Source organism: Caulobacter sp. GW821-FHT12D05 (assembly GCF_058807295.1).
In genome coordinates, this window is the sequence record NZ_JBXAQO010000003.1 from 838,110 (window position 1) to 894,669 (window position 56,560).

The window sequence follows — 56,560 nt, forward strand, 5'->3', positions numbered from 1 at the left end:
CCCCCCCCCCCCCCCCCCCCCCCCCCCCCCTCGCCGGCCTAAGCCGAGCTGCCCCCTCCGGCCCTCCGGGCCACCTCCCCCAGAGGGGGAGGTGAGATCAGTGAACTACCAAACCCCGATCTTGTTCGCTTCCGCATGGCTAATCGGATGATGCGCCGCCTTGTGGTCCTCTTCCGCGAGGAACCGCACCGCCTCCAGCGCCGCCATGCAGCCCATGCCGGCCGCGGTCACCGCCTGGCGATAGACGTCATCCGTCACATCCCCAGCCGCGTACACACCCTCGATCGCCGTCGAGGCCGTGCCCGGCTTGACCTTCAGATAGCCGCCCGGGCCAACCTCCAGCTGGCCGGCGAACAGCTCCGACGACGGCGCGTGGCCGATGGCGATGAACACGCCGTCGGCGGCCACGTCCTGGGTCTCGCCGGTCTTGATGTTCTTCAGGCGAGCGCCGGTGACGCCCATCGGGTCGGTCTGGCCGGTGACCTCGTCGATGACGCTGTCCCAGATCACCTCGATCTTGGGGTGGGCCAGCAGGCGCTCCTGCAGGATCTTCTCGGCCCGCAGCTCGTCCTTGCGGTGGACCAGGGTCACCTTGCTGGCGAAGCTGGTCAGGAACAGCGCTTCCTCGACGGCGGTGTTGCCGCCGCCGACCACGATGACGTCCTTGTTGCGATAGAAGAAGCCGTCGCAGGTGGCGCAGGCGCTGACGCCGAAGCCCTGGAACTTGCTCTCGCTCTCGATGCCCAGCCATTTGGCCTGGGCGCCGGTGGCGATGATGATGGTCTCGGCGATCCAGTCCTGGCCGCTGTCGGTCTTCACCGCGAACGGACGCTTGGAGAGATCCACCGAGGTGACGATGTCGCTGACGAACTCGGTGCCGACGTGCTCGGCCTGGGCGCGCATCTGGTCCATCAGCCAGGGACCCTGGATGACGTCGGCGAAGCCGGGATAGTTCTCGACATCGGTCGTGATGGTCAGCTGGCCACCGGGCTGGATGCCGGCGATCAGCACGGGCTTGAGCAGCGCGCGGGCAGCATAGATGGCGGCGGTGTAGCCGGCGGGGCCCGAACCAATGATCAGGCAGCGGGTTTGGCGGGGAGCGATCGTGGACATGGCCGCAGATATAGTGTCGATTCCGCCGCGAGGCGATGGGCTGAAAGTGGTGAAAAACTCACGCCGCATCGAGGTCTTTTCAGCTTGGTGGCGGCCCTTCGCCATTGGCGTTATGTTGTGACCATGAACCCGTTGCTGGAACGCATCACGATTGAACCTGGCAAGGTCGGAGGCCGGCCGTGCATTCGCGGCCTGCGGATCCGTGTTCAGGACGTGCTGGAAATGCTGGCCAATGGCATGACCACGGCGGAGATCATCGAAGACTATCCTTATCTCGAGGCCGATGACGTTCGCGCCGCGCTTGCCTATGCGGCCGCGGCGGTGAGCGACACCGCCGTCGTCGCCGCTTGAGATTCCTCGTCGACGCTCAACTCCCGCCGGCTCTGGCGTCCTGGTTGCGTTCGAAGGGTCATGAAGCCCGCCACGTTATCGATGCGGACCTGGGGGACGCGCCTGACGCCGACATCTGGGCGTTGGCGATCGCGGAAGACGCCATGATCGTGACCAAGGACCGCGATTTCGTGGACTGGGCGCTAGCCCGAACGCCCAGGGCGCGTATCCTTTGGGTCCGATTTGGCAACATACGACGCGACGCCTTGATCGCCAGATTCGAGACGGTTTGGTCTGAACTGTCCGGTGTCCTGGCCAGCGACGTAACGATCATTGAGGTGGGACGATGAAGGCCGGACTTCCGATCGGGCTGGGCCTGGGCGTCGCCATCGGCGTGGCCTTCGGGCTGGCGCTGAACAACCTGGCGCTGGGCATCAGCTTGGGCGTCGCCATCGGCGGCGGGCTGGGCGTGGTCTCGATGGGGATCCCGAGCGCCAACAAGGCCAAGGACACCGGCGGCGACGGCGGGACCTTCACCAGCGACGCCAGCAACTCGACGGGCTCCGACTGCGGCTCGGACGGCGGTGGCGGCGACGGCGGAGGCTGTGGCGGCGGCGATTGACGCCTCGTCCACCTTTTCGGGGTTAAGATGACGGCAACCACGTTTTCGGGTGATCCGTCATGTCCGCCCCCTTCATCGAGATCGCCGGCCGCAAGATCGGCCCCGCGCACTCGCCCTATGTGATCTGCGAGCTGTCGGGCAATCACAACGGCAGCCTCGAGCGCTGTCTGCAGATGGTCGACGCCGCCGCCGACACCGGCTGCGACGCCATCAAGATCCAGACCTACACCGCCGACACCATCACGCTGGACGTCGACCGGCCCGAGTTCAAGATCCACGGCGGCCTGTGGGACGGGCGCACGCTGTATGAGCTGTACGAAGAGGCCCACACCCCGTTCGAATGGCACGCGGCCATCTTCGAGCGCGCCAAGCAGCGCGGCGTGACCATCTTCTCCAGCCCGTTCGACGAGACCGCCGTCGACCTGCTGGACAGCCTGGGCGCGCCGGCCTTCAAGATCGCCTCGTTCGAGGCCGTCGACCTGCCGCTGATCAAGTACGCCGCCTCCAAGGGCAAGCCGCTGATCATCTCGACCGGCATGGCTAATCTCGAAGAGATGCAGACCGCCCTGGACACCGCGCTGCTAGCCGGCGCGCCGGGCGTGCTGCTGCTGCACTGCGTGTCGAGCTATCCCGCGACGTTCGCTGACGCGAACGTCCGTACTGTCCCAGATATGGCCGCCCGCTTCGGCTGCCCGATCGGGCTGTCGGACCACACGCCCGGTACGGCCGCCTCGGTGGCGGCGGTGTCGCTGGGCGCCTGCTGCGTCGAGAAGCACTTCACCCTGGCCCGCGCCGATGGCGGCCCGGACGCCGCCTTCAGCCTTGAGCCCACCGAGTTCAAGGCGCTGGTCGACGACACCAAGAACGCCTGGGCCTCTCTGGGCGCGGCGCATTACGACGTGCTGGGTTCGGAGCAGGGGTCCTTGCTCTTCCGCCGCTCGCTGTACGTCACCGCCGACATTAAGGCTGGCGAGCCGCTGTCCCGCGCCAACATCCGCTCGGTCCGCCCCGGCAACGGCTTGCCTCCGGGCGAGCTGGACAACGTCCTGGGCAAGACCGCGACCCGCGACATCACGCGCGGCGAGCCGCTGGACTGGTCGATGGTGGGCTAGGCGCGCCTAAGGGGCGTTCGCCCCCGGTACGCCCAGCGCCACAGCCACTCCAGCGGGCCCATCGCGAACCGGCTCATCCACCAGCGCGACCACAGGATCTGCGCCGCCCAGGTCGCCACGACGATCGCCGTCAGGGCCGGGCGGTCCAGCTTGCCGTAGAGCGCCGGGCCTCGGCCGCCGTAGAACAGCACCGTCATCACTGCCGATTGGGCGATGTAGTTGGTGAAGGCCATCTGGCCGACGGGGGCCAGGGCGCCGGGGATCATCTTCCAGACCTTAGAGCGGGCCGCCAGGACCAGCAGGCCGGCATAGCCTAGGCCAACGATCGGGGCCGTCGCGCGCTGGATCCAGCGCGCCAGGTCCCACAGGGTGTCGGGATGGTCCGGCGCGGCGACATACAGCGCGAAGGGCAGGGCGGCGATCAGGAGGGCGAACAGGCCCGCGGCGGCCAGGGCGCGCCAGACGCCGGCCGAGATGCGGCCGCTCAGCACCCCCAGCTTGAACAGGCCCATGCCCATCAGCATCAGCGCGGCCACGGTCAGCGGCCAGTTCGACGGCCACTGCAGCCAGACGTGTTCGAGCACCTGGCGATAGTCGGCCAGGTTCTGGGCCAGGGACTGGGCGAAGGTCCCGCCGTAGCGCGCGCCGGCGATGGCCTGGGCGGCCAGGTCGGGGGGCTGGGGCACGGGCGGGTCGATGGTCTCACCGATGATCTTGAAGCCGGTGGCCAGCGACATGGAGAGGTCCAGCGCGATGCCGACCGCCAGCAGCCTCCAGGCCGGCCAGTTCCGCGCCAGGGCCACGACCAGCCCGATCAGGGCGTAGTAGGTCAGCACGTCGCCGTTCCACAGCAACGCCCCGTGCAGGGCCCCGATGACCAGCAGGCTGAGCAGGCGCTTCAGGAGGAGACCCTCCTTACCCTCGCCGCCGACCAACAGGATCGAGACGCCGAACAGCATCGAGAACAGGGTGTAGAACTTCTGCTGGAAGAACACCTGGGTGACCCACCAGACGCCGACTGAAGCTGGCTCCATGCCGTGCGGCCAGTCGACCAGGCTGGTGGCCACGGCGTGCGGCTCGGCCGCCAGCGGGATGTTGCACAGGAAGATGCCCAGCACCGCCAGGCCGCGTAGGCTGTCCAGCAGGGCGATGCGGTTCTTGTCCTCCATCAGGCCGCCCGTCGCAGGGGCGCGGGGCCCCGATAGGCCAGGCGCCACAGCCATTCCAGCGGCCCCATGGTGAACCGGTCCAGCCACCAGCGCGACCACAGGATCTGGGCGATCCAGATGATGGCGACGATCCCCGCCAGGGCCGGGCGATCCAGCTTGCCGTACAGCACAGGCCCTCGGCCGCCATACGAGATCACGGTCATGATCACCGACTGCATCAGATAGTTGGTGAAGGCCATCTGGCCCACCGGGGCCAGCACGGCGGGGATGGCGCGCCACACCTGATGGCGCAAGGCCAGGGCCAGCAGCGCCAGGTAACCCAAGCTGACGGCCGGGGCGGTCAGGCCTTGCAGCCAGCGACCTAGCACGCCCAACATCATCGGCTTGGACGGCACGGCCAGATAGAGGCTCAGGGGCGCGGCGACCACGATCATGGCGCCAAGGCCGATGGCGACCAGGGCCTTGTGTGCGCTCGGCGACAGCTCGCCCTTCAGCACTCCTAGCTTCAACAGGCCCATGCCCATCAGCATCAGGGCCAGAACGGTCAGCGGCCACAACGGCGGCCAGGACCAGGACTCGACCAGGAAGCCCCAGTAGCCGTGGGCGTTCTGGCTGAGCGAGGTGGAGAAATCGCCGGTGAAGCGGGCGGTCTCGGCGGCCGCTTCCTTGGCGATGCGGGCGGTCAGGTCGGCCGGAAACGGCTGGTCGAAGCGGGCCGCGTGACCCAGGGTGCGCCACAGCTTCCAGCCATATTCGCCAAGGTGCAGCACGATGCCCACGGTGAGCAGCCGCCACGCCGGCCAGCCCCTCGCCAGTAGCGCGACCAGGCCGATCAGGGCGTAGAAGCTCAGCACGTCGCCCTGCCAGAGGACCAGGCCGTGGAAAAGACCGATGGCCAGTAGGGCCAGCAGTCGCTTGACGATCATCACCGTGCGGTCGCGATCGCCGCCTTCACCGCCGATCAGCAGGATCGAGGCCCCGAACAGCATGCCAAACAGCGTGTAGAACTTCTGCTGGAAGAACACCTGGGTGACCCACCAGACCGCCAGGCTGGCCGGCGCCTGACCGTGCGGCCAGAACGGCACGCTCTCGGCCACGCTTTCGGGTTCGAAGGCCACGGGGATGTTGCAGATCAGGATGCCCAGGATCGCCAGGCCCCGCAGGCTGTCCAGCAGGACGATACGATCCTTCTGCATGCGTGATTCCCCTCAGCCTCACGCAGCGATGCTGGGCGCGCCAGGGTTGAACTACAAGTCTAAATCTAGCCTTCTGGCAGCAGTCCAAGCCGCTTGCCGACCACGCGGTCTAGGGTGCGCTTGGGCAGAATCTCGGTCATCAGCACCTGCATCGGCGAGGGCGAGACGACGTAGCGGACCTTGGGCCTGGCCGCCGTCAGGGCGGTGGCGATGGCCTCGCCGATCGCCTCGGGCGGCAGGCCGGCCTTGCCGATCTGCAGCATGTAGGCGCGCAGGCGATCCAGGGCCGTGGCGTAGGGGGTGTTGGCGTAACGCGTGACATCGACCTGGTCGGCCTTGTCCCAGATCGGCGTGGCCACCGCGCCCGGCGCGACCACCACGACATCGACCCCGAATGGCAAGAGCTCGCGGCGCAGCGACTCCGACAGGCCTTCCAGTCCGAACTTCGTGGTGCAGTAGGGGGCCATGAACGGATTGGCGTTGCGGCCGCCGACCGACGAGATGTTGACGATGCGGCCGGGGTTGGCGACGCGCGCCTCGCCCGCGCCCAGAAGCGGCGCGAAGGCCTGGGTGGCGATCACCACGCCGGTCAGATTGACCTCCAGCTGCTGGCGCCAGTCGTCCAGCGACAGGTAGAGCAACGGCCCCGCCACCGCGATGCCGGCATTGTTCACCAGGCCCGCCAGGGTGGCCCCGCCCAGCACCGCCTCGACCTGTTTGGCGCCTTCGCGGACGGCGGCCTCGTCGGTGACGTCGAACAGCAGCGGCGTGAAGGCGTCGCCGAACTCGGCCTTCAGTCGCTCGGCGTCGGCGGCCTTGCGCACGCTGCCGAAGACGTGGAAGCCCCTGGCGACCAGCACCTTGACCGCGCCCCAGCCGATGCCGGTGGAGACGCCGGTGACGACGACGGATTTCTTCTGAAGCATGGGTGAGCCCTCCCGCTAGACGGCGGAGGATGGGGCAAGTGAACGCTGTTCGCTAGGGGGCGGCGGCGCGTCCAAGGCCTCGCGCAAGGCGGGCTGGCGCGAGCGGCTGACCGGCAGGGGCGCGCCCTCGTTCAAGTGCAGCCGCCAGCGATCGCCGTCGCGCTCCAGGCGCTGCACGTGGGCCAGGTTGGCGATCACCGAGCGGTGGACGCGCAGGAAGTTCGCCGGCAACTGGGCGGCCAAGCCGTCCAGGCGGGCGGCGTGCAGCAGGCTGCGACCGCCGGCCAGCCGCAGCTCGGCATAGTCGTCGGCCCCGACCACGGCCAGGATCTCGGCGGTTGGGACCAGCTCGACGCCCCGCGCCGAGGCCACGGTCAGGCGGTCGGGTTGGCTGGCGGCGCGGGTCAGGGCGGCTTCGCGGCCGCGGTCGTCGCGGGAGAGGCGCACCACCTCGACCATCAGCAACGGCAGCACCAGCATGGCGGCCAGCAGGAAGTAGGAGAAGTCGGCCAGCCACTCGGGAAAGCCGAAGGCCAGCACCAGGAACAGCGCCAGCCAGGCCAGGGTCGGCCGCGCGCCGGGGACGCGCTGGCGTACGCCCGCCGCGGCGGGGACGGCGGCCAGGATCACGCCCAGGATCAGCGCCCAGACCGTCTTCATGTCGAAGCCTGGCAGCAGGGCCGTGGCCCCGACCGCGCCCAGCGCCAGGCCGATGACCAGACCCCGCGCTCGGGGCAGGAACCGCGCCGTGACATAGGCCGCCAGCAGGATCGCGAAGGCCGCCGCCAGCCCCCAGATGGCGCTCATCCGCCAGGCGTGCAGCGGATAGGGATAGTCGAACAGCGGCCGCAGGCTCTCGACGATGGCCTGCAAGGCCGAGACCCCGGCCATGGCCGCCAGGATCAGGCTGGACCCGGTGCGACGCATGGCGTGGATGACGCCAAAGCCGAACGCCGCCGCCAGCAGGGTCCCGGCCGCCACGAAGGTGATGGCCAGCAGTGCGGTGCGTTGCGGATAGGGATAGGGCATGACGAACAGCGCGCTCATCGGGCGGGCGAACGGCAGGCCGCCGTGGAACGACGACAGGCGCAGCACCAGCGTGTTCCCGTCCGTCCGCCAGGCGCTCTCGCGGATCGGAAACACCGCTTGGTAGCGTCCGGGAATCTCGTCTCGCGCCGTGGCGCCAGGACGGCCGTTGGCCCCCAGGCGCTGGCCGTTGAACCAGATCTCGGACGAGGCGACTCCCGCCACATAGAGCGCGTGTGGCCGTGTGTCTTTCGGCGCGGCGATCGTGGCGCGGATCCACAATTCGCGGCCCTGGGGATCGACGAAATCCTGGACCGGACGGCAGTCGCTCAGCATCGGACCAGCCGGTACGGCCGCGCCATGGCAGGCTTGCCATGACAGGTCCTGCGCTCGGGCCAGGGTCGTAAGGAAGGCCAGGAGCAGGCCGATAAGCAGGGTTCGCCACATGGCGTCACTGTAAGGCGCCGCTCGCCGAGATGCGCCGCCATTAACCGACGCAGGGGCGCCATTGACCGAAGCGGCGTGGCGGACGTCGGTCCGGACGGCTCAGCTGTCGGCATGACCCAGACCTCGCTTCATCGCCGCGCCCTGCTCACCGCCGCCGGCCTCGCCCTTCCGACCCTGGCCTTGGCCCAGGCGCTTCCGTCGGTTCTGTCGCCGACGCAGGCCGGTCCCTTCCGCTTCAAGGGCTGGCGCGGCCAGGAGGTCGACGCCGAGCGCGGCTTCTTCGAGGTCCCGGAGGATCGCCGCCTGCCGGGCTCGCGGAAGATCCGGCTGGGTTATGTGCGGTTCGCCTCGACGGCGGCCAAGCCCGGTCCGCCGATCGTCTATCTGGCGGGTGGTCCGGGCGGCGAGGGCACGGGCGCGGCGAGCGGTCCGCGCTTTCCGATCTTCATGGCCCTGCGCGCCGTGGCCGACGTCATCGCCTTCGACCAGCGCGGCACGGGCCTGTCGACCAGCATCCCCGAGCGACCGGCCTCGACCCGTCCGCCGCCGGTGTTCACTGAGGCCGGGCTGACGTCCTATTTCCGCAGTGAGTTCCAGAGCGCCTGGGTCGACTGGACCCGGGCCGGCGTGGCCATGACCGGCTACAACACCGAACAGAACGCCGACGACATCGACGACCTGCGCCGCCATCTGGGCGCGGAGACGATCGATCTGTGGGGCACCAGCTACGGCTCGCACCTGGCGCTGAGCGTGCTCAAGCGGCACGGCGACCGGGTCAGCCGCGTGGCCCTGTCCAGCCTGGAGGGCCAGGACCAGACCGTGAAGCGGCCGGCGCGGGTCGACACGCTGCTGCGCCAAGTCGACGCCCTGCTGGGCGCGGACCCCGCCGCTCGCGCGGCGATCCCCGACCTGCCGGCTCTGATGCGCCGCGTGCACAAGCGGCTGGAAGCTCAGCCGGCTCTGGCCAAGGTCAAGATCAATGGCGCGCCGGGCGAGATCCGGATGGGCGGCTTCGGCGTCCAGATGCTGGCGGGCGGGCTGATCGCCAACCCCCACACCCTGGCCATGCTGCCGGCCCTGTACCTGGCGCTGGACGCGGGCAAGACCGACGTCCTGGCGCCGTTCATGGGCGATGTCGCCGACTGGCTGAGCTTCCGGGGCATGCCCGAGGCCACGGACCTGGCGTCCGGGATTTCGCCGGCCAAGCTGGCGTTGGTGCGGCGCGAGGCCAAGACCGCCGTCGTGGGTTCGGCGCTGAACTTCCCGATGCCGCAGCTCTTGGGCGCCGTGCCGGGCGTCGACCTGGGCGAGACCTTCCGGACGCCGCTGCGCATCGAGCAGCCCGCCCTGCTGGTCGCCGGCTCACTGGACGGCCGCACGCCGCTGGCCGAGCAGGACGAGGTGGCGGCCCAGTTCCAGCACAAGTCGCGGGTGCTGGTCGAGAACGCCGGCCACAATGTCTTCGAGGCCCATCCCGACGTGCAGGGGATGCTGGTGAAGTTCTTCGCGGGCGAGGCCGTGGCCGATGCGCGACTGAGTCTGCCGCCGCCGAAGTTCAAGCTGGCTTAGGCCCGGACCAGCGCCTTCATCCCGTCCCAGCCGACGTTCATCAGGGCGTCGACGAAGCCCATGTACGGGGTGAAGGGCTGGCCGCCTTGCGGGTATTCCGCCAGCCGGAAGGCCTGGAACCGCGCGGGGAAGCCGGCGTCCACGAAGACGCCGTCCTCTTCCATGTAGTCGGCCGAGCCCATCGGGGAGACGTATTCCTCGGCCTCGACGGCGCGGCACAGGTTCAGCAGGTGCTCGGAGCGCGCGCCGCCGGCATTCAGCGTAGAGGCGCGGACGAAGCGGGTCTGGATATCGAGCTTTTGCGCCGCCGCCTGGGCCATGCCGCAGGTCAGGTCGGCCAGCTTGCCGTCGCGCTCTTTGGCCAGCTGCTCGGACACGAAGGCCCAGCCCTCCTCGAAGAACGGTCTTTTGCCATAGGCGTGACGAATGGCGGCCAGGTGCTTGTCGCGCCAGGGCTGGCTGTCGTCGATCTCGATGGCGTGGATCGGCGTGTCGCGGTCGTGCTTCTTGACCGGCACGGTCAGCATCAGCTCGCCCTGGGCGGTCAGGATGCGGTTGCGCGACTGCCAGGAGCGGCGAGCGAACTGCACGTCGTCCAGGAAGACGAAGACGTAGCTGGCGGCCATCAGCTGGAAATAGCCGAGATAGGGTAGATAGGTCGGCTGCATGATCGCCGCCGCCCGGAGCAGGTGGTGCGGGCTCATACCGCCCGGGCCAGAAGCGGGGCGGCCTCACGCGCCGCCGCGAGCGCGGCGTTGACCTCGGCCAGCTTGGCGCTCTTGGCGTAGGGCTCCCAGGCGCCGGGGATGAAGCGGCCGCCGAAACGTTCGGTCAGCTTGCCGCGCAGGGCGGTCAGGCCGTCGATGGCGGCGCGCGAGTGGTAGATCCAGCGCGGCTGGGCGTCGCTGTGGACCATGGGGCCCAGCTTCAGCGACCCGAAGCCCGACAGCAGGGTGCGCAGCTCGGTCGGCAGGGTCTTGAGATCGGCTTCGCGGACACACTCGGCGACCACCAGCGTCTGGCCGCCGCTCTCATAGAGATAGGCGCGGAAGGTCGCGCCCTGGGCGGTGAAGTTCTGGACATAGACCGGGCAGGGGCCGTCGAAGGCCTCGACCGCGTAGACATAGGTGAAGAAGCTCTTCTTCACGAGTGACGGCGTGGAGAGGCCCATCGGCTTGAACAGCGGCGTGGGGTTGGCGGCCCAGACGATGGTCTCATCGGGGTCGTCCTGGGTCATCAACTGGCGCGGCGGGACCAGGCAGTTCAGCTCGACCTTGATACCCAGCTTGGTCAGGGCGCCGTGCAGGCCGTCGAACAGCTTGGCGAAGCCGCCGGCCGGCAGGGTCGCGGTGACATTGGCGGTGCGGCCCGACAGGCCGCGCGGAATGGCGTACAGCTCGTCCGCCCACGGATCGCTCGCCTTGGCGCTGGCCAGGGCGGTCAGGTCGGCGGCGGCCGGGAAGACGCGGTTGATGGCCAGCGGAATGGCGGCCTCGCCATGGATGACGGCCGGGTCGGTTTCCAGGTGCCAGCGGACATAGGCCTCCAGCGTGGCGGCGATCTGGGGCGGATAGGCCGCCAGGCGCGCGGCCAGGCTGTCGTCGGCGGGCTTGGCCACCTTGCCGGCGGGCGCGTCGATGGCCGGGCCGCCGAAGTCCCAGGTGAAGACGCGCTTGCCGTCGGCCCCGGTGCTGAGCGAACCGAAGCGGTTATCGAAGGTCTCGAACTTGGCGCCGTGGGCGGTCAGGGTGTCGACGATCGGGTCCCCAGCTCCGCCGAAATAGACGCAGCCGTCGCGCATCTCGGCGCCGTGGACGATCTTGGGCCGGGCGACGCCGCCCAGGGCCTCGAAGCGCTCCTGGATCGTGATGTCGCGCCAGCCCAGGCGGTGGGCCTCGAACGCGGCCAGGATGCCGGTCAGGCCGCCGCCGACGATGCGGATGCGATCACTCACGAGACCGCGCCCCAGACGACCAGGTCGCTGTTGGGGGCGACACGGACGCCGTCCTGGATGTTGTCGAACGCCACCTTCAGGGCGGTGATGTCGGTGAGGCCCAGCTCCTCGACCAGGCGGTCGACCAGGCCCTGCTCGGTGTAGAACAGGTTGAACAGGCCGGCCTCGCCGGTCTCTGGCGTGGCCAGGCGCCAGCCGTTCGGCTCCTCTTCCACGCCCTTGCCGCAACGATAGTCGTCGGTCAGGCGGGTGCGGACGAAGACCTCGGCGTTGAGGGCCAGCCGCTCGCGGGCGGCGGTCAGGACGGCCTTGGCCTGGGCGTTGGTCAGGTAGCAGAGCAGGTTGGGGATCAGCAGCACGTCGATCGGCGCGTCGCCCAGGTCCGGCAGGCCCTTGGAGAGGTCCGCCTCGATCAGGGTGACGTCGTCGCCCAGGTTCCAGCGGCAGTCTTCGAGGGCGGCGGCCGAATAGTCGACGCAGGTCAGGTCCCAGCCATAGGTCGCATAGAGCGACAGATTGTTGCCCGTGCCGCCGCCCAGCTCGACGACGCGGCCGGTTTTGCGGTGCAGGCCACGCTTGAAGAAGTGCCGGATGACGAACTCGTCCGGATACTTGAGACCGCGGATGTCAGGCAGGGCGCGCATGGTGGCCGGGAGAGTCGGGCCGAAGCAGCGAATACTTTGTTAACGATGATGGACGGGCGCGGGACGCATTGTCGCAGCGTGGCCTTGGCTTCTCCTCCCCCTCCTGGGGGAGGTGGCGCGGCCGCGCAGCGCGCCGTGACGGAGGGGGCTGGTCATGAGTCGGCCGGCGCCAGCCCCTCCACCGCCTACGGCGGTCCCCCTCCCCCAAAGGGGGAGGAGAGCTTTTGGAGAAAGGCCTCCGCCACTCGATCCGCGCCGTACCCATCGCACACCGTCGCACTGGCCGCAGACAGTTCCGCCCGACGCTCCTCGCTCGCCAGCAACCCCTCGACCTCCCGCACGAACGCCGCCTCGAACCCCGTCGCGCCGACCTCCAGGCAGGGCGTCACCCCCGCCGCCTCCAGCGCCCGCGCGGCGGCAACCTGGTTATCGGCCAGAATCAGGGTCAGGGCGGGCAGGGCCAGCACGCAGCGCTCCCAGGTGGTCGAGCCGCCGGCGCCGATGGCCAGGTCGGCGTCGAACACCAGCTGCGGCATGTGCTGGGTGTCGACGTGCAGCTCGATGCGCGGATCCTCGCCCGCCAGCGCCCACAGGTCCGGCAGGCTGGGCGCGCCGCCGCCGACCACCAGGTCCAGCCGGGCCTCGCCGAGGATCGGCTGCAGCAGCCGGGTCACCCGGCCGGTGATGCCGCCGACGTCGGTCAGGCCCAGCGAGACCAGGACTCTCTGCACCGGCCCGCGCTCGGCCCGGCGGGCCAGGGCCTCGTCACGCAGCTCGGCGAAGGCCGGGCGCACGGGGGCGTAGTTCGGGCCGAGCAGCAGCTTGGCGCCATCCGGAACCAGGCCGGCATAGTCTTGCGCCTGCCGCGCCGGGCCGGCGTCCAGCACCAGGTCCGCCGCCAGCGGCCGGTCGGCCAGGTCGTCGATGACCAGGGTCGGGCGGCCTTGCGCGACCGCGCGGTGGTCGTTGGCGGTGAGGGCGTAGCTGTCGAACACCAGGGCGTCGAAACCCTCATCGGTCTCGGCCCGCGCCATGTCGGGGGCGAAGGCGTCGAGCACGACCGCGACCTCTGGTGTCGCCGCGAACGCGCAGTCCGCGCCCCGCGCCGCTAGCGCCCGCGCCAGGGTCAGGGACCGCATCACATGGCCGCCGCCCACGCTGGGACCCGCCGCGCAGACAAACAGGATGCGGGTCATACCCGCGGATCGCCGCCGTAGTCGGCGAGATCCGGCCGGCTCCTCACGAAGGCCCGCACGTCGTCCGAGGTGAAGGCGCGGTTCTTTTCGTAGAGGGCGTCATAGACCGCCGCCACGAAAGCGTAGTCGTCAGGTCGGTCGACGGTCCAGCGCACCGCGCCCTGGTCGGGGTAGCAGGGCAGCCAGGCGCACTCGAAGCGGCCGGACCGGTAGAGGTCCCAGGTGACGTGCTCGCGGGCCTCTTGCGTGGTCGCCTCGGCAGCGGCCTGGCGCAGGGCGGCGGCGGTCATCACCTCGACATCGGTGCCCTTGGGGTGGGCGTGGCCGTCGGGGGTGTTGCTGACATAGTCAGCGCCCTTGGACAGGCAGAGCTGGATGGTGGCGTCGATCAGGTCGGGATCGGCCAGCGGGCAGTCGGCGGTCAGGCGCACGACGTGGTCGGCGGGATGGGCGTCCAGCGCGCCGATGAACCGCTGCTGGACGTTCTCCAGCGAGCCCCGGAATACGGCGATCCCCTCGCGCCGCACGGCGGCCTCGATGGCGTCGTCCTCGGGACGGTCGGAGGTGGCCACGACCAGCTTGTCGACAAGGCGCGCGCGGGCGACACGCTCGATCTGCCGCACGATCATCGGCTGGCGCACGATCGGCATCAGCACCTTGCCCGGCAAGCGGGTCGAACTCATGCGGGCTTGGAGGATGGCGAGGATCAGCGGCGGTCGTTCCGCATCGAGAGCCAGAACACGCCATAGGCGGCGGCCACGAACACCAGACCAATCAGGACGACTTGGATAACCGGATCCATTCAATCCTCCACTCGCGCCAGAATGTAGTGGAGAAACAACTGCAGGGCAACGAAGCCGACCAGCGCGCCGATCACGCTGACCCATCGCAGCTGGCCTCCGGTGACTGGCTGCAACAGGGCCGAGACGAAGAACGCCACCGCCACCGTGTTGCAGGTCGACGCGAACGCTTTTCGCCGCTCGTTGCGCGCCGCCTTGCCGGTCGACGATGGGAGCTCGGGCTCAATCATGGCGCGAACATAAGGCGAACGTTCGCGCGCTCGCAATCAGAAAAATCAGGCTTTCGGCTTGGCCGCGCGGGGCTTTCTCGGCTTCGGCGCGGGCGTCTCCGCAATCGCCTCGACCTTCTTCGCTCGAGGCTTCCGCGTGGGCTTCGGCGCCGCCTCGACGGGCGTCTCGACCGCCGGCTCCGGGATCTCCACCCCCAGCCGCGCCAGCACCTCCCGCGCCGCGCGGTCGGTCTCGTCGACCGGCTCGTAGGTCCAGCCGTGGAACGCGCCGCCGTAGGGCCGGGCCGCGCCCATGCGCTCCAGCTCTTCGTGGAATAGGCGGAACTTCAGGCTGTGGCCGTCCAGCTTCAGCACAAACACCGGCTTTCCGGTCGAGGCCGCCTCGGTGGCCATGTTGGTCGAGTCCTCGGTGACGAGGATGTAGTCGGCCGCCGCCAGGAAGGCAAAGTACGGATTGGGGCCTTCGCCGTTCCACACCATGCCCGGCAGGTGCCGCAGCCGCGCGGCCATCAGGGCGCGAGCCGGCTCGGGCGTGCGGCGCGAGAAGGTCATCAGCAAGCTGCCGCCGTCCTGCTCCAGCGGGATCTGGATCGAGTGGGCGATCTGGGCCGCCCGCTCGCTGGACAGGTCGAAGGCCTTGGACTTGCCGCCGATCAGCACCGCCACGCGCGGGCGGGGCAGGGCGTCGATGACGTCCTTGAAGGCCGCGTATTCGGCCGCCAGCCGCTGGGGCGTGACCCGGTGCGGCGAGCCGCTGATCGGCAGCACGTTGTCGCCAGTCAGGCGGTCGTGCTTGGGCGGGATCACCAGGTCGAACATGTGGGCCGGGACGCGCGGGTCCTGGATCTGGACCACATAGGTCTTGCCACCCGACCAGCGCTTGGCGCGGATCGACAGGGGCAGGGTGGCGCGGCCGGCGGCGACCCAGACGTCGGGCCACTCTTCACCTTTTCCGGTGGGAATGCCGCTGTCGGGCGTCAGCCAGCGCTTGGGCAGGAGGTTCAGCCACCAGGGCAGGCGGCCGATGCGGCCCGTCCAGCCCACGCGCTTGACCGTGACCTCGCAGGGGACCAGCCGCGCGATCGCGTCCGACAGGCCCACGACTTGGGCCTCGATGCCGGCGCGACCGTCGGACACCGCCCAGATCTTTAAGGGAAGTTTCGGAGCTTCGGCCAAGTCATCGACCCCGCATACGCAAACGAAACAAGGCCGCCGACTGGCAGCCTTGTTCGATTTGAACCGTACTTATGGCGCAGCTAAGGCGGCAAGCTGCCTTACAGCCACTCCACCTTGGTGATTTCGTAGGCCTTGGTGCCGCCGGGGGTGTTGACCTCGACCACCTCGCCGACTTCCTTGCCGATCATCGCGCGCGACAGCGGCGACGAGACGGAGATGCGGCCCGACTTCACGTCGGCCTCATGCTCGCCCACGATCTGGTAGCGCGCCTCGTCCTCGGTGTCCTCGTCGATCACCGACACGGTCGCCCCGAACTTGATCTGCTTGCCCGACAGTTTCGACACGTCGATCACCTGGGCGCGGGCGATCTTGTCCTCGATCTCGGCGATTTGGCCTTCGATCCAGCCCTGACGCTCCTTGGCGGCATGGTACTCGGCGTTTTCCGACAGGTCGCCGTGCGAACGCGCCTCGGCGATCGCCGCGATCACCGACGGACGCTCGATGGTCTTCAAACGCTTCAGTTCTTCGTCGAGGGTCTGATACCCCACGACGGTCATCGGCACTTTTTCCATTGCGGATTTTAGCTCGGACGCCTTGGGAGGAAAGACTTCCGGTCGCGGGCGCTCACAACCGGGGGCTGGGAGGATAGGCGCCCAGTCTCGGATGCGCAAGGGGGCGAGCTAGGCCTTACGGGATCAGGCCCGGCGGCGGACGGGCTGGGAAGCCGCGCCCGGCAGGTCGAACTGACCCACCAGATCGGCCAGCAGGGCGGCGTCGGCGTTCAGGGTCTGGGTGGCCACCGAGGTCTGCTCGACCATGCCGGCGTTCTCCTGCAGCACCTGGTCCATCTGGTTCACCGCGCCATTCACCTGGGTCAGGCCGTGAGCCTGGCTCTGGGCGGACGCGGCGATCTCGCTGACCAGGCCGTCGATCTCGGCGATCTGCGAGACGATGCGCTCCAGCGCCTCGCCGGTGCGGCCGACCAGGCCGACGCCTTCCTCGACCTGGGCGGTGGAGGTCGAGATCAGGGTCTTGATCTCCTTGGCCGCGTCGGCTGAGCGCTGAGCCAGGGCGCGGACTTCCTGGGCGACAACGGCGAAGCCCTTGCCGCTGTCGCCGGCGCGGGCGGCCTCGACCCCGGCGTTCAGGGCCAGAAGATTGGTCTGGAAGGCGATCTCGTCGATCACCGAGATGATGTTGGTGATCTGCTGCGACGAGCCCTCGATGGCGGTCATGGCTGTGACGGCCTGCTGCACCACCTCGCCCGAGCGGCGGATGTCGTCGCGGGCGCGGGCCACGACGCCGGCGGCCTTCTTGGCGCCTGAGGCGGTCTGGGCGACCGTGGTGGTGATCTCCTCCATGGCCGCGGCGGTCTCTTCCAGGGTGGCGGCCTGGCGCTCGGTGCGGCGCGAGAGGCTGACCGAGGCGTCGGCGATCTGGTCCGAACCGGCCCGCAGGCCGTCGACCCGGCCCTCGATCACCGACAGGGCGTCGGCCAGCTTGCCGGCGGCGGTGTTGTAGTCGCCGCGCAGGGGCTCGTAGGCTTCGGCGAAGCGCTGGTCCAGACGGGCGGTCAGGTCGCCGCGCGCCAGGTGCGACAGCGCTTGACCGAGCGCCGCGATGGCGGCGTCGCGCTGGGCCTCGGCCCGTTCGCGGGCGGCGGTGTTGACGGTGCGGCTCTCTTCCTCCGAGCGGCGGGCGTCCTCGGCCGCGTCATTGGCGGCGCGGGCCTCGCCGACGGCGGCCTCGGCCTTGGCGCGGGCGCGCTGGGCGACGGCGAACATCGAGTTGACGCTGGCGGTGACCGCGATCAGCGCGCCGGCCTCGACGATCAGGATCACGGCGTGGACGATGACGCGGCCCAGGCTGGCCGAACCCGGAAACACCGCGCTGGGCAGCAGATACGACAGGCCCAGGTGGTGCACGGCGACCGTGGCGGCCGCGGCGGCGATGACGACCCAGTCGCAATAGACCACCAGCAGGGCCAGGGCGGCGAAATAGGCCATGTGCATGTCGGCCTGCCAGCCGTGGCCGCCCAGGGCCGCGACCAGCAGCGAGACCTGGGCCATCAGCGCCACGCCCACCAGCGAGCGACCGCCCGTGGTCTCGCCGCCGAAGCGCCAGGCCAGGGTCGCGCCGGTCGCCGTCAGCACCGAGGCGACGGCCAGGCCCGTGGCGGCCTCGTGCACCGCCAGGCGCGCGACCAGCACCACCGGGATCATCGCCCAGGCCAGGACGACGATCAGCTTGCCGCCGAGCGCGCGTTGGGCGTCGAGGTTCGAGAAGGCCAGTTTCATTGGGAAGGCTCCGGGCGCGCGCAGGCGCCGGCGAGGGCGGGATCGAGCAGCATCAGCGCGCCGGCGTCGCGGGCGCGCTGCGAAAGATCGGCGGGATCCCCGCGCAGGATGACGATGAAGGACGCGCCGCCAGCCCCGGCGATGTCGCCGGCCGATCCGGCCGCGCCGATGATCTGGGCCGGGCTCCACCACGGCGGAAACACCGCCGCCACCCGTCCGGGCGTGCGGGGCTGGGCATCGACGGCCACGGCGGCGAAAAGGCTGAGAAAGACACCCAGGGTCGCGAGAGCGACCGGACCCGCGACGGCGGCAAGGCGGCGCGTCGCTGAGGTCGGGGTCGTCAAGGCGCGGGTCTCCGTCGCGCCGGCGAAAAGGTGCGAGCGCACGAAGACGAATGCCGCCAACGTGGTTTGCGAAAGCTTAACGGAGGGGCCCGGGCGACGGTTGGCCGCAGGACTAACCGGCGGCGGACCGCCTCAACGGCCGCCACGCGCCATAGGTCAGCGACCGCAGCAGCCACTCGGCGGGGCCCATCTCGTAGACCCTGAGCCACAGCACGCTGAGCGCCGCCTGGCCGATCCAGATCACGACACACAGCCCCATCAGCTGGACGAACCCCAGGCGGTCATAGAGGCCAAGACCGTAGAACAGGATCGAGGTGACGATGGACTGCAGCGTGTAGTTCGACAGCGCGCTGCGTCCCACCGCCGCCAGCGCGCCGCCCAGCGCGCCAAGAACGCGGGCCTTGATCAGCAGCATCAGCCCGCCCAGCCAGGCCAGGGTCATGGCCAGCCGGCCCGCCTCGAAGATCAGCGGCTGGGCCGTCGCGACGCTGGAATGGGGCAGATAGCCGGCCCGCCACCGCAAGGCCTCGACCCCGCCGCGCAGGGCCAGGCCGATGGCGAGGCCGCCCAGCAGCAGGACCCAATAGGTCGCCACGGGCGCCTCGCCGGTCAGCACGCCGCCACGGAACAGCGCCACGCCCAGCAGCATGAAGCCCAGCGACTCCAGAAGCCACAGGTGGGCGTCCTCGTTCAGGTCGAGATTGAACTCCGACCACCGCTGGAGGCTCCAGCCCAGCAGCGAGGGCAGGTGGGTGCGGACCTCGCGTTCCTTGGCCCGGGCTTCGGACGACAGGAGGGTCTTCAGCTTTTCGTCGCGCTTCTCCAGCGCCTTCTTCTGGTCGTCGGTGAGGGTCTTGCCGGCGGCCTTGGCGACGACCGCCGCTTCGGCCTGGCGCAGGCCCTCGGAGGCCTTGAGGCCCTGGACGGTCCCCGAGGCGGTCAGGGTCAGCAGCATGGCCGCCGCCGCTGCGACCAGCATCCGCGTTGGCGCCCGGCGAAACAGCGGCAGCGCCAGGCCGCACAGGCCGTAGCAGAACAGGATCTCGCCTGGCCACAGGAAGACGGCGAACTGGGCCACGCCCAGCAGCATCAGACCAAAGCAGCGAGTGTAGAAGGCCTGCAGCGCCAGCGCCTCCCGCTCGGGATCGGGCCGGCGCAGCATGATCATCATCCCCGCCCCGAACAGCAGGGTGAACAGCCCGCGCATCGTCCCGGCGAAGCCGACATCCTGGACGACATAGGCGATCCAGTCGGCGTTGATCGCCAGGGGCAGGGCCGGCTTGGGCCACTCCCAGCGCAGACCCATCTCCGGGATGTTCATCAGCAGGATGCCGAGGACGGCGACCCCGCGCAGGATGTCCAGGGCGTCGATGCGTGTCGCCCGCGCGACCGGCGCCAGCCTGATCCCGTCGACGTCTTTCGTCTCGCCGTCCATGAGGCCCCCGCCCGCGTGCTCGACCCTGAGTGTGTCCTAAACGCGGGCGTGGGGGTATGCGGAAAGTCTATTCGGCCTTCGGCACCGTGTTGATCATCCACGGGATGCCGAACTTGTCGGTGAAGCTGCCATAGCCCGGCGACCAGAACGTCGCGGCGAAGTCCATGCCGACCTTGCCGCCTTCCGACAGCGCGTCGAACACGCGCTTGGCCTCGGCCGGGTCGTCGGTGTGGAAGGTGACGTCGAAGCCGTTCTTGGGCTTGTCGATGTTGGGGGCGAATTCGGGCGGCATGTCCGCGCCCATGATCGACTGGTCGCCGACGTCCAGCCAGGCGTGCATCAGCCAGTCCTTGTACTTGGGATCGACCGGCATGTCCGGCGGGCCTTCGCCGAACGGGAAGGCGGCGGTGACCTTGCCGCCCAGCACCTGGGCGTAGAAGTCGAACGCGGCGCGGCACTCACCCTGGAACGAGAGGCTGGTGACGATCTTCATGGGCGTATCTCCCTTGGGTTTCCCCGACGTTAGTCGAGATCGGCGACGTTTTCACACGCACGATTGCCCGAAGTTGTCAGCAGGCGCCTGGGACGTAGAGTTGGGGACCTAGAGCTTGTACTCCAGGATCAGCCACCACTTGGTCCGCGACGCCGGCGGCGCCAGGGTCCCGACGGGTACAGAGTTCACGCGATCGAAGTCGGCGTACTTCCACTGCATGGTCATCTTCGAGGTGACCGGGGCGATCCAGCTGAGGTTCCACTCGCGACCCAGGTCGGCGCTCGTGCGGTCGTCGTCGAAGTCATGATAGCGGGCCATCAGCTCGCTCTTCTTCGGCAGCCAGCGGTGCTTGGGCTTCACGGTGACGGTGAGGTTGGCGTCGCGCAGGCCGTCGGCGAAGTTCTTGATGCCGCCGGCGCTGGACCAGGCGGCGGCCCAGCCATTGACCCCGTGCGCCGCGCCGATCGCCGAGCCGAAGCCGCGCTGGCCGTTGCCTTCCAGGGCGTCATAACCCAGGCGCAAGGTGTAGATCCCGCGCGTCGCCGAGGCCTCGGCCCCGAAATAGTCCAGCGCGAACGGGGCGGCGTTGCCGCGCCAGTCGTTCTGGCGGGCATAGGTGGCGGCATAGGCCACCGCATAGGGGCCCAGCTTGCCCTTGCCCGAGACCCGCACGCCCTTGCTGATGCTGCTGCTGGCCGGGGCCTGTTTGAAGTCGAAGGCGTAGACCAGGGCCTGCACCCGCAGCGCGTCGGAGACGCTCCAGCCGGCATTGAAAAAGTGGCTGTCGCTGTCCCAGTCGGCGATCTCGCCCAGGGTGCGGTTGACCTTGGTCGCATAGGCGTAGGTCGCCTTGAAACGACCGCGCGAGACGTCGGCGCGCACGGCGTCGAAGGTCTGCTCGTCCATGCGCCACGGCGCGGCGCCGACAAAGCGCTGGTCGTCCAGGATGATGCGCTGGCGGCCGACGGTGAGTTGGGCGTCCTTGCTGGGCGTCCACTGCAGCTGCAGGCGGTTCAGCTCGGTGACTTCCGGGTCGTTGATCACCGGATAGCGGGTCTTGTCGGCGCCGTTCAGCGGCGGGCCGCCATTGTTGGTGATGGCGAAGCGCTGCGGTCCCAGCCAGCGGATGGTCTCGAAGTCGACCAGGCCCTTGACGTCGTTCCAGGCGCCGGTCTCCCAGCCGTAGCGGGCGCGGATGGTCAGGGCCTGGCCGTTTTCGGTCAGGGTCCGGGTCTTGGTCTGGTCCCAGTGCTCGTAGCGCGAGCGGACTTCCAGGATCGGATGGCCGGCCTTGATGGCGTCAAGCGCCGTGGCGTCAGCGGCCGTGGCCTCTCCGACCGCGATCCCGAACAGGGCCGCGCAAGCGAGCAGCGATGTCTTCATGGTCCGGGTGTTGGGCCATAAAGGTTAAGCACATTCCCAAGAGGAACCCAGTGACACGCTTGAGCAATACTTTGTCACACTAAGCATAGGCGTAAGGCCCGCCGCGCTCGAGGGCGCGCTGATAGGCGGGGCGGGCGTGGATCTTGTCGACGAACGCTTTCACGTGCGGACGCGATGCCGCTCCGCCACGGGCGATGCCGGCCTCCAGCGGGAAGCTCATCATGATGTCGGCCCCGGTCATCTCGCCGCCGGCGAACCATGCGGACTTGGAGAGCTCGGCCTCCCAGTAGTCGACATGGGCCTTGATCTGCGGGTCGACGAAGCCGCTCTGAGCCTTGCCGGCGATCGACTTGACCAGGCCCTTCATCAGGCCCGGCGCGCGGTTGGGCAGGGCGGTGAAGACCAGCTTCAAGAGCAGCGGCGTCATGGCCGAGCCCTCTGCATAGTGCAGCCAGTAGGTATAGCGCAGGCGCTCAGGGCTACCGGCCGCCGGGATCAGCCGGCCCTGGCCGTAGGTTTCCAGGATGTACTCCACGATCGCCCCGGTCTCGGCGATGACCTTGTCGCCGTCGGTGATGACGGGAGACTTGCCCAGCGGATGGATGGCCTTCAGTTCCGGCGGGGCCAGCATGGTCGCCGCGTCGCGCTCGTAGCGCTTGATCTCGTAGGGCAGGCCCAGCTCCTCCAGCAACCACAGGACGCGCTGGCTGCGGGAGTTGTTCAGGTGGTGGACGACGATCACTGGCGCTTCCCCGATATGGATATCTTGTCGCATGAACGATGATCACTCGTTCAAGGTTCGGCAAGGTTTACCATGGCCTCCTCGCCCCCTAGTCGAGTCGGGGTGTACGGATGACCGGAGCGTTTAAGCGGTTGTCATTGGCGGGAAAGCTGATGACGGCGGGCGGCGCCGCGTTGGGCGCGCTGCTGATCGCGGGCTCCCTGTTGATCACCTGGCAGAGCGGCAAGGCCATGCGCGGCCTGGCCGAGCGCTACGCCGCCACGGTGACGGCCCAGACCGGCCAGGAGATCAAGAACGACCTGGACGACGCTGACGCCGTCGTTCGGGCTTCGGCCGGCCTGTTCGCCGCGACCTACGCCTCGGGCCAGCGCGACCGGGCGCAATATCTGGCGCAGCTGAAGCCGATCTCGAACGCCTCCAAGACCATGCTGGGCGGCTGGCTGATGTTCGCGCCCGGCGTGCTGGGCGACGACGCCGCCTTCGCCAATCGCGCCGACCTGGGCTCGACGGCCCAGGGGCGCTTCATCGGCTACTGGGTGCGCAATGGCGACACGCTGGCGGCCGAGCAGGGCGAGGATAACGAGTTCGGCGAGGACTTCTTCAAGACCAGCTACGACAGCGGCAAGCCGGCGATCCTGGAGCCCTATCGCGACAACATCACCGACGGCGGCCAGACCAAATACGTCCTGATGACCTCGATCACTTACCCAGTGATTGCGAACGGCAAGACCGTGGGCGTGATGGGCGCCGACCTCGCGCTGGACGACATCGCCGGCCGCCTGAATGCCCTGAAGCCGTTCGACGGCGGCCGCGCCATGCTGGTCTCGCCCGGCGGCCTATGGGTCTCGCATCCCGACGCCGCCCTGCGGATGAAGGCCTATGCCGATCCAGGCCTCGACCAAGTGAAGGCGGTGATCGCCGGCGGCGGTCCGACCGTGATCTCGGGCGTCAAGATCGGCGGCAAGCGCGCCGAGCGTTTGGTGGCCCCGATCCGTCTGGCCTCGGGCGCGACCTGGGCGGTGGTGGTCGACGTTACCGAAGAAGCCCTGCTGGCCCCCGCGCGGCAGCTGGCCCTGGGCCTGGCCATCGGCGGCCTGGTGCTGCTGCTGGCGGCCCTGTCGGTGCTGGCCGTAACCTCACGCAAGCTGATCGCCCGGCCGCTGCTGGCCCTGCAGGGCGCCGTGCGGGGGATGGCCGAGCACCGCTACGACCAGCCGGTGGCCGAGCTGGAACGCGCCGACGAGATCGGCTCGATCGCCCGCTCGCTGGAGACCCTGCGCGCCGAACTGGAGCGCGCTCAGGCCCTACGTGACCAGCAGGAAGCCCTGCGCGCCGCCGCCGACGCCGACCGCGACCGCGCCGCCGCCCTGACCCTGTCCATCGACGAGCAGACCGCCGTGGTCCGCCAGGTGGGCGAGGCCCTGGCCGCCGTGGCCGACGGTGACCTCAGCCGCCGCATCCCCGGCCCGTTCGCGGACGTCTACGAGCCGCTGCGCGCCGACTTCAACACCGCCGTCCAGAGCTTGGAACAGGCCATCGGCGAGATCGCCGAGGCCGCCGACGCGATCGGCGCGGCCAGCGACACGCTCTCGCAGTCCTCCACCGAACTGGCCCGTCGCACCGAACGCCAGGCCCAGGGCCTGGAACGCGCCGCCGGCTCGCTGAACGGCGTCACCAGCGCCATGGGCGAGGTCGCCGGCGGCGCCGACGAGACCCGCCGCCTGGTCGCCTCGGCGCGTGGCGAGGCCGACCAGGGCGGGACCCTGGTCGCCGAGTCCGCCCGCACCATGGGCGAGATCGACGCCTCCTCGCGCCAGATCGGCGACATCGTCGGCTTGATCGACGAGATCGCCTTCCAGACCAACCTGCTGGCGTTGAACGCCGGGGTCGAGGCCGCCCGCGCCGGTGAAGCCGGTCGTGGTTTCGCGGTGGTGGCGCAGGAAGTTCGGGCTCTGGCCCAGCGCTCGGCGGACTCGGCCAAGCAGATCAAGACGCTGATCGGGGAGTCCAATGTCCGCGTCGAGGCCGGCGTGGCCCAGGTCGAACGCACCGGCGCGGCGCTGAACGGCGTGGCTGGGCGGATGGCGGGGATCGACGCGGCGGCGACGCGGATCGCGTCTTCGGTGCGGGAACAGGCGCAGGACCTCTCGGCCGTGAATGGCGAGGTGGCGGAGATTGAGCGGTTTACCCAGCAGAACCTGGCGATGGTCGAGCAGGCTCGGGTGGCGGACGAGGCGTTGGCTGGGCAGGGCGCGCGGCTGATGGAGCTGGTCGGGCGGTTCCGGTTGGGGCGTGGGACGGTGAGGCGGGCGGCCTAGCGCCCCCTCCGTCTCGCTGCGTATCCGCAGCGATCCACCTCCCCCGTTTCACGGGTGAGGAGGCTGTCGCTTCTTTTCTGCCCCGCTTGCGGGGGAGGTGGCGCGGCGCCGATAGGCGACGTGACGGAGGGGGCGCTCTGCGGCCTAACCCCCCACCACACTCTCCACCACGTGCGCCCGATACAGCACCCCGATCAAATCCGTCTGCGTGATCACCCCGATCAGTCGCCGCTCCCCATCCACCACCATCGCCTCATGCGTATGCCCGCTCGACAAGATCGGCAGCAGGGCCGCGATCGGCGTGGTCTCCATGACCTTGTGCACGAAGGGATCCAGCGCCGCCTCGACCTTGCGGCGGCGGTTCGTCTGTAGCTCGGCCCGACGGGCCATGCCGATCACGCGGCCCTCGGCGTCGACCACCGGGGCGGCGCGCAGGTCGTGTTCGGCGAGGTACGCAAGAGCACTCTCGGCCGACTGGTCGTGGTGCAGGCTGATCACCTCGCGAGACATCACGTCGCCGCAGCGGATCTGGGCGTGCAGGCGCTGGGCGGCCGACAGCTCGACCTCGCGGAACAGGGCGTCCAGGTCCTCGCGGCTGACGTCCAGCAGCTCGCCGTAGCGGGCCAGGGCGGCGTCCAGGTCGGCGGTGTTGTAGCCGGCGGCGCGGGTCGGCGCCGTCACCGGCGGGCGGTGCGGGTAGGAGTGGCCGGTGATCCGCCCCCAGATCATGCCCGCGCCGGCCAGCAGCAGGCTGTCCACCGCCACCGGGTTCAGCGCGAACAGATAGCCGGCCTCCAGCACCTTGGGCCCGCCGATCACACAGATCAGCGCCACGGCCCCGCCCGGCGGGTGCAGGCAGCCCAGCAGCATCATGACGCCGATCGCCAATCCGACAGCCAGCGGCGCGGCGATCAGGGTCTGCGGGATCAGCATGGCCACCGTGATGCCGATGAAGGCCGAGACGATGTTGCCGCCCAGCACCGAGCGCGGCTGGGCCAGCGGACTGGCTGGCACGGCGAACACCAGCACCGCCGACGCCCCGATCGGCGCCACCAGCAGCGGATGCAGCCAGTCGGCCCCGCCGACGGCGAACCGTCCTAGCAGGCCCGCGAACAGCAGCCCCAGCAACGCGCCGGCCCCACCCCGCAAGGCGTCGATCGGACGGATAGGCGTCTTGCCGCGAACCAGGGCGTGAAGCGTGCTCATGGTCGGGCTCTTAGCTCGGGGCCGCGACGAGGTCTCTTCGATTTTTGTACAGCCGGTTCAAGAAAGGAGAGGCGTGGGACATCCGCCTAGTGCGGGCAGTTCGGCAAGCCCGGTTTGAGCATGGCCTTCCAGTTCTCGGCTCCTGAGCGATCTAAAAAGCGATGTAATGACGTAAGCACCGCAATCTCGTCGGGCGGCAAGCGGGGCAGGAAGCAGGAACCGACGTGCGTGTAGCCGTCGCCAGGCAGCGCAACAGGCCTACGACGGATTGCCTCCAGCTTGTATTCGAACATCGTCGTCGTGCGCAGCCTTGGGTCGTCGATCGGGAGCCAGGGGTAGAAGTCGCTCTGTAGCGGTGGAGAAATCCGCTCAGCCAACGCGCCGTGTTGGAGCCAGATCGGCTCGAATGGCGTATCGGTGCGATAGGTTTCATCAAGGCCGACCGGGCACGGCCTAGCGCCGCGCGCTCGCGCCTCCTGGCAGGCAGCGTTTAACCTGTCCCATGCGGCCCGAAGATTGGGGCCGCAAGCGCCGATGCGGACACCGGCTGGCATGCGCGTTTTGTCGTCCGCGCAGACATTGTAGAGAACGATCGATGACCAGGGTAAGCTTGAGAGGTCCGCGCCCCGTATGTCGCTATTGGCGATTACGAGACGACTGGACGTTGGTGTTTCCGGATTGACCTGGAACGAAAACACGCACTTGGCGCGATCGCCCGGCTCCCCGAAGTTCATACATATGAACCCTTGCGCCAGCGCCGCGATGTGATCAGCGCGTATAGTCGTGTCGCGCAGATTTGAGCCGACGATCGCGATCCGAGTGCTATCCAAATCGAGCTTCGTTCCCGCCAAATTGGATGAGACGATCGTTGTCGCATCAGTATTTGTCAGGAGCTGCCCGTCACGGAGCGTCGAGCCGAGTAGAACGGCTTCGCTGTCCATACTGATGTTGGGATCGGTGAGATTGGGTCCTGAGTGAAGGCTCTGAGCGTTCTTTCCAAGCTGCCACGCTTGAAGAAATTGACCGTCGATGTCGACGGTCAGACCTTTAGCGTCGAGCCCTCGAATATGGGCGCTGCCAGTGATGCAAAGTTTGTCGGCTTTGCTTTTGAGCTTGTTGAGGATCACGAAATCAATAGCGAGCGCGGTAACGTTCCCGCATATCGCGTGGGTCGCGGGACGGCGTATGGGCATCGCGCGCCGTCGGATTTTCGTATCGCGGAACTCGACTATGCGCCCGCGCTCCTGAGCGACACCGTCGGTCAGGTCCAGTCCGGTAAGGGTCTGATCATCAAGATCCATGGCCGAACTCGGCCGTCCAAGACTGATGAGTGTCTTGAAGCCCTGGCTTTGGCCGACCTCATCCCGGTGGCTTCGCCCGCGCTCGATTGCAGCTTCAGCGCCGCTCACGGCTTCAGCTACGCGGGCGGCCCGATCCAGATCTCGCGAATCCGCCTCGAAAAACCATGAAGCGATACCGCCGATCGCTACGATCGACGCGATCAGCGAAAAGACCAAGGTCAGTCGCTCGAAGCCGATCCAGAACCGCGCCACGTGTTTGGGCGCGCGTTCGATAGGCTGGCTGTATTGGATCAAACGACGCCGAAACCAGAACATTCGCCCCCGCTGAGCTCTGTCTCAGGGCGAGTGTCGCGTCGATCAGGCGTTTTGACCACCGGGTTGTTGTCCTTCCAATCGCTCCGGCGGATGTTCCAGCGGCTTCAGGTCCGGCCCCACCCACCCCAGCCGCGCTTCCGGCGTGAACAGCGCTTCCCGCGACCAGTGGTTCAGCGGCCATTCCTTGTCGCCCAGCGGCGTGACCAGCAGGCGGGCGGCGGCCTCGCCGTCGTCCAGGCCGGGCGGCAGGGCGGCGTCGAAGGCGCGGATGGCGGCCAGATAGGCTTGGGTGATCGTCTCGTGATAGCCGCTCTTGTCGTCGTTCACCCCGCCGACCGCGACATTGTAGGCGCGGATGATGCCCGGCAGGTCGCGCTCGAGCCCGGCGTCGCGGGTGCGGACCAGGCGCAGGGTCGCCGTCAGGTGGGCGGCGTGGGTCCACTGTTCTTTGGGCAGGGTGCGGTCCAGCAGGCGCTCGGCCAGGGCCGCGATTTCGGCGGTGCTATAGGCTGTCATGGAACCATGCTGTAACCCAGTTCCTGTGAGGTGGGCATTACCTCGCGCGTAGGATTGAAGCGATGAACGTCAGTTCCCTGAGCCCGGCCATGGTGACCTCCCTGGCCAAGTCGCTGACGCCGCTCTCCAACGATCCCACAGCGAAGACCGACGACGCCAAGGAGGGGGCCTCCGCTTCGGGCTCGGCGAAGGAAGGCTCCTCGCCCGGCCAGGACGTGGCCAAGAAGCTCAAGGACATGAGCAAGGCGCTGATCGCCCTGACCCTGATCCAGGACCCGCTCGAGCGCGCCAAGGCGGCCGCCCACCTCTACAAACAGTATTCGCAGGTGGCGAAAGACTATGCCGACGCCACGTCCGGCGGTCGCGACGCGGCGCAGGCGGCCAGCGCCCAGAACGCCAGCCAGCAACTCGATGAGAACGGTCAGCCGATCGACCCGCAAGCCGCCGCGCCCGCGCCGGACGCCGCCGCTCCGGTCGCCACGCCCGTCGTGACCCCGCTGCCCGCGACCGGCGCCCCACGCTTCGCCGCCGACATCTACATGGAAGAGATCAAGACCTTCGCCGGCGCGGCCAAGCAGATGTACGACGCCGCGGTGCAAGAGGCGAAGCTCAAGAAGCTGGCCGGCAAGGACGACAAGGACGACGGTTCGGCCGACATCGAGGACGGCAAGAAGGTCCTGACCGAAGCCGCCAAGGCGGTGGAGGGGCCGGACGCGACGGACCAGGTCCAGATGCCCAAGGGCGCGGGCTCGGTGCTGAGCATCAGCGCCTAGAACTTATTACTCCACCGCACCTGTTCGGGCAGCGGGAAGCTGGCCTCGAACACCACGCCGTCAGGCCGGAAGTCGAACCGCGCCTGGCCCTTCTGCTCGCGGCGGATCGAGCTTTCGATCAGGCGGGTGCCGAAGCCTTGCTGCTTGGGCGGGGTGACGGGCGGGCCGCCGACGTCGCGCCAGGTGAAGGCCAGGGTGTCGGTCACCGGATCCAGCCGCCAGTCGATCTCGACCCGGCCCTCGGGCGCCGACAGCGCCCCGTACTTGACGCTGTTGGTGGCCAGTTCGTGGAACACCATCGAGAGGCCCACCGCGGTGTGCGGCGCCAGCGCGACCTCGGGGCCGGCGCGGTCGACGCGGTCCACGTGCGCCCCGACGCTGGCGGCCACCAGCGCCCCCATGTCGGCCTCGCGCCAGCCGGTGCGGGTGAGCAGGTCGTGGGCGGCCGAGAGGGCGATCAGGCGGTCGGTGAACACCTCCAGCGGCGCGCCCTTCACCTTGGCGAAGCTCTGGCGGGCCAGGGCCTGGACGGTGGCCAGGGTGTTCTTCACCCGGTGGTTCAGCTCGTTGATCATCACCCCCTGACGTTCCTCGCGGGCCTTGAGCTCGCGAGAGGCTTCGCGCAGGGCGGCGTGGACGGCGGCGATCTCTTCCAGCCCGTCAGGATCGGCCGGGGACAGGGTCTCACCCCGGCCGATGGCGTCGGCGTCCGCGACCAGGCGGCGCATCTCGTCATTGATCCGGCGCGAATAGACCAGCGACAGCCCGATCCCCAGGGCCAGCAGCAGCACGAAGACGCCGCCGGCCAGCCAGACCGAGCGGTTGACCGTGGTGGTCAGGTCCTCGCGCGGGATCGACACCACCAGGGTCCAGCCGGTCTGGGGCGAGCGGGTATAGGCGACCATGGTCGGCACGCCTTCCAGCGACTGGCTCTTGTTCACGCCTTCGGTCGAGTGGCGGAGGTTGTCCTCCATGTCCTTGGACGCCAGGGCGCCGGTGAACTTCTCGTTGAAGCGCGAGCGGGCGATGACCCGGCGGTGGTTGTCCAGCAGGGTGGCGACCCAGCGATCGGGCACCCGCTGCTGGCGGAAGACGGAGGTGAACGAGGCCGAGTCCACGACATAGGACAGCACATAGGCCTTGCCCTTGACCGTGATCGGCGTGCCCACCGTGATCACCGGCTTGCCGGCGACCGGGCCCTTCAAGAGGTCGGAGACCTTGCTGCGGCCGGCCGAGAAGGCGCTGGTCTCTTCGGGCGTGCGCTTGATGCGGGGCAGGGGATCGCCATACGGCTTGAGCGTATTGACCACCTGCTGGCCGTCGGCGTCGGCGATGACGATCCAGCCGGCGCGGCGCTCCATGGCGCGGCGGGCGCGGGCGTGGAAGGCGGCCCAGTCGCCGTTCAGCAGGGCCTGGTCGGTGGACAGGGTCTCGGCCACCGAGATGCCGACGGCGGCCTGGCGGTCGACGGCGCCGTTCAGGGCGCGGGCGGTGGTGACCAGCTGCTGGTACAGCTGCCCGCGCGACTCGCGGTCGGCCCCGGCCAGCAGGAAACCCATCGACAGCAGGGCGGGCACCAGCAGGCTGACGGTCAGGAGGACGAGCCGGTTGCGCACCGAGCCGATGCGTCGGCGACCGCCGAAGACTCCCCCGTTCAGCCGTTCCATGCGGTGGCGCGCCCGCTGCGACGAGAGCGCGGTATCGCCCTCAAGACTTGTATACCGAAGCGAGTCGCGTCCGGCGTCTTAAAAAACCCGTTGCTCGGTTAACGAGCGTGGCCGTAGCCCTGTCGTCGTTTTGTGCGTTATGAACCTCACCATGAAGAACCTGCCCAACATCCTGACCGGCTCGCGCCTCGCGATGGCGCTGTTCATGTTCGTCGCCCTGGCGGCCGCGGCGGGCGCGGTGCCGTGGGTCAGCGACCAGCTGACGGCCGAGAGCCAGCTGCGGCTGGAGCGCTGGGCGTTCTACGCCTTTGTCGTCGCCTCGGTGACCGACTTCTTCGATGGCTGGCTGGCGCGCAAGCTGGACGCGGTCAGCGTCTGGGGCGCGATCCTGGACCCCATCGGCGACAAGATCCTGGTCTGCGGCGCCCTGCTGGGCCTGATGGCGCTGGGTCCCAACGCCATGGTCGTGCTGCCGGCCGGCCTGATCCTGTTCCGTGAATTCGCCGTCAGCGCCCTGCGCGAAGTCGGGGCCGGCAAGGGGATCAAGCTGCCGGTGACCCTGCTGGCCAAGTGGAAGACCACGCTGCAGCTGGTGGCGATCGGCGCGGAGCTGATCCTGGCCAGCTGGGGCGCGTTCGGGCTGTCGCTGGAGCCGGCGGTGATGGGCGGCTTCACGGTGGTGGCGCACAGCTTGCTCTGGATCGCGACGCTGGTGACGCTGATCACCGGCGCGCAGTACTGGGAAGCGGCGCGCAAGGCGCTGACTTAAGATCCTCCCCCGCTAGGGGGAGGATTTTGATCAGGCGCTGAACCAGAACCGTCTACGCCCCGTTCCCCCAAGCACAGCTTCCCGGGGGACTACCGTTTGACTCTCCACCAAGGCCTCGCCTTCGGCTTGATCGCGACCACCATCGCCGCCTTCGTCTGGGGCCGCTGGCGCTATGACCTGATCGCGCTGGGCGCCCTGGCCGCCGGCATGGCCCTGGGCCTGATCCCGGTGAAGGCCGCATTCGACGGTTTCGCCAACGACATCGTCATCATCATCGCCAGCGCCCTGGTCCTCTCGGCCGCCGTCGCGCGCTCGGGGATCGTCGACCTGCTGATGGCGCCGCTGCTGCCCAAGCTGAAGGACGAGCGCACACAGGTCCCCGTGCTGGCCGGGACCACGGCGGTCCTGTCCATGGCCACCAAGAACGTCGGCGCCCTGGCCCTGATGATGCCCAGCGCCCTGCAGATCGCCCGACGCACCGGCGTGCCGCCCGGACGCCTGCTGATGCCCATGGCGTTCGGCTCGCTGGTTGGCGGCCTGGCGGTGCTGGTCGGCACCTCGCCCAACATCATCGTCTCGGAGGTGCGCCAGGAGGCCCTGGGCCAGCCGTTCCGGATGTTCGACTTCTTCCCGGTCGGCGGCATTCTGACGGTGATCGCCGTCACCTACCTGTCCTTCGCCTACCGCCTGCTGCCGCGCGAGCGCCAGGCGGCCATCGATGTCGACGCGGCCCTGGCGGCCAACGCCTATGTCACCGAGGTCGAGGTGCCCGAAGGCTGGAGCGGCGGCAACGTCTCGGCCCTGAAGAAGGCTGGCGAGGGCGCGGTCTCGATCGTGGCCCTGCTGCGCGGCCGCGAGCGGATCGAGACCCCGCACGCCAATCTCAAGCTCCATCCCGGCGACGTCCTGTTGCTCGAGGGCGAGCAACAGGCGCTGAACCAGCTGATCGTCGCCGCCAAGCTGAAGCTGCGCGACGCCGACCGGCCTCTGGTCATGAACGAACCGACCGAGGAGGTGCGTGTCGTCGAGGCGGTGATCGGCGGCGAGAGCGACCTGATCGGCAAGTCGGCCCGCAGCGTGACCCTGTCCGACACCCACGGCGTCAACCTGCTGGGCGTCAGTCGCAGCGGCCATCGCATGGCCGGACGCCTGGCGACCATCCGCCTGAAGGCCGGCGACATCATCGTGCTGCAGGGCGCCGAACAGTCGCTGCCGGGCGCTCTGCAAGCCCTGGGCCTTCTGCCGCTGGCCGAGCGCGAGGTGCGGCTGGGCGGCGTGCGTCACGCCATCCTGCCGGTGGCGATCCTGGTCGTGGCCATGACCCTGGTGGCGACCGGCGTCGTCCCCGTGGCGGCCGGCTTCTTCGGCGCGGCGGTGCTGGTGGTGGCGACCGGGGCGCTGCGCATGCGCGAGGCCTATGCGGCGCTGGAGGCGCCGGTGCTGGTGCTGGTGGCGGCCTTGATCCCGGTCAGCGACACCATCGAGAAGACCGGCGGCGCCGACCTGATCTCGGCCTGGCTGTCGGGCGCTTTCCACGGCCTGCCGCCGATCGCCACCCTGACGGCGATGATGGCCGTGGCCATGGCCGCCACGCCCTTCCTGAACAACGCCGCCACGGTGCTGATCGCCGCGCCGATCGGCATGGGCGTGGCGCAGCGGCTGGGGTTGTCGCCGGATCCGTTCCTGATGGCCGTCGCGGTGGGGGCGGGCTGCGACTTCCTCACGCCCGTCGGTCACCAGTGCAACACCCTGGTCCTGGGGCCGGGCGGCTACCGGTTCGGCGACTACGCCCGGCTGGGCGCGCCGCTCAGCGCGCTGATCCTGCTGATCGCGCCGTGGCTGATCGCCTGGGTGTGGCCGTTCGCGAAGTAAGACCCTCCCCCTAGCGGGGGAGGTGGCGCGAAGCGCCGGAGGGGGAAGATCTCTGAGCCTTGCCTCTTCCCCCTCCGTCGTCGCTGCGCGCCGACACCTCCCCCGCTAGGGGGAGGACCTGGGGGCTAGTCGTTCGCCGCCAGGCGTTCCAGGGCTTCCAGCAGCTCGGGATCGGGCGCGCCGTCCAGCAGCCAGGTCGGGGGCGTGCCCCGGTCGCTGTCTTCGCGGTCGCCGTCCTCGCGTTCGCATCGCATCATGGTGGCCAGCCAGCTGGCGCCCGTCATCCGCAGAACCATCGTCGTCTCCTCGCGATGATGTTCCTGAGAATGAATTGCAATTACGACTCCCGCAAGCCCCCTCGATCGGGAGTATGCGAAACGCCGGCTGGCCTGGGCAAAATGTGGGGGAAAATCCCGGGCAAAAACTCGCCCATCAAGGCAACGCGCGAAACGCCGCGCGGGATCCAGCCCGCGGCCCAAGTAGACCAAATATTCCTTCCTTGATTTTTGGAATAAAATCAGCGATCCTAGATCATCGAATTCGCTGCCGCTCGGCCTGCTATTCCTTGCTCCCGTGGTGGAGCGCCGGACGCGCCTTCCGAACTTCCAACGAAATTTGATCGCTGATCGGGACGTTTTCGGTCGGCGAACACCCGTGACTAAGGATACTCCCCCATGGCTACTGGCACCGTGAAGTGGTTCAATTCCACCAAGGGCTTCGGCTTCATCCAGCCGGACAACGGCGGCAACGACATCTTCGTCCACATCTCGGCCGTTGAACGCGCTGGCCTCGGCTCGCTGAACGAAGGTCAAAAGATCTCGTTCGAGCCGGAAGTCGATCGCCGCAGCGGCAAGACCTCGGCCGGCCAGCTGCAAGCGGTCTAAGCGACCCGCAGCGAACCGACAGGTTCTACGGACAGGCCAGCGCTCGCGCTGGCCTGTTTTCGTTTGCGGGCTCAGTGCGTCCTTCGAGGCCCGCTGCGCAGGCGCCTCAGGATGAGGAGCTTTGTACTGATTTCCTCATCCTGAGGTGCGAGGCGCAGCCGAGCCTCGAAGGACGCACGGCGTTTCCGCATGGTCTTGACGGCCCACCCCTGACCGGGCTTCCCATTCCCCCATGTCCAGGCTGCTCGCCGCCCTGCTGTCCGTCCTGCTGCTGACCGCTGCCTGCGGTTCGCTGCCGCGCGATCCGTTCACGGCCAATGACCTGGCGGCCGAGGCGCCCAAGGGGCTGAACGACATCCGGTTCAACGCCAGCGACGCCGAAGCCGGCATCCGCTTCGCCGAGGCCGCGCGCACCCGGCGCGTCAACCAGAAGACCTTCGACGTGCTGGCCATTTCGGGCGGGGGCTCGAACGGGGCCTACGGGGCCGGCGTGCTGGTGGGCTGGACCAAGACCGGCCAGCGGCCCGAGTTCGACATCGTCACCGGCGTTTCGACCGGCGCCCTGACCGCGCCCTTCGCGTTCCTGGGCCCCGACTGGGACCGCCGCCTGACCGAGGCCTACACCAGCAAGGCGGCCGACAAGATCCTGGAGAAGCGCGGCATCGACCTGCTGTTCCGGCCCGGCTTCTACGACACCAAGGCGCTGCGGGCGCTGGTCGAGAAATATGTCGACGCGCCGATGCTGTATGCGATCGCCATGGAGCACGCCAAGGGCCGGCGCCTGCTGATCGCCACCACCAATCTCGACACCGAGGAGACGGTGATCTGGGACATGGGCGCGATCGCCGCGCGGGGCGACGAGGCCTCGCGCAAGCTGTTCCAGGACGTGCTGGTCGCCTCGGCCAGCATCCCCGGCGTCTTCCCGCCCACCCTGATCGAGGTCGAGGGCAGCGGGCGGCGCCTGTCGGAAATGCATGTCGACGGCGGGGTGACGATCCCGTTCTTCGTGGCCCCGGAGTCCCTCTTGCTGTGGACCGCGCCCAAGGCCGGCGAGGCGCGGCCGGGCCACATCACGGTGCTGGTCAACGGCAAGATCGGCGGGGCGTTCGGCTTCACCAAGGGCGGCACCCTGTCGGTGGTGGGCCGCTCGTGGCTGACCATGAGCAAGGCCCTGATGCGCACCCATCTGACCGCCAGCGCCGCCTTCGCCCGGCGGAATGGCGGCAGCCTGGTCTATGCGGCCATTCCCGACGACACCGCGCTGGACACCTCGGGCCTGGACTTCAGCGCCGACAACCGCCGGACGCTGTTCGACCTGGGCAAGCGCCGGGCCGAGATGGAGGTCGCCTGGTCGCAGCCGGCGATCCCTGAAGCGCCGCCGCCGGTTATTGCGGCCCCGTCCATCCCGCTGGCGGCTCGCCGGTGAAGTCGGCCATCTGGGCGTCCAGGGCCTTCTGGAAACCCGGACGGGCCAGGCAGCGGGCCAGATAGGCGGCCAGCTTGGGATACTCGGCCATCATCGGCTCGGGGATCATGCGCAGCACGTCGGCCATCAGGATGTCGCCGGCCGTGAAGGCCGCGCCGTCCAGATAGGCGTTGTCGCCCAGGCGGATTTCCAGCTCGCCCAGCCGCATGCGCACCCAGCCCTCGACACGCGGGCGGGCGCCCTCGGTCCACGCCTGGCCAGCGTTGAAGATGTTCAGCTCGGCCAGCATGGCGATCGGGGTTTCCATGGTGTTCAGCGCGCAGAAGATCCAGGTTTGGACCCGCGCCCGGCCGGCCGCGTCGCGCGGCATCAGCGCCGGCGAGCGCTCGGCCAGGTGCAGCACGATCGCGCCGCTCTCGAACATCTCGACCTCGTCGTCGACATAGGCCGGGACCTGGCCGAACGGCTGCTTGGCGCGGTAGGCGGTCTTGTCGTCCAGGCGGATCAGCTCGGCGTCGTAGGGCAGGCCGGCCTCTTCCAGCGCCCAGCGGACCCGCAGGTCGCGGACATGGCCGCGGGCGATGCCGGGCACCCAGGCATAGGCGGAAACGAGCGCGTTCATTGGGCGGTCTCCAGATAGGTGGTCATCTTGTCGAACAGGCTGCTCCAGCCGCCGATGTGGGCGTCGCGCGCCTCGAGCGTCTTGAACGGCGCCTGGTGGAAGCGGAACAGGGTGCGGCCGCTGGCCATGGTCAGGAAGGTCACGGTGACGAGGTTGTCGACGTCGAACGCGCCGTCATCCCAGCGGAAGGTCATGACGATGCGCTCGTTCGGGACGATCTCCTTGTAGACCCCCGACTTCCAGACCTCGCGGCCCTCCTCGCTGAGCATGCCGTAGTGATAGGTCCCGCCGACGCGGAAATCCTGCTCGATGGCCAGCGGGGTGAAGCTCTTGGGGCCCCACCACTTCATCAGGTGCTCGGGCTTGGTCCAGACGCGGAAGACCAGCTCGCGCGGGGCGTCGAAGATGCGTTCGATCAGGAGCTCGTCGTCCTGGATCACGACAGTGTCGTTCATTCTTGAAGGTCCTTTGGGGTGTCCTTTGAGGAGGCGGCCTCTTCGGCCTGCAGTTCGGCCAGGTACGCGGCCATGCGGTCGAAGCTCTCGTCCCAGAAGCGGCGGTAGTAGTCGATCCAGCCATAGGCCCGTTGCAGGGCCTCCGGTTCCAGCTTGCAGGGGCGGGCCTGGGCCTCGCGCGAGCGGCTGATCAGGCCCGCGCCCTCCAGCACCTTCAGGTGGCGCGAGACGGCGGGCAGGCTGATGTCGAACGGCTCGGCCAGCTGGTTGACCGTGGCCTCGCCCGAGGCCAGCCGGGCCAGGATGGCGCGGCGGGTCGGGTCGGCGAGGGCGGCGAAGGTGGTGGAGAGGGAGTCGGTCATCTATTTAACGAGTTTGCTAATTAACAAGATCGTTAAATTGAGGAAGCGCCTTTGTCAACCGGCGTTCTTCCGGCCTTGTCCGGGGGACTAGAGGGCGACCCCGAGCGAGACGCCGTTGCCGTTGGAGCCGGTGGTGCCGACCAGCGCGATCACGGCCATGCCGTGATCGGTGAAGTCGGCGGCGCTGAGGCTGGTGTCGCCCGCGCCGCTCGCGCCGGTATTGACCACGGCGTAGACCGTCCTGCCGGCGGTTTCGAAAACCGAGACCAGGTAGTTGGAGTCGGCGGCTAGGCCCGTGATGACAGTCGTGCCCATGGCGGCCTTGAACAGCTGGCCAATGCTGCCGGCGCTGTTGAGCGACACGCTGCCGTCCGTAAGCTTGAAGAGCACGACATTGGCGCTGATCGGCGCTCTTGTGCCGGCGGTCGAGCTGACGCTGTCGATCGTCACGGCGTCGTCCGCCGTCAGGCCCTGACTGACCGAGCCCCGGGCCAAGCCGGTGAAGGTCGTTCCGGCCGCGTTTTGCAGGCTGAAGTCGTGGTCGTCGGCGCTGAACCGGAGGGTGGGGTTGTTGGTGACGGCCGCGCCCGAAGTGCCGGTGATTGTCGCGGCCTGCAAGCCATTGAAGGTCGTGGCGGCAGCTGTGACCGTCAGCGTGTTGCCGACGAAGCCGATGGTGTCGGTTCCTGTGGTGGTGATGGCGTCGGCGCCCGCCTGGGCGTTCTGTCCCTGGACGCCGAGCGTTAGCGTATTGACGCCGCCGGCTAGGGTGAAGGTGTCGTTCCCGGTCCCGCCGACAACGGTGTCGTTCCCGTTGCCAAAGGCGGTGAACGTCAGCTTGCCGGTAAAGGCGCTAGCGTCGATCCTGCCGGAGACGTTGGTGGCCATGGATAGGGTCAGGTTGGCGTTGCCGGTGATCACCTGCTGGGCGGTGACCTTGTCGCTGACGATACGATTGGTTGTCGCCGCGCCGGTGGAGACGATGTTCAGCGTCTCCAGGTCGGCCACATCGTTCAACGTGCCCAAGGTGAAGGTGGCTAATGTCGTCGGAGCGTTGAGTTTCAGCGTCAGCATGTCGGCAGCGGTGTCATTGGCCAGGCTTAGGGCCGTGACAGCGCCACTGATCGTGCTGGCGAGCAGTTCCACGGTCATGCCGTTAGCCAGCTTGTTCAACGTATAGCCGTTAGAGGTCTGCGCGAGCTGCAGGGTGGTCATGCTGGCCGGTAGGACGCTGAAGTCCTGCGTGATCGAGTTCACGCCTGATATGCGCAGGGTTTCCACGCCGGTCACATGGGCAAAGGTGGTTGCGTCGAACGGCGAATTATTGCTGGTCACGGTCACCGCCAGCGTGTCATTGCCGCCCCGGCTGCCGTCCACGGTGTCGTTGGCGTCAAGCGTGGCGAAGTAGACGATGTTGGTCCCAGTGCCCAGGATCACGGTCTGGTTGGCCGCGCCCACCGTGGCGCTGGTAGACCCGATCGTGATGGCGCCTGTGGCGGCGCTGGCGTCGATGGTCTGAACACCGCGCGCTTTGTCGTTGGGGGGGAAGTCCAGGGTCAGTGGCGCCGAACCGCTGATGTTGATCCGCGTGAGGCTGGTCTGGACCGTCCCCGTGGCCAATCGCACGTAGTTCGCCGTGCTGGCGGAGACATTGGAGACGATGTTCAGCGTCTCATAGAAATCGGTGCTCACACCGCCGGATGGGGTCAGAGTCACGATCGGCGACGTCGACGTGTTCCCGACATCCGTGAGAGTCAGGGTGATGGCGTCGGCGGTCCCGGCCAGCGTCGCGCCGTCCCGTACGAAGGAGACGCTTCCGCTGGGGCCGATGATGCTCAGCTTGGCCACGCTGCTCCCGAAGCCGGTGATCGTCATGCCGGACGTGGCGTTATTGCTGACCAGTTCGGTGAAGCTGGTTCCCGTCACCACCACCCGGGCAAAGGTGGCGGTCGACGTCACCGACAGCCGCTCGATGTTCTGGATCTTGCTCGGATCGAGCGTGACCGCCGGGTTGCTCGTGCCGGCGATAGCCAGCGTCAAGGTGTCATAGCCGCCGGCGCCGTCCAGCACATCCGTCGCGACGTTGAAGGTCGAGGCGCCGTTCTCGGTGACGTCGGTATAGTTGGCCAGGCCGGTGAAGGTGTCGTCCAGGCTTTCGCCGGTGAACGTGTCGGTCCCGGTGGTCAGGGTGAAGGCGTGCGCGACAGCGGCGGGCTCAGGATCCGGCTCGGGCGGCGGGGGAGGCGGCGGCGGGCCGCCGGGCAGGGTGTACTGGTTCGGGGCGGAGTCGATCGCATGGCCCGTGCCGTCCGAACCCGAGCCCGGCGTCGGCTTGTAGGTGGTGGTGAGGTCAACGCCGTAGACCGCGTCGCCCTTGGCCATGGCCAGCATGAAGTTGTTGGCCGCGGCGGCATAGGCGCCCACGTCGGCCTTGATCGCCTCGCCCATCAGGTAGCCGGCCGTGGCGGCCTTCAGCGCCAGGTCGATCTGGGCCTGGCTCATGCCGGGGGTGATCATCCCCGAGGCTTGGGCCGTCGCCAGTATAGCGGCCTGACGGCTGATGATGTCGGCGATGGCCTTGGCCGGATCGGCGCCGGCGGCCTTGGCGTAGGTCGCGCCGACAATGCTCTCGTAGATCGCGGCGACATACTCGGCGAAGGTCATCGCGCCGTACTTGGCCGCGAAAGCCCCCGCGCCTTCGCCGGCCACGCCCAGGTTGGCGGCGAAGTTGATGTAGCGGTTCTCGGTGCTGAACTTGCCGTAATAGGCGTCGTTCAAGTCGTTGGGGTTGTCCGGCGAGTTCGTCAGGTAGGCCAGGCCGTCCTTGGTCGGGCTCTTGCCGGTGAAGAACTGGTAGCTGAGGGCTGCCAGGGCGGTGCTGTTGTCGGCGCTGTTGAGCACGAAGCCCAGCACCTGGGCGTCCGTCATGGCCCCGGCCGCGTTCTGGTAGGCGCGGTTCTGCAGGTCGGCCAGCGTAGCGGCGTCGGGCGCCATACCGTCGTGGACAGCCGTCCAGGCCATGACCAGCTGCTTCTCGGTATAGGCCATTGTGACACCCCTAGTGTCGAATCATCACTAGGCCTCTTGTAGCTGATTGGGCGAAAAGTTCGGTAGGCGACTTTGACGCACTTGGGGGGGTCAGTTTCAGCCTTGGCCAAATGAGGAGGCGCGGCCGAAGCCGCGCCTCCTGTGACCGCCTCCCACGACGGAGGGGTCAAGGTGGCGATGGACGTTAGGACACCAGCGTCACGGTGTGCGCGGCCATGTTGCCGGTCTGGTTCAGGTCGTGGACGCCCACCAGCTTGACGATGTAGTCGACCCCGTCGACGAAGCTGGCCGATGCGCTGAGGTCGACGACGACATAGGTGTCGCCGCCCGCGACGAACCATTTGAGGATGGGCGTCGTCGAGCCGTCGCCCGCGGTGGCGGCGGCCAGGTTGGCGACCGCCACGCCGGCGGTGGTCTGCCCGAAGGTCACGCTGGAGAATTCGAGGGTGTCGCCCGCCCCCATGCCGGTGATCGTGGTGTAGGCGCTGGACGTGGCCGTCGCGTTCTTGATCCCGACATAGTCGTGGCCCGAGCCGACATTGACCGTGTTGGCGCCGCCGCCGACGAAGATGTTGTCGTCGCCGGTCCCGGTGGTGATCGTCGAGGCGGTGTTGTTGAGGGCGTAGACGACGTTGCCGCCATTGCCGGCATTGATCGTGGCGCCGCCGTTGCCGACCTTGATGTAGTCGTCGCCAGACCCGGCCGTGATCGCCGAGGTCCCGCCGCCGTCGCCGTCGAAATAGTTCGTGCCGTTGCCCAGGTGGATGATGTTGCCGGAGAGGCCGTTGCCGCCGATGACGGTGTCGTCGCCGGCGCCGCCTTCATAGGTGATCACGCCGCCGGTCGCGGCGGTGAAGGTGACCTCGTTCACGCCCGTCGCCGCGCCCTTGATCGTCGCCGCGCCGGCCAGGGCGCCGGACGTCCACTTGAAGCCGCCGATCGTGACGCCGCTGGCGTCGACGCTGGTCAGGGCCGTACTCGCGGCCGTCAGCTCCAGGCCGGCGTCGCCGCTGATCGTGATAGTCTTGGCCGCGGCGTCCAGCAGGCTCAGCGTGTTGAAATCGGTCCCGGTAGGCGTCGCGCGCGTGTCGTCGGCGGTGATGACGACGGTCTCGATGCCCGACAGGTCGACGCTGCCATAGGACACGGCGCCCGTACCGTCGGTCACGAACCCGAGCTTGAAGCTGTCGCTGGCGCCGCCGAAGTTGGCTGAGCCCACGACATAGGACGTGCCTGACCGCGTCAGGACCAGGGTGTCGCCGGGGTCGAACCCGTTCAGCGTCACGCCATTGCCGTCCTCGATCTCGACATAGTGGTAGCCGCCCAGGGTGACCAGATCGATCGTGAAGTTGAAACCGTTGTCGAGGAGGAGGCGCTCGAAGTTGTGGATCTTGCTGCCGTAGAGGGCGGCGTTGTTTTGGGCGTCGATGGCGTCCATCCAGAGGCCGTCCGTGCCGTTCCCGCCGTCCACCGTCGCGGTGATCGTGCTGGTCACGCCCAGATAGAGGGTGTCGTCGCCCGCGCCCAGGTCGATGGCCTTGCTGATCGTGCTGGACGTCCAGATCGAGTCCGCGCCCGAGCCGGTCGTCACGGCCGTGACGGTGGAATCGACGCCCGCCGTGATCGCGCCCGTGGCGTTCGCGGCGTCCAGCGTGGCCAGGTTGGCGTACATCGTGAGGTCGAGGAGATCGACGGCGCCCGCGCCGGTCACGGTGATCGTCTGCAGGGCGGCGGCGCTGTCGACGATGTCCAGCGTCAGCGCGCCAGAACCGCCGATCGTCAGGGTCTTCAGGCCGTTCATGCCCAGATCGACGGCCGAGGCTTCGGGGCCCCGGGTGAGGGTCACCGTTTCGTAGACGCCGTTGTCCAGGACGTCGCCTTTGAAGCCGTTGACCGTCAGGGCCAGGGTGGTGGCCGAGGACGGACCGGCGCCGTTGTTGATGTCGACGAACACGCCGTGACTGAGCTTCAGCGTGTTCACGGCGCTGCCGCTGAAGTTGACGCCGTAGAAGCCGTCGGCCTCCAGCGTCGTGATCGCGCCGGCGTTGCTGTTGATGGTGAAATTGTCGCCGGCATGCCCGGCCGTGTCGTTGTCGGCGGTGATGGCTTGCGAGCCCTTGACCTTGATCGCGGTGGTCAGGGCGGTGCCGTCGATGGTCACCGAGCCGGGCGCCAGGGTGGAGTTGACCCCATTGGTGGCGGTCAGGGTGATGTCGGCCGAGGTCCCGACGACGATGTTGAGCACGCCCGGGCCGGCGCTGGCCCGCGTGAAGACCAGGGCGCCGGTCGGGGCGGTGTTCGTGCCGACGCGAACCGTGCCGCCGCTGTTGGCGATCGACACGGTCATGTCGTGGCCGCCGTCGGCGATGAAGGTGAAGTTGCCCTGGTCGGTGTTGGTGATCGTCACGTCCTGGTTCGCGCCGGCCGTGTTCTGCATCGACTCCTTGCCGGTGATGCTCAGCTTGGTCACGCCCGTCCAGCCGCTGGAGTCCAGATAGACGCCCGACAGGGTGTTGGTGACGTTCACCGTCTCGATGTTGCTGAACGTCGCCGCGGCGGGGGTGTAGTTGCCGTTGAAGCTGGCGCCGATGTTCAGGGTGTCGACGCCGCCGCCGCCGTTCAGCACGTCGCCGGCGTTGAAGGCCGCGGGCGTGGCGTTGAAGGTGTCGCCCTGGCTTGTGCCGATGAAGTTGTCCGCGCCGGTGGTCAGGGTGAAGGTGGCGGCCGACGGCGGCGGGGGCGGAGGCGGCGGCGGCACGTAGCCGGGCAGGGTTTCCGCCGCCGGGGCGGTGGTCACGGGCGCGCCGACGCCCTGGCCGGGCGTGGGCTTGTAGGTGGTGGTGAGGTCGACGTTGTAGGCCGCATTCCCCGTGGCCAGGGCCAGGGTGAAGTTGTTGGCGGCGGCGGCATAGACGCCGATGTCGGCCTTGATGGCTTCACCCATCAGGTAGCCGGCCGTGGCGGCCTTCAAGGCCAGGTCGATCTGGGCCTGACTCATGCCGGGGGTGATCATGCCGGCGCTCTGGGCTGTGGCCAGGATCGCGGCCTGGCGACCGACGATGTCGGCGATGGCGGCGGCCGGATCGGCGCCGGCGGCCTTGGCGTAGCTGGAGCCGACGATCGTCTCGTAGATCGAGGCGACGTACTGGGCGAAGGTCATCGCACCGTACTTGGCCGCGAAGGCGTCCTTGCCTTCGCCCGCCACACCAAGGTTGGCCGCGAAGTTGATGTAGCGGTTCTCCAACCCGAACTTGCCGTAATAGGCGTCGTTCAGGTCGTTGGGGTTGTCCGGCGAATTGGTCAGGTAGGCCAGGCCCTCCTTGGTCGGGCTCTTGCCGGTGAAGAACTGGTAGCTGAGGGCCGCCAGGGCGGTGCTGTTGTCGGCGCTGTTGATCACGAAGCCCAGCACCTGGGCGTCGCTCAGGATCCCGGCCGCGTTCTGCGCGGCGCGGTTCCCGAGATCCGCCAGGGTCGCGGCGTCGGGCGTGATCCCGCCATGCGCGGCCGTCCAGGCCATGGTCAGTTGCTTGAGCGTATAGGCCATCGTCCCCACCCGTGTCGGCTATTCGACTTTGGCGAGGGTTCTAACCCCGGCCGTGCGAGGCGCTTGTCATCACAAATGAGGAGGCGCGGTCGAAACCGCGCCTCTTTTTCGACCTGCCCAGACGGTCGGGTCGGCGTTTCGATCAGAGAAAGGTGATGACCCCGTCGTCGACGTCGACGTGGCCGGCGCGGAGGCCCGCCGCCAGGCCCGCCGAGCCGGTCAGCTTGATCACCGCGTCGCGCCCTTCGTCGAAGCCGCCGAAGTTGCTGGCGTCCGAGACGATGTAGAGGTCGCTGCCCAGCACGAACCATTCCACCCTGTTGTTCGACAGGGCGGCGCCGGTGGCGGCGATGGACAGGTAGTCGGCCAGGGTGGCCATGCCGGTCAGCTCCCCGCCCAGGGCGTGGGCGTTGTTGAAGGCGCCCAGGTCCAACTTGTCGCCCACGCCCATGCCGGTGATCGACGCGAAGTGGGTCGCGCCGTTGGCGTCGACGCCGGTGATGATCACGATGTCGTCGCCCGAGCCGACATCGACGGTGTTCGTGCCGCCGCTGATCGAGATCTCGTCGTTCCCGGTCCCGGTGGTGACGGTCATGTCGCCCGCGCCGGCGTGGACCTGGTTGGCGCCATTGCCGGCATTGACCGTGACGCCGCCGTTGTTGATCCAGAGGGTGTCGTTGCCGGCGCCCGCCGTGATGGCCGAGGTCGCGCCGCCGTAGCCCGAGAAGTAGTTGTTGCCGCCGCCCAGGTGGATGACGTTGTTGACGTCGTTCTGCGTGTACAGGGTGTCGGCGCCGGCGCCGCCTTCGAAGGTGACCACCCCGGTGATGTTCTGGGCGTCGATGTTATTGGCGCCGCTCCCGGTCTTGATCGTGATGGCGCCGGATTGCGCGACCGGCGCCCAGACCAGGTCGCCCGTGAGGGCGCTGGCGTCGACCAGGGTCAGGGCCGTGCTGGTGCTGTTGCTCAGCCTCGTGTAGCCGGTCCCGTCGATGGTCAGCGTGTCCAGCGCGGCCATCTGCAGGTCGGCGTCCACGCCATTGGACTTCACGGTCAGGTTCAGGGTCGAAAAGGCGCCGGAGTCCCGGAGATAGCCGTCGATGCCGTCGAGCGTGGCGTCCAGCGTCGCGGAGACGCCCACGGCGGCGATGTTGTTGGTGATCTCGATATTGCCGCCGTTGGACGCCTTCAGCGTCGTCAGGGCGTTGTCGCGGATGTACAGCGACCCGAAACCGTCGGCTTCGACCGAGGTGATCCGGCCCGCCTGGCTGGGGTCAGACCGGTAGAGGTCGTTGATAAAGAAGGTGTCGCCCCCATGACCGGCCGTACTGGGATCGGCGGTTCGCGCCACCGAACCCTTGACCTTGACCCACTCCGTCAGGAACGTGCCGTAGAGGGTCGCCGAGCCTGACTGGGTGGTGTTGACCGCGTTGGCGGCCGTCAGGGTGACGTCCATCGACACGCCGCCGGTGATCTCCAGCGAGCCCGGGTTCACGACGGAAGCGGTTCGCGAGAAGACCAGCGCGCCGATCGGGACCAGGTTGGCGCCGACCCGGATCGTGCCCTCGCTGTCGGCGATGGAGATGGTCACGTCGCGGCCGCCGTCGGCGATGAAGGTAAAGCCCGTCTGGCTGGTGTTGGTGATCGTGACGTCCTGGGTCCCGCTGGCGGTCACCTGCGTCGACTGGCTGTCGGTGACGTTCAGCTTGGTCACGTCCATCCAGTTGCTGGCGTCGACATAGACGCCCGAATTGGCGTTGGTGATGTTGACGGTCTCGATGCTGTCCAGGGTCGTCACGGCGGGGGTGTAGTTGCCGTTGAAGCCGGCGTTGATGGTCAGGGTGTCATTGCCGCCGCCGCCTTTCAGCACGTCGCTGGCGTTGAGCGTCGTGGCCGTGGCGTTGAAGGTGTCGTCCAGATTGGCGCCGGTGAACGTGTCCACGCCGTTGGTCAGGTTGAAGGTCATGGGCCTCGGCGCGGGCGGGGAGGGCGGCGGCGGCGGCGGTACGTAGCCGGGCAGGGCGTCCTCCGCCGGCGTGGTCGTCACGGGCGCGCCGACGCCCTGGCCGGGCGTGGGCTTGTAGGTCTGGGTGAGGTCGACATTGTAGGCCGCGTTGCCGGTGGCCAGGGCCAGGGTGAAGTTGTTGGCGGCGGCGGCATAGACGCCGATGTCGGCCTTGATCGCCTCGCCCATCAGATAGCCGGCCGTGGCGGCCTTCAGGGCCAGGTCGATCTGGGCCTGGCTCATGCCGGGGGTGATCATCCCCGAGGCTTGCGCGGTGGCCAGGATCGCGGCCTGGCGACCGACGATGTCGGCGATGGCGGCGGCCGGATCAGCGCCGGCGGCCTTGGCGTAGCTGGAGCCGATGATCGTCTCGTAGATCGAGGCCACATACTGGGCGAAGGTCATCGCGCCGTATTTGGCCGCGAAGGCGTCCTTGCCCTCGCCGGCCACACCGAGGTTGGCGGCGAAGTTGATGTAGCGGTTCTCGGTGTTGAACTTGCCGTAGTAGGCGTCGTTCAGGTCGTTGGGGTTGTCCTGGGAATTGGTCAGATAGGCCAGGCCCTCCTTGGTCGGGCTCTTGCCGGTGAAGAACTGGTAGCTGAGGGCGGCGAGCGCGGTGCTGTTGTCGGCGCTGTTGATCACGAAGCCCAGCACCTGCGCGTCGGTCATGGACCCGGCCGCGTTCTGCGCGGCGCGGTTCCCGAGATCCGCCAGGGTCGCGGCGTCGGGCGCGACGCCGCCATGCGCGGCCGTCCAGGCCATGGTCAGTTGCTTGAGCGTATAGGCCATACTCGTACGTCCCCAACTGTCGGCTATGCGACTTTGGGGTGAGTTCTAGCCTTGGCCTTGCGAGGGCGTTGTCATCACAAATAGTGAGGCGGGGCGCCTCGCAAGATTGGCCCCTAAGCCAGGGTCAGCACGCCGGCGGCGGCCGACGAGGTCGACAGGTCGATCAGGCCCGTCAGCCTGACCAGGATGTCGGTCCCCGCGTGGAACGTGGCGTCCGCGTGGCTGTCGAGCACGACATAGGTGTCGGTCCCGAACTGGAACCATCTCAGGACCGAGGTCGTGTGGCCATCGCCCGCGGCGGCGGCGTCCAGATAGTCCTGCAGTGTCGCCGGACCCGTGATCATCGCGCCCATGCCGCCGCTGGCCGCCGCTGCGCCGCCTTGCGCGGTGATCGCCAGCTTGTCGCCCGAGGCGAGGTCGGTGATCGTCGTGAAGACGCTGTTGCTGTTGGCGTTGGCGGCCGTGACATTGATCCGGTCGGCGCCCGTCCCGGTGGTGATGGTGTTGGCGCCATTGCCCACGGTGATGGTCTCGTCGCCCGAGCCGCCGGTGTAGCTGTTGCTCCCCGCGCCCAGGCTGACGATGTTGTTCTGGCCATTGGCGCCGGAGATGACGTCGTCGCCCGTTCCGCCGGTGTAGGTGATCACCCCGCCGTTCGCCGCGTTGAAGTTGACGGTGTTGGTCCCCGTCGCCGAGCCCTTGATCGTCGCCGCGTTGAGCAGCGTGTTGGCCGTCCAGGTGAAGCCGCCAGCGGTGATTCCGCTGGCGTCGACCGTGGTCAGGCTGGTGGCGAAGGTGGTCAGCGCCAGGCCGGCGTTGCCGGAGACGTTGACCGTCTGAGCCGCGGCCGACAGGTTCAGGCGCAGGGTGTGCAGCGGGTTGGTTGGGGTCGCCTGGGTGTCGACCGTCGTGACGTTGATGATCTCGACGTCGTTTAGCGCCACTGTGCCCGCCGTCAGCAGCCCGGCCTTCGACAGGACCAGATTCATCACGTCGTTGGTTCCGGCAATGAAGGCCGGGCCGCCGGTGAGGACGTAGGTGGAGCCGTTGGTGGTGTCGTCCAGGATGGCCAGCGTGCCGCCTGTGGTGAAGCCGTTGAGCGACAGGTCCTGAGCGTTGAACTGGAGGCCGTTGCTGCTGACCCAGTTGTAGCCGCCCAGGTCCATCAAGTTGAATTGTTGGCTGGTGAAGCCCGTCAGGTTCGTCAGCGTCAGCCGTTCGAACCCGGTGACGTTGTTGGCGAAGGTCGTCGAGCTCATGGCGAGCAACATCGTCATCTTGACCGTCAGCTGATCGGTCGTCCCGGCGCCGCCGTTGATGGCCTTGCTGAGCGCGGTCGTGTTGGTGAGCGTGACGTTGTCGACGCCCGAGCCGCCGGTATAGGTCGTCCGGGTCCCGTCCAGCGTGATGCTGTTGAGGCCGGTGCTGGTCGAGGCGTCCACCGAGGTCAGGGTCGTGATCCCCGAGACGTTCGCGCTCAGGTCGCCCGCGCCGGTGACGGTCATGGTCGTCAGGGCGGCCATGCCGACCGAGCCCAGGCTGGAGGCCTCGGCGCCGGTGGTGATGTCCAGCTGGGTGTAGACCCCGGTGTCGGAGATCGAGGGCGCGCTGACGCCGTTGACCGTCAGGGCCAGGGTGGTGGTCTTGTCGGGGGCGGCCAGGGCGCTGGTGTTGTCCAGCGTGATGGCGCCGGTGGTGTGGGCCAGCGTCAGGTTGGACAGGGCGTTGTCGGTGATGCTGACCGTGGTGGCGCCGTCGATGCTGACCTTGGTGATCGAGCCCTTCACGGCCGAGGTTCCGTCCTGGAAGTCGAAGATCTGGACGGTGTTGGCGGCGTTGCCCGCGACGCCCGGGGCGGCGGCGACCGTCTTGGGCGCGACGAGGGTGACCTCGGTGGTTCCCAGCCGGCCGTTGACCCGCACGGCGCCGTTGCCGTGGGTGGTGTTGGCGGTGTTGCTGGCGGTCTGGGTGACCTCGACCGTCGTGCCGCCCGAGATGTTGATCTGGCCCTGGTTGGCGGCCTGGCTGGTCGAGGTGCTGACCTTGACCGCGCCGGTCGGATCGACCGTGCCGCCGACGGTGATGGCGCCGGTTGTCGTGCCCGTGGCGTTGACGGTGACGTCGTTGCCGCCCTGCACATTCAGCATCGCCGCCGCGTGCTGGCTGGCGGTCAGGGTGACGTCGACCGTGGTGGCCGCCGTGAGCGTGGCGGCGCCGACCGAGGTGACGTTCAGCGTCTCGACGCCGGTCCAGGTCGAGATGTTGGCGGTGACGGTGTTGTTACCGTTGATGTTGACGGTCTCGATGGCGGTGACGGTCGCGGCGGGCGCGGTGTAGCCGCCGGTGGCGGTGATCGTCAGGGTGTCGCGCCCGCCACGACCGTTCAGCACGTCGCCGGCGTCGAACGTCGCGCTGGTGGCCGAGAAGGTGTCGTTCTCGCTGTCGCCCGTCAGGGTCTGTGGGCCGGCGACGAGCGAGAAGCTGAGCGACACCGGATCCGGCGCTGGCGGCGGGGGCGGCGGCGGTCCGCCGGGCAGGCCGTACTGGTCGGGCGCGGTGTCGATCGTGTGGCCCGTGCCCTGCGAGCCCGAGCCGGGGACGGGCTTGTAGGTCGTGGTGAGGTCGGTGTTGTAGACCGCCTCGCCCTTGGCCAGGGCCAGCATGAAGTTGTTGGCGGCGGCGGCGTAGAGGCCGATGTCGGCCTTGATCGCCTCGCCCAGCAGGTAACCGGCGGCGGCGGCCTTCACGGCCAGGTCGATCTGGGCCTGGCTCATGCCGGGGGTGATCATGCCCGAGGCCTGGGCGGTGGCCAGGATGGCGGCCTGGCGACTGACGATGTCGGCGATGGCTTTCGCGGGATCGCCGCCGGCGGCCTTGGCGTAGGTCGAGCCGACGATGGTCTCGTAGATCGAGGCGACATAGTCGGCGAAGCTCAGCGCGCCGTACTTTGCCGCGAACCTGTCCTTGCCTTCGCCGGCCACGCCCAGATTGGCGGCGAAGTTGATGTAGCGGTTCTCGAGATTGAACTTGCCGTAATAGGCGTCGCTCAGGTCGTTGGGGTTGTCCGGCGAATTGGTGAGGTAGGCCAGGCCCTCCTTGGTCGGGCTCTTGCCGGTGAAGAACTGGTAGCTGAGCGCGGCCAGGGCGGTGCTGTTGTCGGCGCTGTTGAGCACGAAGCCCAGCACCTGCGCGTCGGTCATGGACCCGGCCGCGTTCTGGGCGGCGCGGTTCTCCAGGTCGGCCAGGAGCGCGCTGTTCGGCGCGACTCCACCGTGGACAGCCGTCCAGGCCATGGTCAGCTGCTTGGATGTATAGGCCACGCGTGTTCCCCCACCGTGCATCATAGTTTTGACGTCGGTGGGGGTCTTACAACTCAAGAGCGGCGGTTGTCACCTGACGTAGCGCCGTCGGCGGTCCGCACGCTGACATTGATTTGTCGTCAGAACGCCGTCCCCAGGATCATGCCGGACGTTATGGCGGACGTGGAGACATAGCCGATCAGGGCCACGCCGGTGTCGGTGAAGTCGGCGGCGCTGAGCGTCGTGTCGCCCGCGCCGCTGGCGCCGGTGTTGACCACGAACAAGAGCGTCTTGTTGCTGCTTCCGCCGTCGAAGACCGTGACCAGATAGTTGCCGTCGGCCGCCAGGCCGGTGATCGAGGTGTTGCCGATGGCGTCGCTGAGCAGCTGCTTCAAGTCGCCGCTGTTGTTCAGGGAGGCCGTGCCCGTCAGCCCGATGAACGCGAGATTGGCAATCGCCGCGACGGGCCCGTCGTTGTTCCCGTAGGTAGAGAGGGCCAGGGTGTCGCCCGCCGTCAGGCCCTGGGCGACCGCGCCCTTGGCCAGGCCGGTGAAGGTGGTTCCGGCGAAGTTCTTCAGGCTGAAGTCGTGGTCGTCGGCGCTGAACCGCGTGGTGAGGCTCGAGACGTTGGGGGTCCCGCTGGTCCCCCGGATCCACGGGGCCGCGCCGAGAAGGCTGGTGGCGGCGCCCGTGCCGTTCGGGGCGTTGCCGACGAAGATGACGGTGTCGCTGCCGCCGTTGGTGAAGATGGTGTCGGCGCCCGACTGGGCGTTGGCCCCTTGGGCGCCCAGCTGGAACGTGTCGTTGCCCGCGCCGCCGTTCAGGGTGTCGGCGCCGGTCCCGCCGATGAAGGCGGTGCCGCTGGCCTTGGCCGTGGCCGTCAGTTTCCCGGTGAAGGCCGAGGCGTCGAGGCTGGCGGTCGCCAGGGCGTTGGTGATGGTCAGGTCGGCGCTGCCCGTCAGCACGTGAGCGGCGGTGGCGCTGTCGGTCTCGATCTGGTTGGCGGCGGTCTGGCCTGCCGCGCCGTTGGACATCAGGTTCAGGGTCTCCAGACCGGTCACGCTGGTGATGGTCTTGAGAAACGCGCCCGCCGTGCTCGCCGGCGTGATGTTCACCGTCAGGGCGTCGGAGCCGGTGTTGGCGGCCAGCGCCATCCCCAGGCTGAAGGCGTTCAGGGCGTTGACCGTCGCGTTGTTGGCCAGGTTGTTGAACAGGATGGCGCTGGTGGAGCCGTCGATCTCCAGGGTCACGCCGCCGGGCAGCTGCGTGACGTCCTGGGTCAGCAGGCCGGAGGTGTTCATGAAGCGGAACGTCTCGATGCCGGTGACGTGGGTCAGGTCGCCGGAGGTGACCGCCGAACCGGTGATCACCAGCGTGTCGTTCGTGCCCGCCGTGGCGGTCACGGTGTCGTTGGTGTTCAGCACGCCGTTGCCGAAGAACACGACGTTGCGGCCGGTCCCCAGCGTGATCGTGTGATTGGCCGCGCCCAGGGCCGTGGTGGCATCACCGATCGTCACGCCGCCGGTGGCGGTGTGGGAGTCGATGGTCCGGGCGCTGGTGACGATGTGATCGCCGCCGGCGGCGAAGGTCAGCGTCAGGGGCGCGGCGCCGCTGATGTTGATCGTCGCCAGGCTGGTCTGGTGGGTGTCGGTGGCCAGCTTGATGGCGTTGGCCGTCCCGTTCGAGACGATGTTCAGCGTCTCGTACTGGTTGGGGGCGCCATTCCCATCGTTGATCGTGACCCCGGCCGCGCCGGTCACGTCGCTCAGCGTCAGGGTCATGGCGTCGGTGGAGCCGCTCAGGCCGGTGTTGGGCGTCTCGAAGGTGGTGGCCGAGCTGGTGTTGCTGATGTTCAGCTTGGTCGTGGCGGCGGCGTTGTGGAAGTACACGTCCTGGGTCGAGCCGGTGTTCGTCAGGTCGGTGAAGGCGATGCCGCCCAGGTACAGGTGCGGGACGCCGCCGGTCGCGGTCAGGCGCACATGCTCGATATTGCTGATCTTGTTCGAGACGAAGCTGAAGCTGCCGGGGTTGTCGCTGGTGATCGTCAGGGTGTCGTCCCCGCCGGCGCCGTTCAGGACGTCGTTCGCGTTCAGCGTCGTGACGGTCCCCAGCGTGGCGGTGAAGGTGTCGGCCAGGCTTTCGCCCGTGAAGGTGTCGGCGCCGGTGGTCAGGGTGAAGCTGTGCGCGACCGGATCCGGCTCGGGCGGCGGCGGCGGCGGCGGGGCCGGCGGGCCGCCGGGCAGGCCGTAGTCAGGGGGGGCGGTGTCGACCACGTGGCCCGTGCCTTGCGAGCCCGAACCCGGCGTCGGCTTGTAGGTGCTGGTGAGGTCGGTGTTGTAGACGGCCTCACCCTTGACCAGGGCCAGCGTGAAGTTATTGGCGGCGGCGGCGTAAATGCCGACATCGGCCTTGATCGCTTCGGCCAGCACGTAGCCGGCGGTGGCGGCCTTCACGTACAAGACGACCTGGGGCCCGCTCATGGTGGCCAGATTGACCGCGCCGGAAAATATGGCTTGGGACAAGATGAGGGAGCTGCGTTCGATGATGTCGGCGATGGCCTTGGCCGGGTCGATCCCGGCGGCCTTGGCATAGGTCGAGCCGACGATGGTCTCGTAGATCGAGGCGACAAACTCGGCGATGTCCATCGCGCCATACTTGGCCGCGAAGGCGTCCTTGCCCTCGCCGGCGATGCCCAGGTTGCCGGCGAAGTTGATGTAGCGGTTCTCGAGCCCGAACTTGGCGTAGTAGGCGTCGTTCAGGTCTTTGTCGTTGTCCGGCGAGTTCGTCAGATAGGCCAGGCCGTCCTTGGTCGGGCTCTTGCCCGTGAAGAACTGGTAGCTGAGCGCGGCGAGCGCGGTGCTGTTGTCGGCGCTGTTGAGCACGAAGCCCAGCACCTGGGCGTCGGTCAGGGCGCCCGCCGCGTTCTGAGCGACTCTATTCTCCAGGTCCGCCAGGGTCGTCGCGTTCGGCGCGATCCCGCCATTCGCGGCCGTCCAGGCCATGGTCAGCTGCTTCAGCGTGTAGGCCATATTGACACCCCTAGTGTCGAGAATCAGACATTGGGCCGTTCATATCGCGCCATAGGGGAAACTCAATCGCGGGTTTATGACGGTGCGACGTCCTGTCGCTCCCGATCGTCTCGCGAAGTGGGGCGGTGAGAGCGCGCCAAGACGGAGCCTCGACCGCGAACGCCGCTCGCCGAAAGTCGCCGTTAACCCCTTCATAAGATGCGGGGTTGCGCCAGACCGACTCCGTCTCTAAACGGGCGGCTTAACCTGCAAGATGGTCGGCAGCGGGCGCGCGGATGTGCGCGACCGTGTCTCTGCGCGCGAGTTTACGATGCCCAAAAGAACAGACATCTCCTCGATCCTGATCATCGGCGCCGGCCCGATCGTCATCGGTCAGGCCTGTGAGTTCGACTATTCGGGTGTTCAGGCCTGTAAGGCCCTGCGCGCCGAGGGCTACCGGATCATCCTGGTCAACTCGAACCCCGCGACGATCATGACCGATCCGGACGTGGCCGACGCGACCTATATCGAGCCGATCACCCCCGAGATGGTCGCCAAGATCATCGAGAAGGAGCGCCCCGACGCGCTGCTCCCGACCATGGGCGGCCAGACCGCGCTGAACACCGCGCTGGCGCTGGAAGCCGACGGCACGCTGAAGAAGTTCAATGTCGAGATGATCGGCGCCAAGGCCGAGGTCATCGACAAGGCCGAGGACCGCCAGAAGTTCCGCGACGCCATGGACAAGCTGGGTCTGGAAAGCCCCAAGTCCAAGGCCGCCCACACGATGGAAGAGGCCCGCGAAGGCCTGGCCTTCGTCGGCCTGCCGGCGATCATCCGTCCGTCCTTCACCCTGGCCGGCACCGGCGGCGGCATCGCCTACAACGTCGAAGAGTTCGAAGAGATCGTCGAGCGCGGCCTGGACCTGTCGCCGACCACCGAGGTGCTCATCGAAGAGAGCGTCCTGGGCTGGAAGGAATACGAGATGGAAGTGGTCCGCGACACGGCGGACAACTGCATCATCATCTGCTCGATCGAGAACATCGACCCGATGGGCGTCCACACCGGCGACTCGATCACCGTCGCCCCGGCCCTGACCCTGACGGACAAGGAATATCAGTGGATGCGCGCGGCTTCGATCGCCGTGCTGCGTGAGATCGGCGTCGAGACCGGCGGCTCGAACGTTCAGTTCGCGGTGAACCCGGCCGACGGCCGCATGGTCGTCATCGAGATGAACCCGCGCGTGTCGCGCTCGTCAGCCCTGGCCTCGAAGGCCACCGGCTTCCCGATCGCCAAGGTCGCCGCGCGCCTCGCCGTCGGCTACACCCTGGACGAGCTGAAGAACGACATCACCGGCGGCGCGACCCCGGCCTCGTTCGAGCCCTCGATCGACTACGTCGTCACCAAGATCCCGCGCTTCGCCTTCGAGAAGTATCCGGGTTCGGAGCCGCTGCTGACCACGGCCATGAAGTCGGTCGGTGAAGTGATGGCCATCGGCCGCACCTTCAAGGAAAGCGTCCAGAAGGCCCTGCGCGGTCTGGAGACCGGCCTGGCTGGTTTCGATGAAGTCGAAATCCACGGCGCCGACGACCTGGACGCCGGCAAGGCCGCGGTGATCCGCGCCCTGGGCACGCCGACCCCCGACCGCCTGCGCGTCATTGCCCAGGCCTTCCGCCACGGCCTGACCGTGGAAGAGGTCAACGCCGCTTGTTCCTATGAGCCCTGGTTCCTGCGCCAGATCGCCGAGATCGTCCGCCAGGAAGGCTGGGTGAAGGCCGGCGGCCTGCCGACGGATGCTCAAGGCTTCCGCGCCCTGAAGGCCCAAGGCTTCTCGGACGCCCGCCTGGCCAAGCTGACCGGCTCGACCGAGGCCGCTGTGCGCAGCCTGCGCCAGGAGCTGTCGGTCCGTCCGGTCTTCAAGCGCATCGACAGCTGCGCCGGCGAGTTCCTGGCCTCGACGCCCTACATGTACTCGACCTACGAAACGGGCGCGCTGGGTCAGATCCCCGAGTGCGAGAGCGAGCCTTCGAACCGCAAGAAGGCCGTCATCCTGGGCGGTGGCCCGAACCGGATCGGCCAGGGCATCGAGTTCGACTACTGCTGCTGCCATGCGGCCTTCGCGCTGGACCAGATCGGCATCGAGTCGATCATGGTCAACTGCAACCCCGAGACCGTCTCGACCGACTATGACACCTCCGACCGCCTGTACTTCGAGCCGCTGACGGCCGAGGACGTGCTGGAGCTGCTGCACGTCGAGATGAGCAAGGGCGAGCTGGCCGGCGTCATCGTCCAGTTCGGCGGCCAGACCCCGCTGAAGCTGGCCCACGCCCTGGAAGAGGCCGGCGTGCCGATCCTGGGCACCAGCCCGGACGCCATCGACCTGGCCGAGGACCGCGAGCGCTTCCAGCAGCTGCTGAACGGCCTCGACATCGCCCAGCCGGAAAACGCCATCGCCCGCACCTGGGACGAGGCCCGCGCCGAAGGCGACAAGATCGGCTTCCCGTTCGTGATGCGTCCGTCCTACGTGCTGGGCGGCCGCGGCATGGAGATCATCCGTGATCACGAGCACCTGGAACGCTACATCGCCAATGCCGGCGAGATCTCGTTCGAGCACCCGATCCTGCTGGACCACTATCTGAGCCGCGCTACCGAAGTGGACGTCGACGCCCTGTGCGACGGCAAGGACGTGTTCGTGGCCGGCGTGCTGGAGCACATCGAGGAAGCCGGCGTCCACTCGGGTGACTCGGCGTGTTCGATGCCGCCCTTCTCGCTGAAGGCCGAGACGGTCGAGGAGCTGAAGCGCCAGACGGTGCAGATGGCCCTGGCCCTGAACGTGCGCGGCCTGATGAACGTGCAGTTCGCCATCGAGGAGCCGCACGGCGAGAACCCGCGCATCTACGTGCTGGAAGTCAATCCGCGCGCCTCGCGCACCGTGCCGTTCGTGGCCAAGACCATCGGCCAGCCGGTCGCCGCCATCGCCGCCAAGGTCATGGCCGGCGAGCCCCTGGCGGGCTTTGGCCTGAAGGACGTTCCCTACGACCACATCGCGGTCAAGGAAGCGGTCTTCCCGTTCGCCCGCTTCGCCGGCGTCGACACGGTGCTGGGCCCGGAAATGCGCTCGACCGGCGAGGTCATGGGCCTGGACTGGAAGCGCGACGGCGAGGCCGACATGGCCCCCGCCTTCGCCCGCGCCTTCGCCAAGAGCCAGCTGGGCGGCGGCGTGAAGCTGCCGCGCAAGGGCACGGCCTTCGTCTCGGTCAAGGAAAGCGACAAGCCCTGGATCGTCGAGCCGGTGAAGCTGCTGCAAGCGGCCGGCTTCACGGTGCTGTCGACCGAAGGCACCCGCGCCTATCTGGCCGAACAGGGCGTCCAGGTCGACTACGTCAAGAAGGTCCTGGAAGGCCGCCCGCACATCGTCGACGTGATGAAGAACGGCGGCGTCCAGCTGGTGTTCAACACCACCGAAGGCAAGCAGGCGCTGGAGGACTCGTTCGAGATCCGCCGGACCGCGCTGATGATGAAGGTGCCGTATTACACGACCAGCGCCGGCGCCCTGGCCGCTGCCCAGGCGATCGCCGTGGCGCCGGAAGAAGTCTTGGACGTCCGCCCGCTGCAGAGCTACGCGGCGGAGTAGGGCTTCTTCCCCTCTCCCCTTGCGGGAGAGGGTGGCCGCCGTAGGCGGTCGGGTGAGGGGTTGCAGAACAGAACCGCCGCGACAGCGTCACAGCTGCCGCGGCGGTTTTCGTTTGTACGACCCCTCATCCTTCGGCTTCGCCGACACCTTCTCCCGCAAGGGGAGAAGGAGATTACTTCCCGTCCTTCTTCCAGCCCCAGGCGTCCATCGCCACGTCGAACAGGTGCGTGTTCGGGAAGTAGCCGCGCACCCGCTCGGACCCGGCGCCCGTCGCCAGGGCGACGACCTCTTCACCGGTGTGCGTCCGGTTGACCATCACGTTCTTCAGCCGGATGAGATCCTCGTCCTTGCCGGCGGCTTTCCAGGCGTCATAGCCATCCAGCAGCGGCTCGCCGCGCTTGCCGCCGTCGACCTGCAGGCCGAACGAGTGGTCGGCGGTGAACAGCAGCAGGGTGTCCTTCAGGTCGACGCGCTGCTCGATCTCGGCGATCAGCTTGTCGAAGTCGACGATGTGCTGCAGGCCTTCGCGCGGGTCGTCGGTGTGGG

The 56,560-nt window shown here is 68.3% G+C and carries 46 protein-coding genes and 2 pseudogenes (1 of these 48 running past the window's edge); 13 read left to right on the top strand and 35 right to left on the bottom strand.

Annotation, left to right across the window (positions count from 1 at the left end; all coding sequences use genetic code 11):
* Positions 1–105 precede the first annotated feature (105 nt).
* Complete coding sequence (trxB, locus tag AC1RRR_RS16830; protein WP_492814858.1) at positions 106–1,113, bottom strand: thioredoxin-disulfide reductase; 1,008 nt, start codon at positions 1,111–1,113, stop codon at positions 106–108.
* 123 nt (positions 1,114–1,236) lie between these two features.
* On the opposite strand from trxB, the gene AC1RRR_RS16835 reads away from it, so the two are divergent.
* The 4 genes from AC1RRR_RS16835 to pseI are packed head-to-tail and all read left to right on the top strand — an operon-like array spanning position 1,237 to position 3,177.
* Complete coding sequence (locus AC1RRR_RS16835) at positions 1,237–1,464, top strand: DUF433 domain-containing protein (protein ID WP_492814860.1); 228 nt, start codon at positions 1,237–1,239, stop codon at positions 1,462–1,464.
* Positions 1,461–1,793, top strand: a complete 333-nt coding sequence (locus tag AC1RRR_RS16840; RefSeq protein WP_492814862.1) for a DUF5615 family PIN-like protein — start codon at positions 1,461–1,463, stop codon at positions 1,791–1,793. Before AC1RRR_RS16835 ends, AC1RRR_RS16840 begins: the two co-directional genes overlap by 4 nt.
* The gene (locus AC1RRR_RS16845) at positions 1,790–2,065 is read left to right on the top strand and encodes a hypothetical protein (protein WP_492814864.1); all 276 of its coding nucleotides are present in this window, start codon (positions 1,790–1,792) and stop codon (positions 2,063–2,065) included. The genes AC1RRR_RS16840 and AC1RRR_RS16845 overlap by 4 nt, the downstream gene beginning before the upstream one ends.
* 59 nt (positions 2,066–2,124) lie before the next feature.
* On the top strand, positions 2,125–3,177 hold the full coding sequence (pseI, locus tag AC1RRR_RS16850; RefSeq protein ID WP_492814866.1) for a pseudaminic acid synthase: 1,053 nt from the start codon (positions 2,125–2,127) through the stop codon (positions 3,175–3,177).
* Here pseI and AC1RRR_RS16855 read toward each other — a convergent pair.
* The 4 genes from AC1RRR_RS16855 to AC1RRR_RS16870 all read right to left on the bottom strand — a co-directional run bounded on the left by AC1RRR_RS16855 (position 3,174) and on the right by AC1RRR_RS16870 (position 7,941).
* A complete protein-coding gene (locus AC1RRR_RS16855; RefSeq protein ID WP_492814868.1) occupies positions 3,174–4,346 on the bottom strand; it encodes a DUF418 domain-containing protein in 1,173 nt (390 codons plus the stop codon). The two genes, pseI and AC1RRR_RS16855, sit on opposite strands and share 4 nt — an antisense overlap.
* Complete coding sequence (locus tag AC1RRR_RS16860; protein ID WP_492814870.1) at positions 4,346–5,542, bottom strand: DUF418 domain-containing protein; 1,197 nt, start codon at positions 5,540–5,542, stop codon at positions 4,346–4,348. The genes AC1RRR_RS16855 and AC1RRR_RS16860 overlap by 1 nt, the downstream gene beginning before the upstream one ends.
* Positions 5,543–5,607: 65 nt before the next feature.
* A complete protein-coding gene (locus AC1RRR_RS16865) occupies positions 5,608–6,468 on the bottom strand; it encodes an SDR family NAD(P)-dependent oxidoreductase (RefSeq protein WP_492814872.1) in 861 nt (286 codons plus the stop codon).
* A 15-nt stretch (positions 6,469–6,483) separates the two neighbouring features.
* Positions 6,484–7,941 carry a LytR/AlgR family response regulator transcription factor gene (locus AC1RRR_RS16870; RefSeq protein WP_492814873.1) on the bottom strand — a complete coding sequence of 486 codons (1,458 nt, stop codon included), beginning with the start codon at positions 7,939–7,941 and terminating at the stop codon, positions 6,484–6,486.
* A gap of 111 nt (positions 7,942–8,052) precedes the next feature.
* Here AC1RRR_RS16870 and AC1RRR_RS16875 point away from each other — a divergent pair, with 111 nt between their 5' ends.
* Positions 8,053–9,510, top strand: a complete 1,458-nt coding sequence (locus AC1RRR_RS16875) for an alpha/beta hydrolase (RefSeq protein ID WP_492814875.1) — start codon at positions 8,053–8,055, stop codon at positions 9,508–9,510.
* Here the strand turns inward: AC1RRR_RS16875 and AC1RRR_RS16880 are convergent.
* The 15 genes from AC1RRR_RS16880 to AC1RRR_RS16950 form a co-directional block, all read right to left on the bottom strand.
* The gene (locus AC1RRR_RS16880) at positions 9,507–10,214 is read right to left on the bottom strand and encodes a WbqC family protein (protein ID WP_492814877.1); all 708 of its coding nucleotides are present in this window, start codon (positions 10,212–10,214) and stop codon (positions 9,507–9,509) included. The two genes, AC1RRR_RS16875 and AC1RRR_RS16880, sit on opposite strands and share 4 nt — an antisense overlap.
* Positions 10,211–11,464 carry a flagellin modification protein FlmF gene (locus AC1RRR_RS16885; protein ID WP_492814879.1) on the bottom strand — a complete coding sequence of 418 codons (1,254 nt, stop codon included), beginning with the start codon at positions 11,462–11,464 and terminating at the stop codon, positions 10,211–10,213. Before AC1RRR_RS16885 ends, AC1RRR_RS16880 begins: the two co-directional genes overlap by 4 nt.
* Complete coding sequence (locus tag AC1RRR_RS16890; RefSeq protein WP_492814881.1) at positions 11,461–12,108, bottom strand: class I SAM-dependent methyltransferase; 648 nt, start codon at positions 12,106–12,108, stop codon at positions 11,461–11,463. The genes AC1RRR_RS16885 and AC1RRR_RS16890 overlap by 4 nt, the downstream gene beginning before the upstream one ends.
* 185 nt (positions 12,109–12,293) lie before the next feature.
* A complete protein-coding gene (gene pseG / locus AC1RRR_RS16895) occupies positions 12,294–13,304 on the bottom strand; it encodes a UDP-2,4-diacetamido-2,4,6-trideoxy-beta-L-altropyranose hydrolase (protein ID WP_492814883.1) in 1,011 nt (336 codons plus the stop codon).
* Positions 13,301–14,014, bottom strand: coding sequence for a cytidylyltransferase domain-containing protein (locus tag AC1RRR_RS16900; RefSeq protein WP_492815276.1), 714 nt, complete (start codon positions 14,012–14,014; stop codon positions 13,301–13,303). The genes pseG and AC1RRR_RS16900 overlap by 4 nt, the downstream gene beginning before the upstream one ends.
* Entirely contained in the window at positions 14,011–14,106 is a 96-nt protein-coding gene (locus tag AC1RRR_RS16905; RefSeq protein ID WP_492815278.1) for a hypothetical protein, read from the bottom strand. The genes AC1RRR_RS16900 and AC1RRR_RS16905 overlap by 4 nt, the downstream gene beginning before the upstream one ends.
* A complete protein-coding gene (locus tag AC1RRR_RS16910) occupies positions 14,107–14,334 on the bottom strand; it encodes a hypothetical protein (RefSeq protein WP_492814885.1) in 228 nt (75 codons plus the stop codon).
* A gap of 45 nt (positions 14,335–14,379) precedes the next feature.
* Positions 14,380–15,510 (bottom strand): mitochondrial fission ELM1 family protein, encoded by a 1,131-nt coding sequence (locus AC1RRR_RS16915; RefSeq protein WP_492814887.1) that lies wholly within the window; start codon positions 15,508–15,510, stop codon positions 14,380–14,382.
* A gap of 98 nt (positions 15,511–15,608) precedes the next feature.
* Positions 15,609–16,082 carry a transcription elongation factor GreA gene (greA, locus tag AC1RRR_RS16920; protein ID WP_492083176.1) on the bottom strand — a complete coding sequence of 158 codons (474 nt, stop codon included), beginning with the start codon at positions 16,080–16,082 and terminating at the stop codon, positions 15,609–15,611.
* Between the two features lie 123 nt (positions 16,083–16,205).
* Positions 16,206–17,807, bottom strand: coding sequence for a methyl-accepting chemotaxis protein (locus tag AC1RRR_RS16925; RefSeq protein WP_492814889.1), 1,602 nt, complete (start codon positions 17,805–17,807; stop codon positions 16,206–16,208).
* Positions 17,804–18,151: a hypothetical protein gene (locus AC1RRR_RS16930; RefSeq protein ID WP_492814891.1), complete on the bottom strand. Its 348-nt coding sequence runs from the start codon at positions 18,149–18,151 to the stop codon at positions 17,804–17,806. The genes AC1RRR_RS16925 and AC1RRR_RS16930 overlap by 4 nt, the downstream gene beginning before the upstream one ends.
* 112 nt (positions 18,152–18,263) lie before the next feature.
* Entirely contained in the window at positions 18,264–19,586 is a 1,323-nt protein-coding gene (locus AC1RRR_RS16935) for a DUF418 domain-containing protein (RefSeq protein WP_492814893.1), read from the bottom strand.
* A 67-nt stretch (positions 19,587–19,653) separates the two neighbouring features.
* Positions 19,654–20,079, bottom strand: a complete 426-nt coding sequence (locus tag AC1RRR_RS16940) for a VOC family protein (protein WP_492814895.1) — start codon at positions 20,077–20,079, stop codon at positions 19,654–19,656.
* A 108-nt stretch (positions 20,080–20,187) separates the two neighbouring features.
* The gene (locus AC1RRR_RS16945; RefSeq protein WP_492814897.1) at positions 20,188–21,462 is read right to left on the bottom strand and encodes an alginate export family protein; all 1,275 of its coding nucleotides are present in this window, start codon (positions 21,460–21,462) and stop codon (positions 20,188–20,190) included.
* 79 nt (positions 21,463–21,541) lie between these two features.
* Complete coding sequence (locus tag AC1RRR_RS16950) at positions 21,542–22,204, bottom strand: glutathione S-transferase family protein (protein WP_492815280.1); 663 nt, start codon at positions 22,202–22,204, stop codon at positions 21,542–21,544.
* A 110-nt stretch (positions 22,205–22,314) separates the two neighbouring features.
* Here AC1RRR_RS16950 and AC1RRR_RS16955 point away from each other — a divergent pair, with 110 nt between their 5' ends.
* Together AC1RRR_RS16955 and AC1RRR_RS16960 are read left to right on the top strand one after the other, a co-directional pair.
* Complete coding sequence (locus AC1RRR_RS16955; RefSeq protein ID WP_492814899.1) at positions 22,315–24,522, top strand: methyl-accepting chemotaxis protein; 2,208 nt, start codon at positions 22,315–22,317, stop codon at positions 24,520–24,522.
* A pseudogene (locus tag AC1RRR_RS16960) lies at positions 24,509–24,577 on the top strand (hypothetical protein); the annotation flags it as partial. The gene AC1RRR_RS16955 and the pseudogene AC1RRR_RS16960, both read left to right, overlap by 14 nt.
* An 89-nt stretch (positions 24,578–24,666) precedes the next feature.
* Here the strand turns inward: AC1RRR_RS16960 and AC1RRR_RS16965 are convergent.
* The 3 genes from AC1RRR_RS16965 to AC1RRR_RS16975 form a co-directional block, all read right to left on the bottom strand.
* Entirely contained in the window at positions 24,667–25,728 is a 1,062-nt protein-coding gene (locus tag AC1RRR_RS16965; protein WP_492814901.1) for an HPP family protein, read from the bottom strand.
* 86 nt (positions 25,729–25,814) lie between these two features.
* Entirely contained in the window at positions 25,815–27,344 is a 1,530-nt protein-coding gene (locus tag AC1RRR_RS16970) for a hypothetical protein (RefSeq protein ID WP_492814903.1), read from the bottom strand.
* 42 nt (positions 27,345–27,386) lie between these two features.
* Positions 27,387–27,860, bottom strand: a complete 474-nt coding sequence (locus tag AC1RRR_RS16975) for a hypothetical protein (RefSeq protein ID WP_492814905.1) — start codon at positions 27,858–27,860, stop codon at positions 27,387–27,389.
* Between the two features lie 62 nt (positions 27,861–27,922).
* Between AC1RRR_RS16975 and AC1RRR_RS16980 the strand changes: the two genes are divergently transcribed.
* A complete protein-coding gene (locus AC1RRR_RS16980) occupies positions 27,923–28,633 on the top strand; it encodes a hypothetical protein (RefSeq protein ID WP_492814907.1) in 711 nt (236 codons plus the stop codon).
* Here the strand turns inward: AC1RRR_RS16980 and AC1RRR_RS16985 are convergent.
* Entirely contained in the window at positions 28,630–30,300 is a 1,671-nt protein-coding gene (locus tag AC1RRR_RS16985; RefSeq protein WP_492814909.1) for a sensor histidine kinase, read from the bottom strand. The two genes, AC1RRR_RS16980 and AC1RRR_RS16985, sit on opposite strands and share 4 nt — an antisense overlap.
* A 151-nt stretch (positions 30,301–30,451) precedes the next feature.
* Between AC1RRR_RS16985 and pgsA the strand changes: the two genes are divergently transcribed.
* A complete protein-coding gene (gene pgsA / locus AC1RRR_RS16990; protein ID WP_492814911.1) occupies positions 30,452–31,069 on the top strand; it encodes a CDP-diacylglycerol--glycerol-3-phosphate 3-phosphatidyltransferase in 618 nt (205 codons plus the stop codon).
* Between the two features lie 96 nt (positions 31,070–31,165).
* Positions 31,166–32,941 (top strand): SLC13 family permease, encoded by a 1,776-nt coding sequence (locus AC1RRR_RS16995; protein WP_492814913.1) that lies wholly within the window; start codon positions 31,166–31,168, stop codon positions 32,939–32,941.
* Positions 32,942–33,066: 125 nt separating this feature from the next.
* On the opposite strand, the gene AC1RRR_RS17000 is transcribed toward AC1RRR_RS16995, so the two are convergent.
* Positions 33,067–33,237, bottom strand: a complete 171-nt coding sequence (locus AC1RRR_RS17000; protein WP_492815293.1) for a hypothetical protein — start codon at positions 33,235–33,237, stop codon at positions 33,067–33,069.
* A gap of 378 nt (positions 33,238–33,615) precedes the next feature.
* On the opposite strand from AC1RRR_RS17000, the gene AC1RRR_RS17005 reads away from it, so the two are divergent.
* Positions 33,616–33,825, top strand: coding sequence for a cold-shock protein (locus tag AC1RRR_RS17005; protein ID WP_291871344.1), 210 nt, complete (start codon positions 33,616–33,618; stop codon positions 33,823–33,825).
* 75 nt (positions 33,826–33,900) lie between these two features.
* Here the strand turns inward: AC1RRR_RS17005 and AC1RRR_RS17010 are convergent.
* Positions 33,901–34,016 (bottom strand): annotated as a pseudogene (locus AC1RRR_RS17010) (hypothetical protein); the annotation flags it as partial.
* A 41-nt stretch (positions 34,017–34,057) separates the two neighbouring features.
* Here AC1RRR_RS17010 and AC1RRR_RS17015 point away from each other — a divergent pair.
* The gene (locus AC1RRR_RS17015; RefSeq protein WP_492814915.1) at positions 34,058–35,251 is read left to right on the top strand and encodes a patatin-like phospholipase family protein; all 1,194 of its coding nucleotides are present in this window, start codon (positions 34,058–34,060) and stop codon (positions 35,249–35,251) included.
* Here the strand turns inward: AC1RRR_RS17015 and AC1RRR_RS17020 are convergent.
* From AC1RRR_RS17020 to AC1RRR_RS17055, 8 genes are all read right to left on the bottom strand, one after another.
* Positions 35,211–35,873, bottom strand: a complete 663-nt coding sequence (locus AC1RRR_RS17020; RefSeq protein WP_492814916.1) for a glutathione S-transferase family protein — start codon at positions 35,871–35,873, stop codon at positions 35,211–35,213. The two genes, AC1RRR_RS17015 and AC1RRR_RS17020, sit on opposite strands and share 41 nt — an antisense overlap.
* A complete protein-coding gene (locus AC1RRR_RS17025; RefSeq protein ID WP_492814917.1) occupies positions 35,870–36,328 on the bottom strand; it encodes an SRPBCC domain-containing protein in 459 nt (152 codons plus the stop codon). The genes AC1RRR_RS17020 and AC1RRR_RS17025 overlap by 4 nt, the downstream gene beginning before the upstream one ends.
* Positions 36,325–36,690 (bottom strand): ArsR/SmtB family transcription factor, encoded by a 366-nt coding sequence (locus AC1RRR_RS17030; protein WP_492814919.1) that lies wholly within the window; start codon positions 36,688–36,690, stop codon positions 36,325–36,327. Before AC1RRR_RS17030 ends, AC1RRR_RS17025 begins: the two co-directional genes overlap by 4 nt.
* 87 nt (positions 36,691–36,777) lie before the next feature.
* The gene (locus AC1RRR_RS17035) at positions 36,778–39,738 is read right to left on the bottom strand and encodes a hypothetical protein (RefSeq protein ID WP_492814921.1); all 2,961 of its coding nucleotides are present in this window, start codon (positions 39,736–39,738) and stop codon (positions 36,778–36,780) included.
* A 184-nt stretch (positions 39,739–39,922) separates the two neighbouring features.
* Entirely contained in the window at positions 39,923–43,282 is a 3,360-nt protein-coding gene (locus AC1RRR_RS17040) for a hypothetical protein (protein WP_492814923.1), read from the bottom strand.
* 142 nt (positions 43,283–43,424) lie between these two features.
* A complete protein-coding gene (locus tag AC1RRR_RS17045; protein WP_492814925.1) occupies positions 43,425–46,076 on the bottom strand; it encodes a hypothetical protein in 2,652 nt (883 codons plus the stop codon).
* A 113-nt stretch (positions 46,077–46,189) separates the two neighbouring features.
* Positions 46,190–49,396 (bottom strand): hypothetical protein, encoded by a 3,207-nt coding sequence (locus AC1RRR_RS17050; RefSeq protein WP_492814926.1) that lies wholly within the window; start codon positions 49,394–49,396, stop codon positions 46,190–46,192.
* A gap of 119 nt (positions 49,397–49,515) precedes the next feature.
* A complete protein-coding gene (locus AC1RRR_RS17055; protein WP_492814928.1) occupies positions 49,516–52,404 on the bottom strand; it encodes a hypothetical protein in 2,889 nt (962 codons plus the stop codon).
* Between the two features lie 310 nt (positions 52,405–52,714).
* Between AC1RRR_RS17055 and carB the strand changes: the two genes are divergently transcribed.
* Entirely contained in the window at positions 52,715–56,014 is a 3,300-nt protein-coding gene (gene carB / locus AC1RRR_RS17060) for a carbamoyl-phosphate synthase large subunit (RefSeq protein ID WP_492814930.1), read from the top strand.
* A gap of 172 nt (positions 56,015–56,186) precedes the next feature.
* On the opposite strand, the gene AC1RRR_RS17065 is transcribed toward carB, so the two are convergent.
* Positions 56,187–56,560 carry the 3' portion of an alkaline phosphatase gene (locus AC1RRR_RS17065; protein WP_492814932.1) on the bottom strand. It continues 760 nt past the right edge of the window, so the window shows 374 of its 1,134 coding nt (coding positions 761–1,134); the start codon falls outside the window, past its right edge; its stop codon occupies positions 56,187–56,189.

What these genes read in the sequence shown, in the direction of transcription:
- AC1RRR_RS17020 (WP_492814916.1), bottom strand. Translation starts at nt 35,873, where the DNA reads ATGAACGCGCTCGTTTCCGCCTATGCCTGGGTGCCCGGCATCGCCCGC.
- AC1RRR_RS16945 (WP_492814897.1), bottom strand. Translation starts at nt 21,462, where the DNA reads ATGAAGACATCGCTGCTCGCTTGCGCGGCCCTGTTCGGGATCGCGGTC.
- AC1RRR_RS16955 (WP_492814899.1), top strand. Translation starts at nt 22,315, where the DNA reads ATGACCGGAGCGTTTAAGCGGTTGTCATTGGCGGGAAAGCTGATGACG.
- AC1RRR_RS17030 (WP_492814919.1), bottom strand. Translation starts at nt 36,690, where the DNA reads ATGACCGACTCCCTCTCCACCACCTTCGCCGCCCTCGCCGACCCGACC.
- AC1RRR_RS16835 (WP_492814860.1), top strand. Translation starts at nt 1,237, where the DNA reads ATGAACCCGTTGCTGGAACGCATCACGATTGAACCTGGCAAGGTCGGA.
- AC1RRR_RS16910 (WP_492814885.1), bottom strand. Translation starts at nt 14,334, where the DNA reads ATGATTGAGCCCGAGCTCCCATCGTCGACCGGCAAGGCGGCGCGCAAC.
- pseG (WP_492814883.1), bottom strand. Translation starts at nt 13,304, where the DNA reads ATGACCCGCATCCTGTTTGTCTGCGCGGCGGGTCCCAGCGTGGGCGGC.
- carB (WP_492814930.1), top strand. Translation starts at nt 52,715, where the DNA reads ATGCCCAAAAGAACAGACATCTCCTCGATCCTGATCATCGGCGCCGGC.
- AC1RRR_RS17045 (WP_492814925.1), bottom strand. Translation starts at nt 46,076, where the DNA reads ATGGCCTATACGCTCAAGCAACTGACCATGGCCTGGACGGCCGCGCAT.
- AC1RRR_RS16965 (WP_492814901.1), bottom strand. Translation starts at nt 25,728, where the DNA reads ATGAGCACGCTTCACGCCCTGGTTCGCGGCAAGACGCCTATCCGTCCG.
- pgsA (WP_492814911.1), top strand. Translation starts at nt 30,452, where the DNA reads ATGAAGAACCTGCCCAACATCCTGACCGGCTCGCGCCTCGCGATGGCG.
- AC1RRR_RS17000 (WP_492815293.1), bottom strand. Translation starts at nt 33,237, where the DNA reads ATGGTTCTGCGGATGACGGGCGCCAGCTGGCTGGCCACCATGATGCGA.
- AC1RRR_RS16880 (WP_492814877.1), bottom strand. Translation starts at nt 10,214, where the DNA reads ATGAGCCCGCACCACCTGCTCCGGGCGGCGGCGATCATGCAGCCGACC.
- AC1RRR_RS17005 (WP_291871344.1), top strand. Translation starts at nt 33,616, where the DNA reads ATGGCTACTGGCACCGTGAAGTGGTTCAATTCCACCAAGGGCTTCGGC.
- AC1RRR_RS17040 (WP_492814923.1), bottom strand. Translation starts at nt 43,282, where the DNA reads ATGGCCTATACGCTCAAGCAACTGACCATGGCCTGGACGGCCGCGCAT.
- AC1RRR_RS16845 (WP_492814864.1), top strand. Translation starts at nt 1,790, where the DNA reads ATGAAGGCCGGACTTCCGATCGGGCTGGGCCTGGGCGTCGCCATCGGC.
- AC1RRR_RS16865 (WP_492814872.1), bottom strand. Translation starts at nt 6,468, where the DNA reads ATGCTTCAGAAGAAATCCGTCGTCGTCACCGGCGTCTCCACCGGCATC.
- AC1RRR_RS16980 (WP_492814907.1), top strand. Translation starts at nt 27,923, where the DNA reads ATGAACGTCAGTTCCCTGAGCCCGGCCATGGTGACCTCCCTGGCCAAG.
- AC1RRR_RS16985 (WP_492814909.1), bottom strand. Translation starts at nt 30,300, where the DNA reads ATGGAACGGCTGAACGGGGGAGTCTTCGGCGGTCGCCGACGCATCGGC.
- trxB (WP_492814858.1), bottom strand. Translation starts at nt 1,113, where the DNA reads ATGTCCACGATCGCTCCCCGCCAAACCCGCTGCCTGATCATTGGTTCG.
- AC1RRR_RS17035 (WP_492814921.1), bottom strand. Translation starts at nt 39,738, where the DNA reads ATGGCCTATACCGAGAAGCAGCTGGTCATGGCCTGGACGGCTGTCCAC.
- pseI (WP_492814866.1), top strand. Translation starts at nt 2,125, where the DNA reads ATGTCCGCCCCCTTCATCGAGATCGCCGGCCGCAAGATCGGCCCCGCG.
- AC1RRR_RS16890 (WP_492814881.1), bottom strand. Translation starts at nt 12,108, where the DNA reads ATGCGCGCCCTGCCTGACATCCGCGGTCTCAAGTATCCGGACGAGTTC.
- AC1RRR_RS16860 (WP_492814870.1), bottom strand. Translation starts at nt 5,542, where the DNA reads ATGCAGAAGGATCGTATCGTCCTGCTGGACAGCCTGCGGGGCCTGGCG.
- greA (WP_492083176.1), bottom strand. Translation starts at nt 16,082, where the DNA reads ATGGAAAAAGTGCCGATGACCGTCGTGGGGTATCAGACCCTCGACGAA.
- AC1RRR_RS16940 (WP_492814895.1), bottom strand. Translation starts at nt 20,079, where the DNA reads ATGAAGATCGTCACCAGCCTCTCGTTCCAGGGTGAGTGCCGCGCCGCG.
- AC1RRR_RS17055 (WP_492814928.1), bottom strand. Translation starts at nt 52,404, where the DNA reads ATGGCCTACACGCTGAAGCAGCTGACCATGGCCTGGACGGCCGCGAAT.
- AC1RRR_RS16935 (WP_492814893.1), bottom strand. Translation starts at nt 19,586, where the DNA reads ATGGACGGCGAGACGAAAGACGTCGACGGGATCAGGCTGGCGCCGGTC.
- AC1RRR_RS16925 (WP_492814889.1), bottom strand. Translation starts at nt 17,807, where the DNA reads ATGAAACTGGCCTTCTCGAACCTCGACGCCCAACGCGCGCTCGGCGGC.
- AC1RRR_RS17025 (WP_492814917.1), bottom strand. Translation starts at nt 36,328, where the DNA reads ATGAACGACACTGTCGTGATCCAGGACGACGAGCTCCTGATCGAACGC.
- AC1RRR_RS16855 (WP_492814868.1), bottom strand. Translation starts at nt 4,346, where the DNA reads ATGGAGGACAAGAACCGCATCGCCCTGCTGGACAGCCTACGCGGCCTG.
- AC1RRR_RS16975 (WP_492814905.1), bottom strand. Translation starts at nt 27,860, where the DNA reads ATGACAGCCTATAGCACCGCCGAAATCGCGGCCCTGGCCGAGCGCCTG.
- AC1RRR_RS16870 (WP_492814873.1), bottom strand. Translation starts at nt 7,941, where the DNA reads ATGTGGCGAACCCTGCTTATCGGCCTGCTCCTGGCCTTCCTTACGACC.
- AC1RRR_RS16970 (WP_492814903.1), bottom strand. Translation starts at nt 27,344, where the DNA reads ATGTTCTGGTTTCGGCGTCGTTTGATCCAATACAGCCAGCCTATCGAA.
- AC1RRR_RS16875 (WP_492814875.1), top strand. Translation starts at nt 8,053, where the DNA reads ATGACCCAGACCTCGCTTCATCGCCGCGCCCTGCTCACCGCCGCCGGC.
- AC1RRR_RS16905 (WP_492815278.1), bottom strand. Translation starts at nt 14,106, where the DNA reads ATGGATCCGGTTATCCAAGTCGTCCTGATTGGTCTGGTGTTCGTGGCC.
- AC1RRR_RS17015 (WP_492814915.1), top strand. Translation starts at nt 34,058, where the DNA reads ATGTCCAGGCTGCTCGCCGCCCTGCTGTCCGTCCTGCTGCTGACCGCT.